Origin of the sequence: Microbacterium sp. H83, from assembly GCF_001650405.1 — a bacterium.
Taxonomy (GTDB): Bacteria; Actinomycetota; Actinomycetes; order Actinomycetales; family Microbacteriaceae; genus Microbacterium.
The window spans coordinates 1-53927 of the sequence record NZ_LWCU01000015.1; the positions used below are offsets into that span (position 1 = coordinate 1).

Below are 53927 nucleotides of genomic sequence, written 5' to 3' on the forward strand. Positions count from 1 at the left end.
CCCCCACAGCCCCCACCTCCCCCGCGTTCGGAGACTTCACCGGCGAGCAGCTCGCTCAGATCTGCATCGACGACACCCGGTCGACCTTCAACCCGGATGTGACCTTCGACATCGAGGACACGCGCATCGAGCGGCGCACCGTGACTCCCGAGTGGCTCGTGATCGTTCCCGCGAGGACCGGCGGTCTGGACGCGCGATCGCTCTGCACGATCGGAGGCACGCCTGCGTCCCCCGTGGTCGAGATGGCATCGGGATCCATCGAGGACCTCCCGGAGGAGCAGATCCAGAGGCTGATCCGGGGCGAGAACGAAGGGACCAATCCCTGATGTGCGGCACGGATGGGGATTCCTCTCCGCCGGGCCGAGAACCGCACGGCGGGATTTCCCGCCGTGGGGTGCTCCTCGCGACGGGCCTCGCGCTCGGAGCGACCGCTTTCAGCGTGGACCTGTTCTCTCCGCAGCTGAGCGCGAACGCAGCGGGGACCTACCTCCGTCCCTGCGGCGACGTCCCCATCTCGAGCACGTGGCAGGGGCATCGGAATCGGAAGCCCCCGTCCGGAGAGCCCGGCACCGATTACGCGGTCGCCATGCGCTCACCGATCAGAGCCGCGACCGGCGGCGTCATCGTCGACCGGAAGGACACGACCGATTCGGCGACCGGACGGTACATCGCCCTGCGCGCCGACGACGGCAACTACATCCGCTACCTGCACCTCGCCTCGAGCGCCGTCGCGATCGGGACCAGAGTGAGCAGGGGCCAGGTGATCGCCTACTCCGGCGCTTCAGGATTCGGCAGCGAGACCGGCTACGGCTCCCATGTCCACGTGTCCCTCTGGCTCGGCGGCACGCCGAGCCAGCTGGGCTTCCCCAACACCGTCAACTTCGAGAATCTCGTCGACGGCGGCCCTGTACCCATCTACCCGGAGGACGACCCCGTGCCCACCCATCAGTCGACCGACTTCGCCACCTCTGTCGCACTTCCCGCGAACACGTGGACCACCGTCGCCGTCGCCGCAGGACAGCTCTACCTCGCGATCGTCGGCAACGGGATCGTGGAGACCGGTGACGTGTCTCTCAACCTCAAGGCGAACGGACTCACGACCGGTCTCCAGGTGCGGCTCGTGGCCGAGAAGCTCGCGTCGAACTCGGGCCCCGTGGTCACGACCCTCGTCCAGCCCGTGACGGAGATCCGTGCCACCGCCGCAGCCGGCAGCCCCACCCAGGGACAGCATGCGCAGTCCTACCAGCTGGTCGGCCCGATGCGGCTCTTCGTGCAGCTGATGGCCCTCAACAGCGGGGTGACCCTCACCGGGATCTCGGTCAGGAAGAACTACTGGACCTCCTGAGCACGAAGTGGAAGCACCGTCGTCTCCGAGATCTGCGCTCCGCTCGGACTGCGTCGACGCTCTCCCCGGCGGATGCCGCGCTGACGACGCACAGCATCGACCACCGGCGCCGGTCGATGCACGGATCCGTCGTGGGAGCAAGGGGCATGAGGATATTCACCGCGCGGCATACACTCGCGGAGTGGTAGATGCAGAAGAACGTACCTCCGCCGTCCTGTGGGCGTGCGTCGAGGAGGGATTCCACGTCGGAAGTCGCGGGGGCGACTTCCTCGGTTACGTCGATCGACAGCCGGACGGCGCCCATCGGGCCTTCGACGCCCACTCCGCTCTCGTGGGCGACTACTCCACCCTCCATGAGGCGACCGCGGCGGTCGTCGCTGCGGCCGACGGACGCACCGGCCGCCCCGACTCGCGGACCGACGACCTGCAGGGGAAGGCGCAGTGACCGCGACCACGACCGCGCAGCTCATCTCGCTCGTCTACACGAGCACCGCCTCGCAGCCCTTCCGTGAGACCGCGCTGGAGGAGCTCCTCTCGGTCTGCCGCACCCGCAACGCCTCGCGGCACGTGACGGGCATGCTGCTGTATCGCGAGGGACGGTTCATCCAGGTCCTGGAGGGCGACCCCGAGACGGTCGAGCGGCTCGTCGAGACGATCGGCCGCGATCCCCGGCACCGGGACATGAGGATCCTGCTGACCGAGCAGATCGAGGAGCGTCGGTTCGGGGACTGGACCATGGGCTACCGGGCGTTCCGTTCGGGACCGGACACCGCCCCTGCGGGATATCGGGACTCCTTCGGAGATCTGGATGCAGGCTCGGACACGGCGATGAGCAGGCGCGCGCTCGCCGAGCTCACGCTGTGGTTCCGGGTGCGCTCCGCATCCGTCGGGTCTCCGTCACCTGCGTGAGCCGACCGAGGAGCCGCGCTCACGACGACGGCGACGGCGTGGCTTCCTGCCGGCGCGGGGACGCGGTGGTCAACTGAATGGTCGGAATCAGAGAGTGAGGGGCGCCATGCGTCGGAACAGCGCGAAGTCGCAGGCCAAGCGGATGGATGCGGTGGAGACCCTCCCGGCGCAGCCGAAGACGGCGGCGGCCGCTCTCGCCCGCATGAACCCCTTCACGTACGGCCTGCTCGGCGCGCTCGGGGTCCTCGTCGCGCTCATGATCGGCGGCATCGTCGATCAGCTCGCGACCGTGCTCGTCTACATCGGCGTCGCGGTCTTCCTCGCGCTGGGCCTGGATCCGATCGTCACCTTCATCGAACGGAAGCTCCCTCGCCCGGCGGCGGTCGCGATCGTCGTCTCCGCGGTCATCCTCGCCTTCGCGGGCATCATCCTCGCCATCGTCCCCATCCTCGTCGAGCAGATCTCGAATCTGATCGAGGATGGCCCGAAGATGATCGAGGACTTCATGTCCAGCGCCTGGTTCACGGACATCAGCGAGCAGTTCGGCTCCACCTTCGACGACGCCGCCCAGGGCGTGCTGAGCTTCGTGCAGGACCCCGGGAACATCCTCAACATCAGCGGCGGCGTCTTCGCCGTGGGCGCCGGGATCGCCGGGGGCTTCACGGGCGTGACGATCGTCCTTATCCTCACCCTCTACTTCATGGCCTCGCTGCGGAGCATGAAGGCCGTCGCCGCCCGCTTCGTCCCCGCCTACCAGCGGGACACGTTCCGAGGGCTTCTGGAAGACGTCTCCGGCGCCGTCGGCCGCTACGTCATGGGGCAGGCGAGCCTCGCCCTGATCAACGGCATCCTGAGTCTCATCGTCCTGAGCATCATCGGCGCGCCGGTCCCTGCCCTGCTCGCGCTGATCGCGTTCATCGGCTCGATGATCCCGCTCGTCGGCACCCTGAGCGCATCGATCATCAACGCGCTCATCTGCCTGATCGTGAGCCCCGTCACCGCCCTGATCGCCTTCGGGTACTACCTCGTCTACATGCAGGTGGAGGCATACATCCTCTCGCCACGGATCATGAACAAGGCTGTCGCCGTGCCGGGAGCCCTCGTCGTGATCGCAGCCGTGGCCGGCGGCGCACTCGGCGGCATCCTCGGGGCGCTGGTCGCCATCCCCGTCGCCGCCAGCGCCATCATCATCGTGCAGAAGGTCGTCTTCCCGGCGCAGGATCGCAAGATCGTGCCTCCCGGGACCCTCAGCGAGAGCTGACCGCGCTCGGCGACGGGTCAGCCCTCAGCGCACCGTGAGCGCGCCCGGCTGGACCCGCACAGAGAACTCCGAGACCTGACCGACCTCCTCGCCGTCGATCTCGAAGGTCTGCGGGGAGGCGAGCCTGACGCTGATGCGCTCGGCGGCGACGTGCGTGGTGGACTCCGTGCTCACGGCCTGATCGACGGCGCCGAAGGCCCGCCTGATCCCGTTCTCCCAGATGAAGGAGCGGACGGTGTCGAGCCACTGCAGGGGTCCGTCGGCGCTCACGAGGAGCATGTCGAGCTGGCCGTCGTCGATCAGGGCGTCCGGCAGCAGCCGGATGCCGCCCTGCAGCATGCCGCAGTTGCCGATGAGCATCGTGTGCCCGCGGAAACCCTGCGGTTCGCCGTCGTCGAGGGTGAGGGTGATGTCGGTCATCTCGGTGCCCGCGAGCGCCCGCCCCATGGCCTCGACGTACGCGATCCATCCGGCCCGGTTCTTCAGATCCTCGTCGGTCTCGACCAGCATCTGCGCGTCGATGCCGAAGCCGACCATCACGACGAAGGCGTGCTCCTCGCCGTCGCGCTCCACCCAGCCCATGTCGATCGCGCGCGGCTCGCCGTCACGCACCCGACGGAGCGCCGCCGGGATGTCCCCCAGCGGCACGTCGAGGTTGCGGGCCAGCAGATTGCCCGTCCCCTGGGGGACGATGCCGAGGGCGACTCCGCTGCCGGCCAGCCCCTCCGCGACGGCGCGGACGGTGCCGTCGCCACCCGCGGCGATCACGATCTCGCAGCCCGCCTCGATGGCGTCCGCCGCCATCCCGCGACCGGGATCCTCGATCGTCGTCTCCCACCACCGCACGGGCGAGTCGTCGCCCCCGCCGAAGACCTCCTCCACCGCCGCCTTCAGCTTGTCGCCGCCGGGCTTCGACGGGTTCCAGATCACACCGATGGTCGTGTCGGTCATTGGTCAGCTTCTTCCTGTTGCATCCGGTCGGCGATCTCGATGGCGATCAGCCGTAGAAGAGGTCCTCGAAGGCCCTGCGCGCGCGTCGCGTGACTCCGAGATAGTCGTCCTCGAGCTCGCTCGCCGAGCGGTCGGGGTACCCGAGCAGTCGGCCGATGGCGTCGAGATCACGGGGGTCGGTGGGGAGCACGTCGCTCGTCCGCCCCGTGTACAGGGTGATCGCTGATCGCAGCCGGCTCGAGAGCCGCCACGCGTCGCGGAGCAGATCAGCGGATGCCGGCGGGACGAGCGCCGCCGCGACGGCGGCGTCGAGGGCCGCGATGGTCGACGTCGTCCGCAGCTCGGGAATCTCGTGCGCGTGCTGGAGCTGCAGCAGCTGCACGAGCCACTCGACGTCGCTGAGGGTGCCCGGGCCGAGCTTCAGATGCCGTCGCGGATCGACACCCTGCGGCAGACGCTCCCCCTCGACGCGCGCCTTGATGCGCTTGATCTCACGCGTGCCCTGGAGATCGACCGCGGAGGGATACCGGATGCTGTCGGCGAGCTCGGTGAATCTCGCGATCAGCGTCGCGCTGCCGGCCACGCCGCGGGCCCGGAGCAGCGCCTGCGCCTCCCATGACAGCGACCAGCGCCGGTAGTACTCGGCGTACGCGTCGATCGTCCGCACCACCGGGCCGTTCCGTCCCTCCGGGCGGAGGTCGGCGTCGAGGTCGAGCGGCACCCGGTGGTCGGTGAGGTTCTCCCGCAACCCCGCGACGATGCGCTTCGCGAGGGTCTCGGCGCGCTGCGGCTCGACGCCGTTCGCGTCGTAGACATAGAGGATGTCCGCGTCCGAACCGAAGCCGAGCTCCGCTCCTCCGAACCGCCCCATGCCGATGACGGCGAAGTCCAGGGCGTCGTCCTCCGCCGGCACGATCTCCCGACGCACGGCGCGCAGGCCGGCCTGGATGGTCGCGTCGGTGATCTCGGTCAGCGAGCGCGCGATCTCCTCGATCGTCAGGACGTCGAGCACCCCGCCCATGGCCGTGCGGAGGAGCTCACGTCGCCGCAGAGCGCGCACCGCCTGCATCGCATCGCCGACGCCGCGCTGTCGCGTCTGGATCGCGCGGGCCTCCTCGTCGAGGGCGGCGCCGCTGCGGGGGCGCAGCAGATCGCTGCTGTCGAGCCACGCCACCGACTCCGGTATCCACTCCATCAGCTCGCCCACGTAGCGCGAGGACGACAGCAGCCGGGTGAGGCTCTCTGCGGCGCCGGACGAGTCGCGGAGCATCCGCAGGAACCACGGGGTGTCGCCGAGCCGCTCGCTGATCCGGCGGAACGCCAGCAGCGCGTAGTCCGGGTCGCTGCCGTCCGCGAACCAGCGCACCATCACCGGCATGAGATGGCGCTGGATCGTGGCCTTGCGGCTGAGCCCGGTGGTCAGGGCCCCGATGTGACGGAGCGCGCCGGCGGGATCGCGAAATCCGATGGCCATCAGGCGGTCGTGCGCCTGCGCGGTCGACAGGGATCGCTCGCCCTCGGGCAGCGACGCCACCGCGCTGAGGAGCGGCCGGTAGAACAGCCGCGTGTGGATGTCGCGGACCTCTCGCCGCACACCCTCCCACCGCGCCCACATCGCCTCGCCCGAGTCGGCGAGGCCGCTGCTGCGCGCCAGCACACGCAGCCCTGATGGTGTCCGGGGCACGAGATGGGTCCTGCTGAGCTCCCGCAGCTGCAGGCGGTGCTCCATGAGTCGGAGGAGGCGATAGTCGTCGCTGAAGCTCGCCGCGTCGGCGCGGCCGATGTAGCCGCCCTCGACCAGGGCGTCGAGAGTCTCGATCGTCCCGCGCGTGCGCAGCCGGGGATCGGTGAGGCCGTGCACGAGCTGCAGGAGCTGGACGGTGAACTCGATGTCGCGCAGGCCGCCCGCTCCGAGCTTGAGCTGATACGGAGCGTCCTCGGGATCGATGTGCTCCATCACGCGCTCGCGCATCCGCTGCACGCTGTCGACGAAGTCCTCCCTGGCCGCGCTGGAGAACACCTTCGGCTGCAGCGCGGCGATGTAGTCGTCTCCGAGCTCCGGGTCGCCCGCCAGCGGACGCGCCTTGAGCAGCGCCTGGAACTCCCAGCTCTTCGCCCACCGGTCGTAGTAGGCCACGTGCGAGGCGAGGGAGCGGACGAGCGCTCCCTGCTTGCCCTCGGGCCGCAGCGCGGCGTCGACCTCCCAGAGCGGGGGCTCGACCTCGATGCCGCTGAGTCCGCGCATCGTCTCGCGCGCCAGCCTGGTGGCGATGTCGATCGCGCGCGACTCCTCGACGATCTCCTCGTCGCGGGTGCCGCCGACGAAGATCACGTCGACATCGCTGACGTAGTTGAGCTCCCGCGCTCCGGCCTTGCCCATGCCGATGATCGCGAGCCGCGTGGCGGCCACCCGGTCGCGGTCCACGGTCTCGGAGAGCCGCGTCCTGGCGACCGCGAGCGATGCCTCGAGCGCCGCACCCGCCAGGTCGGCGAGAGCGGCGGCCACGTCGCCGACGACCATGAGGGGATTGTGCGCGGTGAGATCGGCGGCGGCGATCGCGGCGACCGCACGTCGGTATGCCACGCGGAGCGCGACGACCGTGCCGTCGTCCCCCGCACGGGCGAACCCGTCGACGGCGCCGACGGCGCTGAGCATCCGATCCGTCAGCTCCTCCGCCCCGGGAAGCGCGGCGCCGGTCTCCGACAGCACCACGACCTCCGACGGATGCCGGGAGAAGAAGTCCGCGAGGCCCTGCGAGGCACCGAACACGCGCCAGGCCCGTGCACGCGTCGCGCGGTCGGCGACCAGCTCGGTCAGGGGCTGCGCGTCGCGACGAGCGACCCGCAGCAGGCCGTCGACGGCCGCATCCGGATCGGCCGCCACGGCCCCGTCGAGCAGGGTCGCCCTGTCGATGCGCAGCAGCGACTCGAGCTCGGCGAGCTTCGTCGAGGCCTCGCTGAGCTCGGCGAACCCGAGCCTGGCCAGTGCGGACAGGGAGACGGAGACGTCCGATCTGGCCATGCGCGAGGTCAGAGCAGCTCGAGGTTGTTCTTCAGCTCCAGAGGAGTGACCTGGCCGCGATAGGCCTCCCACTCCTTGCGCTTGTTGAGCAGCACGTAGTTGAACACCGACTCGCCGAGTGTCTCGGCCACGAGCTCGGACTTCTCCATGTACTCGAGCGCATGGTCGAGGCTGGCCGGCAGAGCCGAGTAGCCCAGGGCCCGGCGCTCGGCGTCGCTGAGAGACCAGACGTTGTCCTCGGCCTCCGGCGGGAGCTCGTACTCCTCCTCGATGCCCTTGAGTCCGGCGGCGAGCATGAGCGCGTACGCGAGGTACGGGTTCGCCGCCGAGTCCAGTGCGCGGTACTCCACGCGCGACGACCCGCCCTTGTTGGGCTTGTACATCGGGACGCGGACGAGAGCGGAGCGGTTGTTGTGCCCCCACGTGACGAAGCTCGGCGCCTCGTCGCCGCCCCAGAGTCGCTTGTAGGAGTTGACGAACTGGTTCGTGACAGCGGCCATCTCGTTCGCGTGACGCAGCAGGCCGGCGATGAAGTGCCGTCCCGTCTTCGACAGCTGGTACTTGGCGCCCTCCTCGTAGAACGCGTTGCGCTCCCCCTCGAAGAGGGACATGTGGGTGTGCATGCCGCTGCCGGGGTGCCCGCTTAGGGGCTTCGGCATGAAGGTCGCGTACACGCCCTGCTCGATGGCGACCTCCTTGATGACCGTGCGGAAGGTCATCACGTTGTCCGCCATCGTCAGCGCATCCGCGTACCGCAGGTCGATCTCGTTCTGGCCGGGGCCGCCCTCGTGGTGGCTGAACTCGACCGAGATGCCGAGGTCCTCCAGCATCCGCACCGAGCGTCGGCGGAAGTCGTGGGCCGTGCCGCCCGGCACGTTGTCGAAGTAGCCGGCGGAGTCGACGGGGACGGGCCCCTCCGGGCCGTAGGACGAGGACTTGAGGAGGTAGAACTCGATCTCGGGGTGCGTGTAGAACGTGAACCCCGCGTCGGCGGCCTTGGCCAGCGTGCGCTTGAGGACGTGACGGGGATCGGACACCGCAGGGCGACCGTCGGGCGTCGTGATGTCGCAGAACATGCGCGCCGTGGGGTCGATCTCGCCGCGCCACGGGAGGGTCTGGAAGGTCGTGGGATCGGGCTGCGCCAGCAGGTCGGACTCGTAGCTGCGGGTGAGTCCCTCGATCGCCGAGCCGTCGAAGCCGATGCCCTCGGCGAAGGCGCCCTCGACCTCGGCGGGCGCGATCGCCACGGACTTCAGCGTGCCGATGACGTCGGTGAACCACAGACGCACGAACTTGACGCCGCGCTCCTCGATCGTCCGGAGGACGAAGTCCCTCTGCTTGTCCATGCTCACTCTGCGGCCTTGCCGGAGCCGGCGTCCCAGCCGTTCTCGGCGGCTTCCTCCTCGGCCCAGGCGCGCGAGCGCTCCTGCAGCTTCTCGGGAGCGCGGGCGGCCTCGTGCTCGGTGTCGAAGGGACCGACGCGGTCCGCGGACGGCGAGATCATGCCGAACTCGACCTGGCCGGTGGACAGGTTGTACCAGTACTTCTCGTCGCCGTTCGACATGGTCGATCCCTTCATCACGTGGTGTCATCGATCCTATCGGCGCTGAGCGCGGTCGCTAAGCTATCGACCATGGCAAAAGCGATCGGCGTCGACATCGGCGGCACGGGTATCAAGGCGGGTCTCGTCGACCTCGAGCACGGCATCATGGCATCCGACCGGGTGCGGGTCCCCACCCCTGAGGGCGCATCGCCCCAGGACGTCCTGCAGGCGGTCCAGACCGTGCTGAAGACCCTCGACGTCCACGACTCCACGCTTCCCCTCGGTGTCGCCTTCCCGGCGATCGTCAAGCGCGGCAAGACGCTGTCGGCCGCCAACGTGTCGAAGGAGTGGATCGACTTCGACGCGGAGCGCTTCTTCCGCGACGGGCTCGGCCGCAACATCGTCTTCGTCAACGATGCGGATGCCGCGGGCGTCGCCGAGGCGCGTCACGGAGCGGCCCGTGACGTCCGCGGCTTCACGCTGCTCACGACGCTCGGAACGGGCATCGGCTCGGCCTTCCTCTACGACGGCGTGCTGCTGCCGAACACCGAGCTCGGCCACCTGAACTTCGGCGAGTACGAGTCGGTCGAGACCTTCGCCGCCACCTCCGCTCGCGAGCGCGAGGGCCTCTCCTGGGCCGAGTGGGCCGAGCGCCTGCAGAAGTTCTACTCGCACATCGAGTTCCTCTTCAGCCCCGACCTGTTCGTGGTCGGCGGCGGCGTGTCGAAGAACGCGGGCGACTTCCTGCCGCTCCTCGATCTGAAGACGCCGATCGTCCCGGCGATCCACCGCAACAACTCCGGCATCATCGGCGCCGCGTCGCTCGCCGGCGACTAGGCCCCGACACCGAAGGCCCCGCTGATCGGCGGGGCCTTCGTCATGTGCGAGGCGAATGGGCCGACCTGTACGCCGGGTTCTGTTCGGGGGTTCTTCGCCCCTTCGACGGCCATCTCTCTCGGCGACACGTTGCCGTGGCACTCTAGCGGTCTACCCGAGGACTCGGCGAGCCGCGTCAACATCCTCTGTCTGACCTTGCTCCGGACGAGGTTTACCTGGCGGGCCATGTCACCATGGCCCCCGGTGGTCTCTTACACCACCCTTTCACCCTTACCCCTTGCGGGGCGGTCTGCTCTCTGTGGCACTTTCTCGCGGATTGCTCCGGGTGGGCGTTACCCACCGTCCTGCCCTGAGGAGCCCGGACGTTCCTCGGTGCGGTTGCCCGCCACGCGACCGTCCAGTCGACCCATTCGCACGTCCAGTCTACGCGGGACGCCCCTCCTTCTCGGCGGACTCCGCGATGCGAAGATCGAGCGGCACGTCGATCGGGAAGTCGCCGAACATCCGCCGGGTGGCCACGGCCGCGGCCTCGCGGACGGCATCCGCCGCAGCGTCGGCCTGTTCGGCCGGAACGTGGAGGATCACCTCGTCGTGCAGGAAGAACGCCAGGTGGGCGCGCGTGCCGAAGGCTCCGGACGCCGCTGCCGGACGGTGCGCGTCGGGCAGCTGCTGCAGCCGGTGGCGGATCTCGGCGAGCCAGATGAGCGACCATTCCGCTGCCGTGCCCTGCACGACGAAGTTGCGGGTGAAGCGCCCCCAGTCCCGGGCGCGGCGACGAGCGACCGCCACATCGGCGGGGTCGGCGTCGGCGCCCGTGGCCTCGGACTGCAGCCGGGACCAGTCAGCGGAGGGGCGCGGCGAGGAGCGCCCGAGCCAGGTCGACACGACGCCGCCGTCCTCGCCGGTCCGCGCCGCCGCGTCGACCAGGGCCATCGCGCGCGGGTAGACCTTGCGGAGCCGCGGCACCAGGCGGCCGCTGTCTCCCGTCGTCGCGCCGTACATCGCGCCGAGGACGGCGTACTTGGCCTCCTCGCGCGTGCCCACCGCTCCGGAATCGACGACACCCGCGTAGAGATCGCGCCCCTGCGCCGCCCGCGCCATCGCCCGGTCGGACGCCATCGCCGCCAGCATCCGCGGCTCCAGCTGCGCGACGTCGGCGACGACGAGGGTCCATCCCTCGTCCGCGCGCACCGCCGCTCGGAGTGCGCGCGGGAGCTGCAGCGCTCCCCCGCCGGCCGAGGCCCACCGCCCGGTCACGACACCGCCCGGGATGTAGACCGGCCGGAAGCGGCCGTCGCGGACCCACTCGGCGAGCCATGCCCAGCCGTTGGCGCTGAGCATGCGCGAGAGCTTCTTGTACGCGAGGAGGGGTGCGACGACCGGATGCTCGTGCTGCGCCAGCTCCCAGCGGCTGGTGGAGTCGACCTGGACCCCGACGCGGTGCAGCGCCCGGAGCAGCTTGGGCTGGCTCTCCAGGTTCAGCGTCGCGTCGCCGAGCACGGCGCGGATGCGGTCGGCCGCCTCGGCCATCCGGCTCGGAGTCCCTCCGGCCACCGGGCGCGTGCCCAGGATCTCGGTGAGGATGCCGTCGTGCACCGACTCGTTCCACGGCAGCCCGGCCGCGCGCATCTCCTCGGCGATCAGTCCGCCGGCCGATTCCGCGGAGGTGAGCAGGACGAGTCGCCCGTCGACGTTCGCATCGATGACGCGTCGCTGCTCGCGATACTGGGCGAGCGCATCGTCGACCGGATCGTCGGGCGCGTGCTCGTCGAGGACGTCGAAGAGCGCGGGCGCCTGCTCGACGGGGTCCCGCCGCACCCACGAGGCGGAGGGCGCCAGAGGACGAGCGACGGCGTCGGTGTCGCGGAGGATCGCATGGCAGAGCACGAGGTCGTGCGTGCGGCCGAGGAGCACGCCGGCGTCCAGGAGCGCCGGATAGACGTCGCGTGCGCTGCGGATCACCCAGCGCGGCGCATCGCGGGCCTCCTGCTCGGACACCCACCCCGGCAGTTCGGAGGCCGACAGGGAGCGCCGCCCGGTCTCCATGCCGTGGGCGTCGAGATCGACGGCCGCGAACATGCCGGGACCCGACGCGAGCAGCGCGACCCGCCGCTCGATCCGGCGCCGCGAGCTCACCGCCTCCGCGCTCGCGGCGCGGCGCTCACAGTCCGGAATCCTCGGTGCGCACCAGGATGCATCCGCACTCGGGGCACGACACGACGGCGTCCACGGCCGCGCGGCGGATGTCGTTGAGATCGGTGCCCGGAAGCAGGATGCGGCATCCTTCGCAGGTGCCTCGGGTCAGCAGTGCGGCCCCCGCGCTGTTCGCGGCGCGGCGCGTGTACTCCGCGAGGAGCGGTGCGGGGAGCGATGCGGTGACCGCCTCCCGATCGCGCGCGAGCTGCGCTCCGAGCTCCGTCGCCGCCGCCACGTCCGCCTTGGCCTGCGCCGTGAGCGCGGATCCCTCGGCGGTCGTGGTGTCGAGCAGGGCCTGCTGCGCGGCGACGGCGGCGTCGGCGTCCTCGACGCGACCCATCACGTCGAGCTCGATGTCCTCGAGATCGCTCTGTCGCCGTGCCAGGCTGGCGAGCTCGTGCTCGAGCGCCTGCGCCTCCTTCGGATTCGTCGCGCTCGCGAGGCGCTCGGCATCGCGGGCTCGGCGCTTCTCGACGAGCGAGACGTCGGTCTCGAGGCGGGTGAGCTCGGTGCGGACGTCGTCGCGCGTGCCGGTGAGAGAGGTGAGCTCCCGCAGCTGCGCCTGGCGGATCGCGACGAGTTCGCTGATGCGAGCCGCCTGCGACGGGGAGGTGCGCGCCCGTTCCGCCTGCGCGATGCGGCGGTCCAGGTCGGCGACGTCGAGCAGGATGCGCTGATGTTCGGGGCTGGCGTTCACGCTTCCAAATCTACTCGGTGCGCGATCTGCGCGGTGCGCCCGCCCATCTGCATCACTCGATCCGGCCGTCGACGTACTGCCACCGCCGGTCGTCTCGCACGAAACGGCTGCGCTCGCGCAGCGACCCGCGCTCCCCGCCCTGACGCCAGAACGCCTCGAACTCGACGACGCCCTCGCGGTCGAACGGTCCGCCGGCCACGCGGTCGACGATCAGGAGTCGTCGCCACTCGAGGTCCCCGTCGAGCTCGAGGGAGGCGGGACGCGTGGACGGATGCCAGCTGTCGAGCAGATACGCCGCGTCGCGGAGTGCGAAGGCCGTGTAGCGCGAGCGCATCAGCCGCTCCGCGGACGGGGCGGGAGCGCCTGCGAGGAGCGGTGCGCAGCACGTGCCGAACGTGCCGCCGGAGCCGCAGGGACAGCGCGCGGACGCGGAGGCGAGCGTGTCATCCGGCGCCATGTTCCCTGCTTCCGACATGGCTCCAGCGTACGCTGGCGATATGACGGCTCTCCCCCGCTTCACCGCGCACAACGGCTTCGTCCTCCCTGTGATCGGCCTCGGCACGTACGCCCTGAACGGCGACGCCGGGGCGGACGCCGTGACGTCGGCCATCGACGCCGGATACCGCCTGATCGACTCGGCGTTCAACTACGAGAACGAGGGGTCGGTGGGCCGTGGGGTCCGTTCAGCCGACGTCGATCGCTCCGAGCTCATCGTCACCACCAAGCTCCCGGGACGGCACCACCCGTCGGCCGAGGCGCGGACGAGCATCGAGGAGAGCCGCTCGCGACTCGGGCTCGACGCGACGGACCTGCACCTCATCCACTGGCCGAACCCGAGTCAGGACGAGTACGTGCAGGCCTGGGCGGCCCTGGTCGAGGCGCAGGAGCGAGGTGTCGTGCGCCAGATCGGCGTGTCGAACTTCCTCCCCGAGCATCTCGAGCGGATCGAGCGCGAGACCGGCGTGCGGCCCGTCGTCAACCAGATCGAGGTGCACCCCTACTTCCCTCAGACGGACCAGCTCGCGTACCACCGCGAGCACGGCATCCTCACCGAGGCGTGGAGTCCGCTCGGACGCGCGAAGGAGCTCCTCGACGAGCCGGTCGTCCGGGAGGTCGCGGCGGCGCACGGCGTCACGCCGGCCCAGACCGTGCTGGCGTGGCACGTCGCTCGCGAGACCGTCGCCATCCCGAAGGCGTCGTCCCTCGAGCACCAGCGCGCGAACCTCGCAGCCGGAGAGATCCTCCTCGAGCGCGCGGAGGTCGAGGCGATCACCGCACTCGGACGCGCGGACGGGCGTCTCTTCGGCGCCGACCCCGCGACGCACGAGGAGTCGTGACGCCGCTCCTAGACTGACGGCATGCTCGTCATCGCCGGTGTCCGCGTCACTCCGACGACCGCTCGGGTGTACTTCGGGATCCAGGCCCTCGCGGGCGCCGCATGGTGGGCGGCGGTCTTCTCGTCGGATGCCGTGCGGCAGGCGACTCTCGGAGCACTCCCCGTTCCCCTCGTCGCGACCCTGGACATCCCGCTCTTCGTCGTGGCGTCGGTCGTCGCGGCGTGCGGCATCCGCGTGGCCCTCTGGGTCGTCGTCCCGTGGACCGCCGTCGTCGCCGTCGGCATGGCCGGGTATGCGACGATCACCGGGCTCGCGGGATGGGGTGCGCTGCTGATGGTGCTCGCCGCGGGCGCGAGTCTCGCCGCCGGCATCGTCATCCTCTGCGGCCGGGCGCCCGTCGAGTGGCTCGTGACCGGGCCGATGGCCTTCCGCACAGCCGCTCCGGTCGGGCGGGAGCGCCTCCTCGCCCGCACGGGACTGCAGACCCTGTTCTTCTGGGGGACGTTCCTCGTCGCGATCCCCCTCGTCGTGTCGTGGATCGAATCGCGGTGGGGGATCCGCCTCGACATGCCGTTCGCCGTCCGGATCGCGGGAGCGGTGGTCCTCGGCGCCGCGACGGTGCTGGGCGTCTGGTCCGGGATCTCGATGTCGACGAAGGGCGAGGGCACGCCGCTGCCGTCGCAGATGGCGCGTCGGCTCGTGGTGGTCGGCCCCTACCGCCTCGTCCGCAACCCGATGGCCGTCGCGGGAATCGCCCAGGGCGTGGCCGTCGGTCTGATCCTCGGATCATGGCTCGTCGTGGTGTACTCGCTGCTCGGCTCTGTGCTCTGGAACACGGTCGTGCGCCCGCTCGAGGAGGCCGATCTCGCCGCGCGCTTCGGAGCGGAGTTCGAGGAGTACCGCGCGCGGGTGTCGTGCTGGGTGCCGCTCAGACCCGCTGCGTCCCGAGCACTCTGAGGAGCTCCAGCTTTCCGGCGGCGTCGGTTCCGGGCGCCGCGGTGAGGACGACGAGCGCCTGGGACTCGTCCTCCGTGAAGAGCGCCTGACAGTCCACCTCGATCGGACCGATCTCCGGATGGATCAGCACCTTGCGGTCGTCGAAGCGCCGTCGCACCTCGTGCACCTCCCACAGAGTGCGGAACTCCTCGCTGCGGGCGGAGAGCTCCCGCACGATCTCGCCCGCCCGCGATCGCTCGCCGAGCACCCCGTAGGCCGCTCGGAGGGATGCGACCAGCACCCTGCTGCGGTGGGGATGATCCGGTCCCGGATAGAGGCGGCGTTCGTCCGCCGGGTGGGCGAACCAGCGGTAGATCCCGCTGCGCTCGATGCCCGTGAGGCCGCTCGCGTCACCGAGGAGGGCGCGTGCGGCGTCGTTCTGCACCAGGACCTCGTCGAGCACCGAGACGACGAACGCCGGGCTGTCGTCGAGCCGATCGAGCACGCGGAGCATCCCGGGATGGACGTAGTCGGTGAACGTCGTGCGGTCGGGCGCGCTGTGGCCGCAGACGCGGTGCAGATAGTCGCGCTCGTCCGGGGTGAGACGCAGGGCGCGCGAGAGCGAGGCGAGGATCTGGGCGCTCGGCTGCGGTCCGCGACGCTGCTCGAGGCGCGTGTAGTAGTCGGTGGACATCGCGGCCAGCTGGGCCACCTCCTCACGGCGGAGTCCCGGGGTACGCCGCCGCGGCCCGGCGCTGAGCCCGACGTCCGACGGGCGAAGCTGCTCGCGCCGGCGCACGAGGAACTCCGAAAGCGCGTCTCTGTCCATGCGAGAAGTATCCCCCGCCGCGCGCCACGCGATCCAGGGACCCCGGATCCCCGGATCACACCTCCCTGGAGCGCGCTCGCGGATGATCGGAGGGTGGAGGCATGGACATCAGCGGAAACACCATCTTCATCCCCGGCGCGACGAGCGGCATCGGACTCGAGCTGGCCCGGGCGTTCGCCGCCCGGGGCAACACCGTCATCGTCGGCGGCCGTCGCACGGAGCTGCTCGACCGGATCGCGGCGGAGAATCCCGGGATCCACACCGTGCGGATCGACACCGCCGATCCCGACAGCATCGCGGACGCCTCCCGTGCCGTGCTCGCCGACCACCCCGATCTCAACGTGCTGGTCACCATGGCGGGCATCATGCGGAGCGAGGACTGGACGGCGCCCTCCGGCTTCCTCGCGACGGCGGAGGCGACGGTGACGACGAACCTGCTCGGGCCGATCCGCCTCATCGCGGCCTTCATCGAGCACCTGCGGTCGCGGCCCGATGCGACCATCATGACGGTCTCCTCCGGCCTCGCCTTCGCCCCGCTCCGCGTCACCCCGACGTACAACGCGACGAAGGCCGCGATCCACATGCTCAGCGAATCGCTGCGACTGCAGCTGGTCGACTCGACCGTGAAGGTGCTGGAGCTCGAGCCCCCCGCGGTGCGCACGGCGCTGATGCCCGGGCAGGAGACAAGCGACTTCGCCATGCCGCTCGACGACTTCGTCTCCGAGGTGATCGGCCTCGTCGAGTCACAGTCCGAGGCGACGGAGATCCAGGTGGAGAACGTGAAGTTCCTGCGGTACGGCGAGGCCCGCGGAGACTACGCGCAGGTGGTGGCGACCCTCAACGGCCGCGACCCGCACGCGCGCTGAGGAGTCGATCGGCACGTCGCGGTCGGCGCGGGCGTCACAGCGCCGCGTCGACCGCCTCGGCCGCGGTCCGGTGGGTGAATGCGAACCCCGAGGCCTCGAGCACGGCCGGCTTCACATCGGCATCCGACAGCAGGAGCGAGTCCGCGGCGGCCCTGCTGAGCCCGACACGGAGCGCCCAGGCAGGAGCCGGCAGCCAGAAGGGCCGCCCCATGCGGCGGGCCAGCGCGCGCCCGACGTCGTTCGCGGATGCCGTCGTCGGTCCCGTGAGGTTCACCGGACCCTGCAGTCCGGCATCGAGCACGTGCCGGATGGCGCGCACCTCGTCGTCCAGGGAGATCCACGGCCAGATCTGCGCGCCTCCCCCGAGCGGACCCGCGAGACCGAAGCGGGTGAGCTGGATCATCGGCGCCAGCACGCCGCGTCGGTGGATGATCGGAGCGGTGCGAAGGAGCGCCACCCGTGCGTCGTCGCCGGCGCGCCTGGCCTCGTGCTCCCACCGGACGCAGAGCCTGGCGAGGAAGGTGTCGCCGGCGCGCTCGTCCTCCGTGAGGATCCGCCCCGGAGCGCTCCCGTAGAAGCCGACGGCGGATGCCGAGAGGAACGACGGCGCATCTCCGCCCAGTTCGCGCACCGCGGTCGCGAGCGTGCGTGTCGTCGTGATGCGGGAGTCGATCAGCTCGCGACGATAACGCGTCGTCCACGGCAGTCGTCCGACGCTCGCGCCGCCGAGTGCGATCACGGCGTCCGCGCCGGCCAGGACATCCGGTCGGAGCTCGTGCTCGCCGGGGAACCACTGGACCTCGTCCGGTCCGCTCGGCGTCCGGCGCACGAGGGTCGTGACCTCGGCCCCGTCGGCTCGCAGGGAGGCCGCGAGGGCCGTGCCGATGAGCCCTGATGCGCCGCTGATGACGACTCGCTGTGCCATGATCGCTCCCGTTCGCGTATCGGAATGCTGCTTCCGCCGAGTCTGGCACGCCGCACCGCCCGCCGGTGTCGGAGGCCCGCCGATGTCGGAAGGCCCGCCGGTGTCGGAGGCCGCCGGTACCGTGCCGGTCATGACCGAACCCGTGCAGGCGTGGTGGGCGCGACGACAGTTCTCCCGTGACCGCGAGGTGCCGTACGCCGTGGGCACGTACCGCGCCGCATGGGCCGCGTATCCAGAGCTGATCCGCCAGTACCATCCGGAGCTCAACCACGGCATCGCGCTCTCACAGGTGCCGCTCGGAGCCGACGTCCTGCTGTGCTGGGAGTGCCGGATCGGGCATCGGTTCGCTGCGACGCCCACCGAGCAGCGCGAGAGACCGGGGCGGGTGCGACGGCAGTCCGCCTGGTGTCCCGACTGCTCGGCGCTCGCGCGACCGCAGCCCGTCGTGCTCGGCGAGGCGAGGGCCATCCCCCGCCGTCCCCGGACGCCGGCCGCTCCGCTCTGCACGCGGACGCCGCAGCTCGCGACCGGCACGGCGTTCGCCAGCGAATGCGCCCCGGCGCCCGCATCCGCGGCAGAGGCCGCCCTGCGGGCATCCCTCGCCGCGCGGATCGCGTTCACCCCGGGTCTCACCGCGATCAAGGTCGCCAGGCCGTTCTTCCGGCACACCGAGGTCTGGCCGGACATCATCCTGCCGGAGCTGCGGATCGCCCTCGAGTACGACACCGTGGGGAGGCACGGCCTCGAGCATGTCGGCACGAGGGAGAAGACCGACCTGCGCAAGGACCGGGCGATCCGCGCCGCCGGGTGGGAGGTGGTCCGCATCCGGACCGGCCGCCTGCAGCCTCTCGGCCCGCACGATCTGCAGATGTCGTCGATCTCCGAGCGCGGCGTCGATCGCATCGTCGACGCGCTGCGGCGGATCCGCGGGCCGCTGCTCGTCGACGCCTATCTCACGGACCGGTGACGGCCCGCCACTCCGAGGTCAGGAATCGCGCGTCCCCGGCGGCGACGATCTGCGCGTTGTCGTTCGGCCCGATCTCGGGGCGCATGGTGAGGCCGCCGACCTCGAGGCTCGGGATGAGCCCGCGGATGCACTGGATGCCGCCGCGGACGAGCAGCTCGGCGGTCTGCTCCGGCGAGGAGGCGGTCGCGATCACCGCATCGTCGTGGGCGATCAGCATCGAGTGCCAGCGCCGTGCCGCGCCGTCGGCGTCGAGAGTGAAGCGCAGCAGTCCCTGCGGCGCGGCCTCGACCTCGATCTCGATCCGGCCGTCGACTGGCCGGTCCTCCCCCGTGGACTCGCTCATCCTGGTCCCCCGACCCCGGCGGTCCCACACCGCCGTCCGCTCAGGATACTGGTCGCGGGCCGTCCGCGGACTCCGATCCCTGAGCGCGACCGCGGCCAGGGGCGACGTCGCGACACGCCCGACGCACGCCTGTTTCCGGTTTCGTCTTACGGTTCTCCGATCCGAACCGATAGACAGTACGGGGAGCGAAGGCGGAGGACTGTGACAAGCACCTACATCGAGGCCGGCGGGCACGTCCGCGTCTACGACGACGCCGTGCGCACCCATCAGGTGTTCCCCCTCGGCACCTATCGCGTGCACTTCAGCTCCAAGGAGGGCTTCAGCCTCGTCAAGATCGACGACCTCACCGTGGGCACCGAGCGCATCTACGGCGGCCGCGATCGCAAGGTCGCGAAGATCTTCCGCTCCTACGCCCTCGCCGACCGCAGCCTCGGTGTGATGCTCTCGGGCGACAAGGGCATCGGCAAGTCGCTGTTCCTCCGCATGGTCGCCGCAGCCGCGCGCGAGCAGGGCCTTCCGGTCGTCATCGTCTCGGAGGACCACGACGGCATCGTCGAGTTCCTCGACAGCCTCGACGAGTGCCTGATCGTGCTCGACGAGTTCGAGAAGATCTTCCCCGCGGGCCGCCGAGGGCACGGCGACGGATCGAACCGCCAGAACCAGTTCCTCTCGCTGTTCGACGGCCTCTCGTCGGTGAAGCGCATCTACTGCCTCACGGTGAACGACGTCGCCGACGTCAGCACGTATCTCGTGAACCGGCCGGGGCGGTTCCACTACCACATGCGCTTCGAGTACCCCGGTCCCGAGGAGGTCAGGCAGTATCTGCTCGACCAGGCGCCGAACGCGGCGCCCGAAGAGATCGAGAACGTCGCGCTGTTCTCGCGACGGGCTCGACTGAACTACGACCATCTCCGCGCGATCGCCTTCGAGCTGGAGCAGCCGGAAACACTGTTCTCGGAGGTGGTCGAGGATCTCAACATCAAGTCGATCGAGCCGAGCACGTACCGCATCGAGGCGCGCTTCCCCGACGGCAAGGTGTGGTCGGAGGAGGTCGAGATGAATCTCTTCGAACGCGGCGACGTCGGCCGCACTTTCGAACTGCGCAACGGGACGCGGTCGATCTTCGCGTCGTTCGTCCCGAAGGACCTCATCTTCGAGCCCGACGGCGGCATCTTCGTGCCGATCACGCGGCTGGAGCTGCTCGACGATGAAGACGAGGAGCCGGAGATCTACCCCACGTCGGTCGGGCTCACGCTCATCGGACAGGCGGCCTACGGGTTCGGTCTCTGAGCCACGGGGTCAGGCGCCGACGCTGCGCGGCATCAGCGCCCTGGTGAGACGCTGGCCGCCGGCCGCGATGCGCTCGAGATACGAGTCGATGACCGGTGCCGACGATCGCGACGCGCGGTGGGCGGCCGCACGCGCGTCGTCCGCATAGTGGCGGTCGAGGGCGTCGCGCAGCATCCGCACCGCCTCGGCGCGGTGCTGCGAGACAGCGGCGTGCGAGACGCCGAGCTCGTCGGCGACTTCGGTGACGGTGCGGTCCTCGAAGTAGACCGCACGGATGATCGACCGCTTGCGATCGGGCAGGGCGTCGATGGCGCGATGGAGCAGGGCGGCGCGCTCGGTCGCGACCGCGAGGTCCTCCGGCAGCTGGTCGGTCCCGGCGACCTCGCGCTCATCGGCGGCGTCCAGGCTGAGGATCAGACGCTCGGCATCGGCGAGGCCTTCGCGCACCTCCGTGGCGTCGACCCCCATGGCGGCGGCGATCTCCGCCACGGTGGGCGTGCGTCCCAGGGTCGCCGCGAGCCTCTCGCGCGCCGTCGTGGTGCGCCTCGCCCGCACGCGGATGGCACGGGGCGCCCAGTCCATCGACCGCAGCTCGTCCTTGAGCGCCCAGTCGATCCGGCCTCGGGCGAAGGCGCCGAACGGGATGCCGAGGCTGGCGTCGAACGTCTCGGCGGCGCGCACGAGCGCGAAGGCGCCTGCGGAGGCGAGATCATCGCGCGAGACGTGCGTCGCCCGCGACGACAGCCGCGCCGTCGCGGCCCCCACGATGTGCAGGTGATCGACCACGAGCTGATTGCGCGCACGCTGGGGCATCGGATCCCGTCTCTTCCCTCTTCGTGCGAGTCTCCACCGGCGCCTCGCGAAACGATCACTCCCCAGCGACCGGTCTCCATTCAACTACACGCGGGACGATTCGGAGACATGGAAAATCCCCGACGGCCGAAACCGTCGGGGATTCCCGATCCCGTTCATGTGCGGTGCGCTAGTCGTTCACCTTCACGCGACGGTTCACCTCGCGGGTCGCGGAGAACTTCAGCACCGTGTAGTCGTTGACCTCCCCGGCGCCCTCGTCCTTCGAGAACTGCACGCGGTGCCCCTTGTGCGTCTGCGGGTAGAACTTCCCGAAGTTGGTGAGAGTCACCGTGTTCCCCTGGCCCACCAGATCGAGCAGCTCGTCGATCATGGCGTTGTAGGCCGTCTGTGCGGCGTGGACGGAGATCCCTCCCCGACGTGCGAAACGCTGCACGAATTCCCGCTTGCTCACCCTGTTCGCATCCAGCGACCGTGATGTGCTCATGTGTTTCACCATCCCAGTGGTATCGCTCGTCGCCGAGCGTCTCTGCGCTGTACCCCTACCAGCGGCGTCCGCGACGTGTGCAGGTCCCAATCTCCTGCGACGACGCCGGGATGTGCCAGTACCCCAGCCTGTGCTCTTCGAGAGTATTACCTCTTCCTTGGTTTATGCGGTGAATCCAGGATTCCGCTTGTCTCATCCGGGAGGAGCGACGCCCGGTTCCGATGCGCGGCGGCCGTCGACTCCTCGATCTGACGGCGGATGTCCCGTCCGCGGACGTCGGGCCCCACGGACAGGGGCGTCGGCCCGACGGTCCTGGTGTTGACGACGACGTGGCCGCCGTCGATGAGCAGGTCGGCTCTGACCCCGTAGCCGCGGCCGACGACGGCACCCGACGGGTCGGTGAGCTCGGTGACGTTGCCGCCCGCGGCCTCCTCGATCGATGCGAGCTGGCCCGCCGAGTAGCCCGCCGAGTTGTCGAACCCGGCGGTCGCGCGCTCGCCCGTCCGTCGGACGAGAGCAAGGTCGGTCTCACCCGGGGCACGGCGATCTCCCGGGTGCACCCTGGCATCGAGGTAGTGCGTGGTGCTCCCGCCGTCCTCGCTCGACGCGACCCGGTCGTCGTACGCCAGCACGACGAGATTCACCGACTTCGTGGCGCCGACGCCGTGCGTGCATGCCCGCAGATCGACCACGGGTTCCTCCTGTGCGGTCGGGGCGACGCGCGTCCGTGCGCGCCGCCGATGGGTCAGGCGTCCTGTCGGTCTCCGCCGCCGAGCAGAGCGCGGATCGGATAGGCCTGGTCCTCGAGGATCACCTGCACGGCGCGTCCCGTCTCCCGGTGCATGACGATCGGCGCCCGGAGGTTGATGTACACCCCGTCGTCCGCGGGATTCGCCACGACCAGGACCCTCGGCTCGTCCCCGTCGACGGCGCCGATCTCGACGCGGACGGCTGCGGGGATCTCGGGGGCGTATCCGAAGGCGCCGGAGCCCGCGTCGAGAAGGAACAGTCGGACGTCGGCGTCGAGGGCGCGCAGCGCGTACAGTCCCGCGGCCCCGTCGACGGGGTCGAGGCGGAAGGCCGTGTACGGGTTCAGTCCCGGCATCGGCGAGGCGAACTCGACGGAGACACCGGATTCGGCGGGGGCGGGGGCAGCGGGCGCGGTCATCGGAGGAACTCCAGGAGGTTGGTCTGCAGCGACGTGGCCGTCACCTTCAGTGCGGACTGGAAGACGAGCTCCGCGGATTGGAGACGCACGAGCACCTCGAGGCTGTCGACGTTCTCGACCTCCGTGCGGCGAGCCTCGAGGTCGACCGACACCGAGAGGTTCTGGGCGGACGCGCGCTCGATCTGGCTCTGTCGAGCGCCGGCCGCGCCCCGCGCGGCGACGACGTCGGTGAGGCGGGCATCGATGTCTCCGAGGCGCGCCCCGACGTTCGCTCCGCCGCGCAGCTCCGCCGCGATGTCGCGCAGGAGGGCGAACGCGCTGTCGGCTCCCGCACCGAACGCCTGCGCGCCGTCGTAGTCCACGCGGACCGTCTCGTTGTCGCTGATCCGCCGCGTCACGCCGTCTCCCGGGCTGCCGTTGAACGCGAAGGTGCCGGGTTCGAAGGCCGACGCCGCATCGCTGGTGCCGGCGAAGACGCTGCGCCCGAGCACCGTGGTGTTCGCCTGCGCGAGCAGCTCCGCGCTGATGGTCTCGAGCTCCTGGGCGATCGACTCGCGAGCAGTGGGGCTCAGTGCACCCGCGTTGGCGCCCTGGGACGTGAGGTCGCGCGCCCGGTTGAGCAGATCGGTGCTGGCGCCGAGGGCCGTGTCGATCGTCGTGACCCAGGCCAGGCCGTCGCTGAGGTTGCGGGCGTACTGCGCGACGCGCGACTGGTCGCCGTGCACCCCGAGCGTGGTCGCGGCCGCGGCGGGATCCTCGCTGGGCGAGCGGAACGCCCGCTGCGAGGCCGCCTGGTTCTGCAGGCGCTCGCGCTCGACGAGATTCGTCTGCAGCGTGCGCAGCGACTGCTGCGTCATCGTGCTGCTCGTGATGCGTCCGATCATGATGCTCCAGGGATCAGCGGCCGACGAGGCCGGTGCGGTTGATCAGCAGGTCGAGCGCCTCGTCCATCGCGGTCAGCACGCGCGCCGCCGCCTGGTAGGCGGTCTGGTACGTCAGGAGATTGACCGTCTCCTCGTCGCCGTCGACGGAGGAGTTCGACTGCTGCGCTGTGACGGCGGCCACCGCTCCCATGTCGGCGATGTCGGCGCGCTGCAGGTCGCCGGCGACGGTCACGGCGAAGCCGGTGACGAAGCTCGACCAGGTCTTGCTCGGGCCGGTGGCCGACGTCCCGAGCACGCTGATGCGGTCGGCGATCGTCGTGTCCTTCGCACCCGCGCCGACGGCGGCGAGGGCCAGGTCCTCAAGCGACGTCGGCACGACCGTCAGACCGAGCGCCGCCGGTCCCGTGGCCGAGAGCGCGAAGAAGTCCGCTCCCGGGGTGCCGGACGGCGTCACGCCCGTGCGGTGGATGTCGTTGACGGCGGTCGCGAGTGCGGTCGCCGTCTGGTTGTACGCGGCGGCGACGGCGGCCAGCGAGCCGCCCTCCGCGGCGGGGGCGAGCGCGCTGATCGTGCCGCCCACCACTCCCCCGACCACTCCGACGGTCACATCCGGTCGGTCGGCCCAGGCGACGCTGATGCGCCCCGCGTCCGAGAGGTCTCGCGGGCCGTCGACGACCAGTGCTCGGCTGGTGTCGCCGGAGACGAGCGCGTTGCCGTCGAGTCGGAGAGTGAGGGTGCCGTCCTCCTCGACCACGCCCTTCGCGCCGATCGCGGTCGACAGCTGCTGGGCGAGCACGTTGCGCTGATCGATGAGCTCGTTGGCCGTGCGACCGGACTGCAGCGCGTCACGGATCTGTCCGTTGAGGGCGGCGACCTGGCCGGACACGGCGTTCACATCCGCGATGTCCCGATCGATCTGCCCACGCAGATCCGTCCACTGGCCCGCGATCGTCTCGTAGCCGGCCGAGATCTGACCGGCCAGGACCTGGGCGTTCGTGAGCACGACCTGCGCCGCTGCCGCGTCCGGCATGTTGGCGAGGTCGGACCATCCCGACCAGAAGCGGTTGAGGTTGGCCGCCAGGCCGTCCTTCGTCGGCTCGGCCATCACGTTCTCCGCCTGGCTCGCCGCCGTCGCGCGGGCGGTCCAGAACCCCGAGGTCGCGAGCGCGTCACGCACCCTGGCGTCGAGCACGTTGTCACCGAGGCGGGCGACTGGCGTGACGCTGACTCCGGCGCCGACCGCGAAGCCGGTCTTCCACAGCCCCGTCTGCCCTGCCGCACCGACGGAGGTCTGGTCGACGCGCTGACGGGTGTACCCCGAGGTCGTCTGATTGGCGATGTTCTGCCCGGTGACGGTCATCCCCGCCCGTGCAGCGGACAGAGCGGACTCCGCGAGCCGGATCCCTGCGAACGAAGACATGGCCCCTCACATCCGAGTGTCGAGCAGGCGGGCGTCGACGTCACGAGCGACGTCTCCCGACGGGGTGTACTCCCCCGTCGGCACGCCGAGACCCGCGATGGTCTCCTGCGTGACGCGGATGGCCGTGCGGAGCCGCTGCTCGTTGACCTGCTTCATCTGGTCGATCTCCTCGGCGAGGGCGAGCATCGTCGTCAGGTGACCCGTGAGCACCTCGCGCCAGGCCTCCGTCGGCGCGGCGTCGATCAGCTCCCTGAGCGTGCGCGCGTCCGGGGCGCCCCACTCGTCCGCCACAGCGACGACGAGGGAGTCCCGCGAGAGGGCGGCCGTCGGCATGGCGGCCAGGACCCGCTCGATCTCGTTCACGGCGTGACGGATCCAGCGGTTGCGTCCCGTCGCCAGGAGCATCTGCTGCTCGTCGAGCTTGAACAGCAGCAGCTCGAGCAGTTCGCGCTCCCGCATCAGTTGCATGCTCAGGTCATGAGCGGCCACGGTACGTCACCTCGTCAAGTCGCAGTCGTCGTGGCGGGTTCGCCCGTCACGCAGACGACTATCGCGACACGATCGCGACGCAGTAACTCCCCGAGGTCCGTGCGACGGCGGGGAGCAGTCCGTGCGACGGCGGGGAGCAGTCCGTGCGACGGGCACCGAGCAGTCCGTCAGGACGTGCCGCCCAGCCGCCCGAGCGCGCCGAGGAGCGCCGTCTGTGCGGCTTCGTCGGACGAGGTCTGCACGGCCTCCTGGTTCGCGTCGCCCACCGCGATGACGATCTCGGCACGGTTGATGCGCTTGTCGCGGGGCGCGTCGATCCCCACTCGGACGCCGCCAGGGGTCACGGCGAGGATGGTGACGGTGATGTCGTCGCCGATGACGATGCTCTCGTTCGCGCGCCTCGTCAGTACCAGCATGCTCGTGTCCGCCTTCCATGGCTGCAGCGCTCGTCACGCCGTCCTGCTGCCAACATACTTCATTCCACTCGTAAATGAGCAGAAGAAGGAGGCTAGACGGCGGTGCTCGGCAGAGCGGCCTGCGTCGCACGGACGACGCCGACGACGTCCGTGGCCAGGCCCCCGGCCGCGGCCTCGTCATACGACAGCACGGGGAGTCCGCTGATCTGCGGGGCGACGAGGCGACGGACCGCCTGTCGCAGCGAGGGCGCGCACACCAGCACCGGCTCCGGCCCGTCCTGACCGAGCTCGCCGATCGTGCGCCGCACGTTCTCGAGCACCTGCATCGTCGCCTCGGGTGTCAGGACGATCTGCGGCTGCCCGTCGATCACCCGCATGCCCTCGAGCATCTGCTGTTCGAGCATGGGCTCGAACATCACCACGCGGATGCGCCCGTCCAGCGCGAATCGCGCGGCGATCGCCGGCCCCAGCGCCGCACGCGCCGCATCGATGAGGCCCGCCGTCTCGGTCGACGTGCGGCCGCGCAGCACGAGCGCCTCGTAGATGCGGGCGAGGTCGTTGATCGGCACGCGCTCGGCGAGGAGTCCGGCGAGCACGCGCTGGATGGCGGCGAGAGAGAGCACGGCCGGCGTCAGCTCCTCGACCGTCGCGGGGCTGGACTGCTTCAGGTGGTCGGTGAGCTGGCGCACGTCCTCGAGTGACAGCAGGCGGTCCGCCTGGCTCTGCACCAGATCGGAGAGATGCGTGATGATGACGCTGGCCCGGTCGATCACGGTCGCGCCGGCCATGTCGGCGGCGTGGGACATCTCGGCGGGGACCCACTTGCCCTCGAGACCGAAGACCGGGTCGACGACGGCGGTGCCGGGCAGCTGCTCGAGTCCCGTCCCGATCGCCAGCACGTGTCCGCGGGGCACCGCGCCGCGACCGACCTCGACGCCCGCGATGAGGATGGCGTAGGTCTCGGCGGGCAGGTCGATGTTGTCCCTCGTGCGCACCGGCGGCATCAGGATGCCGATGTCCATCGCCAGCTTGCGGCGCAGGGCCTTCACGCGGGTGAGCAGGTCGCCCGCGCCTCCGGCGGCGAGATCGACGATGTCCGGGGAGAGCGAGATCTCCAGGGCGTGCACGCGCATCCGCTCCATGAGCTCCTCCGGTCCCTCCGCTCCGGCATCCGCCGCCTCCTGCTGACGCGCATCCGCCTCGATCGCAGCGTCGCGGGCCTCGTTCGCCTTCACCCGGGAGGCGGCGAACAGCAGCACGGCGCCGATCGCGAGGAAGACGAGCAGGGGCATGCCGGGGATGAAGCCCATCGCGATCGCGGCGAGCCCGGTGATCACCAGCGCGTTGCGCGACTGCAGCAGCTGGCGCCCCGCGGCCTGGCCCATCTCGGCCTCGGCGTTCTCGCGGGTGACGATCATTCCGGTCGAGACGGCCATGAGGAGCGCCGGGATCTGCGTGACCAGTCCGTCGCCGATGGTGAGGATGCTGTAGGTCTCGAGCGCGTCGCCCATCTCCATGCCGTGCTGCACCATGCCGATGATGATGCCGCCGACGAAGTTGATGACCACGATCACGATGCCCGCGATGGCGTCGCCCTTGACGAACTTCGACGCGCCGTCCATGGCTCCGTAGAAGTCCGCCTCCGCAGCCACCTCGGCACGCCGCCGGCGCGCCTCGGCATCCGTGATGAGGCCGGCGTTGAGATCGGCGTCGATCGCCATCTGCTTGCCCGGCATGGCGTCGAGAGTGAACCGGGCGCCGACCTCGGCGACGCGCTCCGCGCCCTTCGTCACGACGACGAACTGGATGACGGTGAGGATCAGGAAGATCACGGCGCCGATGACGAGCGACCCGCTGATCGTGATCTGTCCGAACGCCTGGATCACCTGGCCTGCGTGCGCCTCGCTGAGCACGAGACGGGTCGAGGCGACGTTCAGGCCGAGGCGGAACAGCGTCGCGACGAGCAGCAGGCTCGGGAAGACGGAGAAGTCGAGGGGCTTCTTGACGAACATCGCGGTCAGCAGGATCAGCAGCGCGAACGAGATGTTCAGCACGATGAGCACGTCGAGCAGCGGCGTCGGGATGGGGACGATCAGCAGGAGGATGATCCCCACGACGCCGACCGGCACCGCGGCCTTGGACAGCAGCTGACCGATCATGCGCTCCACCTTCTCGTCGTTCCGTCGTGACGGCTCACAGGCCACGCTCCCTCGTGCTCGCGAACGGCATCGTGTGGACGCCCCGCGCGGATCCGCGTCGCTTCAGGTGCTCGATGAACGCCAGCACCTGGGCGACCGCGGTGAACAGCTCCTCCGGGATCTCCCGGCCGATCTCGACCGCCGAGTGCAGCGCTCTGGCGAGCGGGATGTCGCGGATCATCGGCACCCCCGCCTCCTCCGCCCGCTCGCGGATCTTCTGCGCCACGACGCCCGCGCCCTTCGCGACGACGCGCGGAGCCGACTTGCCCGGCTCGTACCGCAGCGCCACCGCCACATGGGTCGGATTGACGAGCACGACGTCGCTGTCGCCGACGGCGGCGATCATGCGATTGCGGCTCATGGCGATCTGCCGCGACCGTCGCTGCGAGCGGACGAGCGGGTCGCCCTCGCTCTTCTTGTGCTCGTCCTTGGCTTCCTGCTTGGTCATGTGGGTGTGCTTCCGGTTGCGGCGCATGACCACGGCCACATCGATCGCCGCGAGGAGGATGCCGACCACCACCGCCACCTGCAGCAGCGCGACGGTGCCGCCGGCCGCCTGCTCGAGCAGCCACGTGATGTTGTGACTGCCGCTGGACATGAGCACCGGCACGAGACCGGACACCACGATCCACAGCGCCACGCCGATCGCGACCGTCTTGAGCAGCGCCTTCGCTCCCTCCCACAGCGCGTGCTGTCCGAAGGTGCGCTTGATGCCCGCCACGAGGTCGAACTGCTCGGTGCGCATCGTCACGCCGCGGAGATGCACCCCGCCCTGAGCGACGGCCGTCGCGGTCGTCGCGAGCAGCACGACGAGCAGCATCGGCAGCAGGATGCCGCCCAGGGCGGTCATCGCCTCGGCGAGCACGTCCAGAGCCGCGCCGTCGGTGGGGTTCGCGGCGACGCGGGTGACGCCGAGGGACAGCTCGGTCACCACCTGCGTGCCCGAGGAGATCGTGGGCACCATCATGACCGCGGCCGCGGCGATGCAGACCCATGCGGTGAAGTCCTGGCTGCGGCCGATCTGCCCCTTGCGTCGCGCCTCCTTGAGGCGACGCTCGGTGGCCTTCTCGGTGCGCTCTCCGCTTCCGCCGTCGCTCATCGGATCACCCCCAGCAGCATCCGGACGGCATCGTCCGTGATCCCGGCCACGACGCCGGGAAGCGCCGCGTAGACGAAGCCGACCAGCAGCAGCGTGAGGCCGATCTTGATCGGGAAGCCCATCGCGAACGCGTTCAGCGCGGGCGCCACGCGCGAGACGAGTCCGAGACCCACGTCCGCGAGGAACAGCACGATGAGGAGCGGCCCGGCGATCTGCACCGCGCTGAGCATCATCTGCGATGCAGCCCCCACCAGCGCCTCGGCGGGCTCGGCGAGATCGATCACGCCCGTGACCGGTACCGCGTCGAACGACCGGAACAGTCCGCCGAGCACGAGCTGATACCCGTCGGACGCGAACAGGAGAACGATGGCGGTCATCTGGAAGAGCCGGGTGAACTGCGCGCCGTTGATCGCCATGGCGGGATCGAACGCCTGCGCCAGCTGGAATCCGCCGAACGTGTCGACGAGGTGCCCTGCGCCCTGGATGGCGCTGAACAGCACCATCACCAGGAAGCCGAGCAGGGCTCCGGTGAGCGCCTGCCCCGCGAGCGCGAGGAGGAAGCCGCCGGTGTCGAGCCGCTCGTATCCGCTCGTGACGACCGGCGAGACCGCGAGCGCGAGGCCGACCCCCAGCATCGCCCGGATCCGCATCGGGATCGTGCCGTGGCTGAACGGCGGGGCGATGACGAGGAAAGCCGTGATGCGCACGCACGCGAGCGCTGTCGCCTCGAGCCAGGTGAAGTCGATCGTGACGTCCATGACCCGCCTCAGCCGCCGTTCAGGAGCATCGGGATCCGCGCGAACATCTCGTTCGTGAACGCGATCATCTCGGCGATCATCCAGTGACCGCTCACGAGCAGGGCGATCCCGACGGCGATGAGCTTCGGGACGAAGGAGATCGTCATCTCCTGCACCTGCGTGATCGACTGCAGCAGCGAGATCGCGAAGCCGACGACGAGCGCGGTGATGAGCATGGGCGCGCACAGCTTCGCGCCGACGATGAGGGCGGCCTGCCCGATGTCGATGACCGCTTCGGGATTCATCCGCCGCCCCCGCTGTACGACTGCACGAGTGCCGTGATCACCATGCCCCAGCCGTCGATGAGGAGGAACAGGAGGATCTTGAACGGCAGCGAGATCATCACCGGCGGGAGCATCATCATGCCCATCGACATGAGCGCGCTCGCGACGACCAGGTCGATCACGAGGAAGGGGACGAAGATGATGAAGCCGATGAGGAAGGCCGCGCGCAGCTCGCTGATCATGAAGGCGGGCACCAGCGTCTGCAGCGGGATGCTCGCGGCATCCGTCGGGTTGTCCATCTGCGCCGCCCGGTGCATCAGCGCGATGTCCTCTTCGCGGGTGTAGGCCAGCATCCAGTCGCGGAGCGGCGCCTGCGCGAGCTCGAAGGCGCGTTCGAAGTCGATCTGACCGGCGGTGAACGGGCTGACCGCCACGGTGTTGATGTCCGTCAGCACCGGCCACATGATGAACAGCGTGAGGAAGAGGCTCAGACCCGCGAGCACCTGATTCGGCGGGATGGACGGGAGCGACAGCGCGTTGCGGGTGAGGGCGAGCACCACGAAGATCTTCGTGAAGCTGGACATCATCAGCAGAAGGGCCGGCGCCACGCTCAGGACGGTGATGCCGAGCAGCGTCATGATGCTGTCGGACGGCGTGCCGTTGATGCCGTTGATCGTCACGCCGCCGCCGTCGCCGTCGCCGACCTCCATCGGGACCGCGGCGTGCGCGCCCGCGGCGGAGAGCAGCACGATCGCTGCGGCTCCGCCGAGCGCAACGGCGAGGAGCACGGCGCTGCGGCGGGAGACGCGCCGTCCGCGCACGGGCGGCGCGGTGCGGGGCACGGATGCGGGCACGGAGGCACTCCGAAGATGGGAGATGTGGCCGATCCGTAGCCGGGGAGTCGAGCGATCCGTGCTCGACGTCGACTATCGCGACGGTGCCGGTCGGGCGTAACCGTCGCCCGCGGGTCTCAGGCGACCGAGCGCAGCGCGCGATCGACGATGTCGTCGGGCGGCTCCGGCGCCGCATCGACGGCCGGCGCGAGATCCTCCTCGACGACCGGCGCCTCCTGCGTGTCGACCACGTTGATGCCCTGCTCCGTCACTCCGAGCACATAGCGGATGCCGCCGAACTCGGCGACGACGAGCTGCGCCTTCCCGCCGAGCCCGGACCGGGCGACGACGGTGATCTTCTCGGGCCGCGGTCGCGGCGCCGCCGACGGACGGGACGGCCTCCGCGTCGCGAGGGAGCGCAGCGTCTTCGGCAGCAGTTCGGCGACGGGACTCGTGCCCTTCGCCTGGCTCTTCTGGACGCGGCGGCTCAGGAAGAGCAGCAGACCGAGCACCGCTCCCGAAGCGACGATCGCACGCAGCGCGACGAGCAGGTCGTCCATGGGTCAGACCGCCTCGGCGCCGTCGAGGATGCGCTCGACCCGGATGGCGAAGTCGCCTTCGGCGACGACGACTGTGCCGTGGCCGATGAGTCGTCCGTTCAGCTTGATGTCGGCCGGCGACCCCGCCGCGCGGTCCAGCTCGACGACGCGGCCGGGCTCGAGCGACAGGACGTCGCGCACCGGCATGCGCGTGCGACCGATCTCGACCACGAGCTCCATCTCGACGCCCGCGATGCGGCTGAGACGCTGCGGCCCGGCGGACGCCGGGGCCCGGTCGCCGTCGATGCGCACCGAGGTGCGCCCCACCACGGCGCCCGAGGCGTCTACGAGGTCGAAGACCTGCGTTCCCGCGTCGGTGAACACCTCGGCGGCCGCGACCACGTGGCCGTTCCCGAGAGAGCCGGCCCCGAGCACGGCCACCGCCGCCTCGAAGATCGGATGCAGGCGGTCGGCGAGATCCGCGGTGGGCGATCCGTCCTCGAGGTGGGAGGGGTCGGCGATCTGGATCGCGATGCGGGCTCCGGGGCTGCCTGCGAAGGTGACGACCACGGCGTCGCCCGAGGCGCCCGGGTCGGTGGAGGGAGCCGGGATGACCGGGTAGGCGAACGGCAGCTTGCCGGCAATCGCCGCGGCGACGGCGGTCTCGTGGAAGGTGCTCATCAGATGGTCTCCTCGTGGGTGGTCGTGATCCTGAAGGTGAGCCGCGATCCGCGGCTGCCCGGTGTCGCGCGGGCGAGGTGGGTGCCGCCCGCGACGAGCTCGTACGGGGTGGTCTCGGGATGAGGCAGCCGGAGCAGGTCGCCCGGCGCGAGGTCGAGCACCTGGCCCGCGCCGATCGTGAGCGGCGCCAGACGCAGCGTGACCTCGAGCGGAGTGCTGCGCACCTGGTCCAGGGTGTGCTGCGCGGAGTGGACGGCGGATGCGTCCGAGCCGGTCGCCGCCAGCCGGTCGACGACGGCCGACGCCGGGAGCATGACCGTCGCGGTGGTCTCGGTCTCGCCGAGGCGCATCGTGTACCGCGCCACGATCACCGCGGCGGCGGCGGAGATCACCTGCATGTACTGCGGGTTGTAGTGCACGGCCGCGAAGCGGGGCTCCCCGGGCAGGAGGCCGCCGAGGCTGGCATGCAGGTGCTCGAACGTGCCGTCCATGAGATTGCGGACGAGGGCGAGCTCGATCGGCGTGAACGTGCGCGCCTCGGGGAGCGAGGTGCTGCGCCCGCCCATCATCTGCACGACCCACAGCAGCGCGCTGTCGAGACCGAACTGCACGACGCAGGGCTCATCCCGGTCGGCGAAGGAGCCGGTGACCATCGCTGTCGTGCCGGGCAGGGTGGCCGCGTACTCCTCGTACGACACGAGCTCCACGCCTTCCAGCGACAGGTGCGCCCGCACCCGCACCTTGGCCGTCAGCTGCGACGACCACAGCCGGGCGAACGACTCGAACGCCGCCTCCAGGTGCCGTGTGCTCTCGCGGCCCAGCTGCGCGGGGCGGCTGAAGTCGTAGGCGGGGTACCGACCGGCGGGGTCGTGCAGCGCGGCGGCTGCGGTCATGGGGTTCTCCTCGACGCTGATGCTCATGTCTTCTCAGTTCGTGTCGGCGGCAGCGAGCGCGGGGACCAGCGCCCGCACCTGCTCCTCCTCGTTCGACTCGACGACGATGTCGACCCTGCGGTTGCTCGCCAGCGCCTCCACGCTGTCCCCCTGCGCGACGGGGCGCGTGTCGGAGAAGGCCGTCGCCTTGACCCTCGGGCCTGCGACACCCTCGTGCTCGACCAGGAACCGCGCGACCTGCGTGGCGCGCCCTCCGGAGAGCTCCCAGTTCGTCGCGAAGGGATAGGCGGAGAGGCGATGGTCCGCATGCCCCTCGACGCTGACCTGGTTGTCGACGCCGACCAGGACGTCGCCGATCGTGTCGAGCACCGCGACGGCCTTGCCCGAGAGATCGGAGCTGTTGTCGGCGAAGAAGGTCTCGGCGCCGATGAGCCCGACCTTCAGGCCCCGATCGTCGATGGCGAAGTCGACGGTGTCCTGCAGCCCCTGCACGGCCAGCGCCGCGCTCATCCTGTCCCGCAGCTGCTCGAGCGTCTCGTACTCCGCGGCGGCGCGGGCGGCGAGGTCCACCACGCCGTCGTCGTCCTGCAGCTCCGGCGGGATCACCATGCCCTCCGCCGTGTCGGCGCCGCCCTCGGTGGCCTCCTGGCCGAAACCGGTGGCGAGGCTGTTCGCGAGCAGCTCGAACTTCGTCTTGTCGACGTTCGACACGGCGAAGAGCACGATGAACAGGCACATGAGCACCGTCACCATGTCGGCGTACGACACGGCCCAGCGCTCGTCGGGCTCGTCGTGGGAGTCGTCGTCGTGGCCGCGACGCCCCGGGCGGCGGGCTGCGCTCACGGCGCCTCCTCCGCGGACCGCTGCTCCCGCTTCTGCTTCCGGGCCTTCGGCTTCACGGTCGAGAGCGCTTCGAGGCGCTCCTGGAGCAGGTGCGGCGCGCTGCCGGCCTGGATCGCGAGGATCCCCTCGGAGACGAGCGTCATGCGCTCGAGCTCCACGGCCCCGATGCGGTTCAGCCGACCCGCGATCGGGTTCCAGATGAAGTTCGCCGAGAGCAGACCCCACAGCGTCGCCACGAAGGCGGCGGCGATCATCGGACCGAGACTGTCGGGCTCGTCGAGCTTCTCGAGCACGTGCGTCAGGGAGACGACCGTCCCGACGATGCCGATCGTGGGCGCGTACCCGCCGAGGGAGGCGAAGAACTTGGCCGCGACGCGCGTGCGCGCGGTGGCGGCGGTGATCTCGTCGTCCATCGTCATGCGCAGGTCCTCGGCGTCGGTGCCGTCCGCGAGCGCCTGCAGCGCCTGGCGCGTGAACAGGTCGGGGGCGCCGTCGAGCTCCTGCTCGAGCGAGAGGAGTCCCTCGCCGCGGGCCTTCTCGGCGTACCCGACCAGGTACGGGATCACGGCCTCCGGCGTCGCCTTCGGGCCGCGCACCATGCGACCGAGGCTCTTCACGGCGAGGATCGTGTCGCGGAGGGTGTGGCTGGCGATGCCGACGCCGATCGTCGATCCGAGCACCAGGATCATCGGCGCCGGGATCAGGAGGGCCTGGAAGCTGGCGCCCTCCATCGTGATCATCGCGACGAGCGCGCCGAACGCGAGGATCACGCCGATGATGAATGCGGGATCCACCGTCACTCCCCCGCGTTCCGGCCGAGCGTCCGCGCGGCGTCGAGCACCCGTGCTCGGTAGGCGACGACGAGCTCGATGACGGCGTCGAGGCTCTCCGCGACGACGTAGACATGACCGTCGATCATGTGGAGGGTCGTGTCGGGGGACGCCTGGACGCGCTCGATCAGGTCGGGGTTGACCGCGAACCTGGTCTGGTCGAGTCGGGTGACGGTGATCATCGAGCTGTCTCCGGGCGTCGGATGCGAGAGGGAGGTCTGGCCCGACTATCGCGACGCGATCGGGCGACCGTAACCCGCGCCGGATGCGCATCGGCGAGAGGAGCACGCGCAGAGAACCGGAACAGCACACGCGTTAGTAGCGTTTAGCATGGATAAACCTTACTAAGGCGTGAGACAATAAGCTTTGTGATGAGCGAGCTCAAGGCAGCCTGGCCGCCGCACCAGTCCGAGGTACTCCCCTGGCGCCAGCAGATGCGCGGCGGGACGAGGGCCGACCGGACGCTGAGCTCGGTGGAGGCGAGCATCCCGCCGTTCATCGCCGAACTCGAGTTCGTGCCTCCTATCGGCAGCCTCCTGCTGTCAGAGTCGGCACTCCTCGCGATCGCACACGCGGACACGGACGCCGAAGGTCATTCCGCGGCGTTGAGCCGATTCATGATGCGCACCGAATCCGTCGCCTCATCGAAGATCGAGCGGATATCTGCAAGCGCGGCCGACTATGCCAGGGCCCTCGCCGGCAATCGCTCGAACAGCTCCGCCACCAGCATGGTCGCGGCGAGCACCGCGCTGCACCGGCTGGTGAGCGACGTCGGCGAACGTGCGGCGTTCACGCTCGACGATCTGCTCGCGGCGCATCGAGCACTCATGCAGGACGATCCTGTGGAAGCGGACTACGCGGGACGGCTGCGCGACATGCAGAACTGGATCGGTGGCAGCGATCATTCACCGCGGGACGCGTTTTACGTTCCCCCCGCACCCGAGCGGGTTGCCGGACTCATGGACGATCTTCTCGACTTCCTCAACAGGGACGACGTGCCGGTGCTCGTTCAGGCTGCGATCGGTCATGCGCAATTCGAGTCGATCCACGCCTTCACCGACGGCAACGGTCGCATCGGGCGCGCTCTCGTCTCAGCGGTGCTGCGGAGACGTGGAGTGGCCCGGAATGCCGTCATCCCCCTCGCCAGCGGCCTGCTCGCCAAGCGCGACGACTATTTCAGCGCGCTGACCATCTATCGGACGGGAGACCCCTCGCCGCTCCTCGACCTGTTCGCCCGTTCAGCGCGTGCTGCCGCGGAGTGCTCGCGCGTGACGATCGAGCGCATCACGGCCATTCCCGGGGAATGGACGCGCGAGCTGCATCCGCGAGCAGGATCGGCCGTGGAAGCTCTCATCCCGGCTTTCTACGACCACCCGGTGATGGCGGCGACCGAGATCGAGCAGCGCTCAGGCGCCTCGGCGCAGCAGACCTACCGAGCGATCACGCAGCTCGAGCAGGCCGGCTTCATTCAGGAGATCACCCGGCGAAGACGAGACCGCGTATGGGTGGTCTCCGACTTGCTGGCGGAGCTGGACGACCTCGACCGTCGTATTCGTCGGGCGATGTCCTGAGCGACCTCCCGCGTCAGCGCAGGAGATCTGTCACAAGGCGCTCGAAGTCAGGATGATCCTGTGGGCGATGTCCGTATCCGGGAAGTCGTGCGCGCGACGCGCCGCGTTGCGCCAGCGCATCGGCGATCACCTCGTACTCGTCGTTCCACGCCCCTGTCACGACCACGGTCCGGACGCCGTCGAGCGCGGCGGCGTCGAGACCGAATCCCCAGGGCGGGCGCTTCGCTGCGAAGGATTCCGCGCTTCGGCGCTCATCGGCCCAGTGCGACTCCACGGCAGGCCCACCGAACATCAGCGGTCGGATGATCGACCAGTAGCCGAACAGGTCACCCGCGGTCGCCAGCGACCGGGCGCGCGTCACCGCCTCGATGTGGTGCTCGATCGATGGCACGCCGCGAACGGCGTCGTACAGAGCGGGCTCGACCAGCACCACGGCTTGCGGGACGACCCGCATCGAGCGGACAGCGAGGGCGAGGGGCACCGCTGCAGCAGAGTGCGCGAACAGAACCGCCTGCGGGGGCACCTTCCGCTCCAGCACGTCGACGTTCCGCTCCGGCGATGCCGCGAGATCGAGCGCGACGTACGACGGGTCACCCGTCGCGGACGGCCACGCGGCTGCGCCGCGGCGGCGGCTGCTGTGGAGGAGGACGCGCACCCGCACATGCTATCCGCGTCCGAGCACGGCACCGCGGATGCCGTGAGTCAGCGCTTGAGCTGCGTCAGCTCCTGCAGCACCTCGTCGCTGGTGGTGATGATGCGCGCGTTGGCCTGGAAGCCGCGCTGCGCGACGATGAGGTTGGTGAACTCCTGCGACAGGTCGACGTTGCTCATCTCGAGTGCGCCGGAGACGAGGTTGCCGAACCCGGCGTCGCCCGGCTCGCCCATCCGTGCAGCGCCGGAGTTGACCGAGACGCGGTAGGACGTGCCTCCGGCCTTCTCCAGGCCCTCCGGGTTCGCGAACGTCGCCATCGCGATGCGGCCCAGGGTCTGGGTCGCTCCGTTGCTGAACGTGCCCACGATCGAGCCGTCGCCCGTGATGCTGTACGACTTCAGGGTTCCCGCGGCCGCGCCGTCCTGCTTCGTCACCGCGACGGTCGACAGCTCGGCGTAGCCGGTGACGGCGCCGAGGTCGACGCTCACCGATCCGGCGGTGAGGGTCAGCCCCGCACCGGTCTGCGTGCCGTTGGTGAAGGCCAGGGCGCCGGTGGCGCCGCTCGTCGGCTCCGTGACGTTCCATCCGGTCGCGGTGCGGGTGAACGTCAGGCTCAGCGTCGACGGGGTGCCCTGCGCGTCGTACACGGTCACGTCGCGCACGAGCTGGTCGCCGGCCGCGGCGGTCGAGGGCAGGTTGCCCGAGACGGTCGCCGACGTGGTCGCCCGAGCGGGCGCGACGGCGTCGAGCGGCAGCACGATGTTGCCGACGGCCTGACCGCTGTTGACGACGCCGTTCTGCGCCGCCCAGCCCTGCACGACCGAGCCGTCGGCGGTGACCATCTTGCCCGTGGGATCGAACGAGAATCCGCCCGCGCGGGTGTAGAGGGTCTCGCCGCCCGAGCGCACCGCGAAGAACCCGTCGCCGGAGATCATGAGGTCGCCCCCGCGGCCGGTCGCCTGGGCCGAGCCCTGCGCGAAGTTGGTGCGCACGCCGGCGACCTGCACGCCGAGGCCGACCTGCGCGGGGTTCCGCCCGCCGACCTCGTCGTCGGGGATTCCGGGGTTGCCGATGAGCTGCGACAGGGAGTCCTGGAACAGCACGGAGGATCCCTTGAATCCGGCGGTGTTCACGTTGGCGATGTTGTTGCCGGTCACATCGAGCATGGTCTGGTGCGAGCGGAGACCGGAGATGCCGGAGTAGAGCGAGCGAAGCATGTGTTTCTCTCTTCCTGTGTCGGTGGGAGGTCAGGCAGCGGCGGCGGATGCCGGTGCGGGCGATGTCGTGGAGGTGATGCCGGTGATGAGGTCGAGCGCGACGCTCTTCCCGCCGATGGTCACCTGCGGGATGGGACCGTCGAAGGAGACCTTCGTGACGATGCCCGTGATGCTGGCGCCGTCGGCGTCCTTGTAGCTCGCCTCCCGGCCGATCAGGGCCGTGGCCGCCTGACGCATGCTGAGCGCGAAGGCCTCGGTGCCGTTGTCGGCGAGCGTGGTGAGCTGCTCCATCATGGCGAGCTGCGTCGTCTGCGAGATCATCTCGTTGGTGTCCATCGGGCTCGAGGGGTCCTGATGGGTCAGCTGCGTGACCAGGAGCTTGAGGAAGACCTCGCTGTCCATGGTCTGCTTCCGGGTCGCGGGGTCGGTCGTGCTTCCCGTGTAGATCGAGCTCGGCGGGCTCACCGCGTCGACGGTCATGGTGATCGGGTCCTCTCAGGCGAAGATGTCGAGGCCCGCGCCGATCGCGGCGGGGGCGGTGGTCTGTGGGCGGGGCGCGGCGCCGGATGCATGCTCGCCGGGGCGGCGCTCGCCGCGGGCGTCGGGGCGCGGTTCGCGACCGGCGCCCTGGTCGGCGGACGCGCCGCCGTCGCCGGTGGAGCTGCGTCCGGCGCCTCCGTCGTCGAGCGCACCCTGGGCCACGCTCAGGGTGGCCGTCGGGATGACGGAGGCGAGGTCGCGGCGCAGATCGGTGGCGATCATCCGCAGCGCGTCGCGCCCGGCATCCGTCCCTCCGAACAGCTCGACCTGCACCTCCCCTCCCGCGCCGATGTGCGCGCGGAGGGTGACCGGTCCGAGGCTGTCGGGATTCACGGTCATCGTGAGCTGGTGCGTGCCGGCGGGACGCTGCGCGATGCTCACGATCACCGGGGACACCTGTGCGGCCACGGCCCGCGTCGTCGCGGACGAGGCCTCCGGCGCGTCGGTGGGCGCGATCGGCAGGGCTCCGGCTGTCGGCATGGCCGCCGCGGCCGTGCCCATGCCGACCGACGGAGCGGCCGGCGAGGTGCTCGACGTCGGGGGCGCCGAGCTCGAGGCCGAAGACGCGCTGGACGCCGAGCCGGTCGGGGGCGCCGGGTCCGCGGCATCCGTCTCGTCCGCGGCCTGGGGAGACGTCTCCCCCGAGGTCACGACGCGCACCTCGGGCTGAGAGTCGTCCCTCGCGGGAGCGGCCGGCGCGCCTCCCGACGACACGGTGGGCGCGGGAGACGTCGTGGAGGGAACGGCGGCCGCCTGTGGGGCGACGGCACGTGCCGCGCCGGTCGCCGACGCGGGTCCTGCGTCCGGCGCGATGGATGCTGCCGTGGCCGCCGGCGATACCGAGGCGGCCGGCGAGGCCGGGGCGGCCGGAGCGGAGTCCGCCGGCGCGGAGCCGGAGTCACCTGCGGGGCCGGGGTCCGAGACGACGGATGCCGGAGCCGGTGTGCCGCCCGTCCCCGCGAGAGCCGAGGTGGCCGAGCTGCCGGGGGGGCTCGAGGCGGTGATCGATGCCGGGGTCGCGGGTCCGGGCCCCTCGGCCGACGGGGTCTCCACCTCGTCCGCGAGGAGCAGCGCGCCCGCCACCGCGGAGGCGAGGTCACCGGTCACCGGCGATGCGTCCGCCGCCGTCGCCGCCTCGTCCTGCGGGGAATCCGCCGCCGTCGTCGTCGGCGCGCTCGGATCGCCGACGAACGCCTGCTCGGCCGAGCCGCGCGCCGCACCGAGGGCTTCGCCGAACGCCGATCCCGAGGACCCGGCGGAGGTCGCGCGACCGTCGCCGTGCGCGGCAGGCGCCGAGACGCTCATCATCACCGCGGTCATCCGAGCAGCCCGGTCAGCTTCTGCAGGGTGGTCCCGAGGTCCGTCGAATCCGTCGACCCGGCACTGCCGGCGCCGCCGGTGCTCGCCGAGAAGAGCGTCTGCAGAGCCGCGACCAGCTCCGCGCCCGTCGCCTCGCTCGTCGCGCCGACGACCGTCGCCGGGGATCCGCTCGCCGGGTCGGATGCCGCTCCCGAGCCCGCCGTCGCCTGCACGGCGTCCAGCACTCCGGCGAACGTCGAGGCCGCCGACGCGCCGGTGGCCTCGGCTCCGGAGGGGGCGGCCGCCTCCGCGACCCTCGCGGCCCGCGAGGTCGTGTCCAGGGAGACGATGCGGCTCTCGATGTCGCCGACCCGTGCGATCACGGCGTCCAGTCCGCTCATGCCGCGCTCCCCTCTCCCCGAGCGCTGCGCGCGACGGCGATCTCGTCGAGCGCGACCTGCTCGGCGGCGAGCTCGGCGTTCACCGCCTCGACACGATGGGTGCTCTCGAGGCGCTCGAGCCCCTTGAGCTCGCGGCGTGCCTCGACGTGGGCGGACTTCGCCTCCGACTCGGTGTCCCGGCTGAGCTCCGCGAGCGCCTGCAGGTCGCCGAGAGCGCTGCGGCCCGCCGCACGAGCCGCCGCCATCGCCATGAGCGTCTGGGCGTCGCCGACGAGGGGGCGGAGGTCGGTCAGGCTCGCGATCGCGTCCTGCGTCGCCGCCTCGGCCCGCGCCCGTTCCGCGCTCGCTCGAGCGAGCTGCTCCGCCGCCACCCGTTCTTGGGCGCCGCGCACGCGCAGCAGGCCTGCCAGGGGAAAGGTCATGAGGTCAGTCCTCCGAAGTCGCGGGAGAGTGCAGCGAGCCGCTGCCAGGAGTCGGTCGGCGATACGAGCTCGTCCATCGGCTGGGTGAGGAAGCCCGTGATCGCGGAGTCGTGGGTGACGGCCGCGTCGACGAGCGGATTCGCGCCCGGCCGATATGCGCCGATGTCGATGAGGTCGTTCGCGCTGCGGCGCGCGGCCAGCACACTCCGCAGCGTCACGGCATCGCGGCGCTGATCGGCGGTGGTCACCTTCGACACCACGCGCGAGACCGAGCCGAGGACGTCGATCGCCGGGAAGTGGCCGCGCACCGCGAGGGCCCGGTCGAGCACGACATGGCCGTCGAGGATCCCGCGCGCCGCGTCGGCGATGGGCTCGTTGTGATCGTCGCCGTCCACGAGCACGGTGTAGAGACCGGTCACCGATCCGGCGACGCCCGTCCCCGCCCTCTCGAGCAGGCGCGCGAGCACCGAGAACGTGGACGGCGGGTACCCGCGGGTCGCCGGCGGCTCCCCCGCGCTCAGGCCGATCTCCCGCTGCGCCATCGCGACGCGCGTGAGCGAGTCCATCATGAGCATCACGTCGAGGCCGTCGTCGCGGAACTGCTCCGCGATGCGCGTCGCGACGAACGCCGAGCGGAGGCGTGCCATGGCCGGCTGGTCGGAGGTCGCGACCACCACCACCGAGCGGGCGAGACCCTCCGGCCCCAGGTCGTCCTCGAGGAACTCGCGCACCTCGCGACCGCGCTCGCCCACGAGGGCGATCACCGTGACGTCGGCGGTCGAGCCGCGCGCGATCATCGACATCAGCGACGACTTGCCCACGCCGGAGCCGGCGAACAGACCCAGCCTCTGCCCGACCCCCATCGGGGTCATCGTGTCGAGCGCGCGCACCCCGGAGCCGAGCTGGCGGTCTATGCGGCGCCGGTGCATGATGCTGGGCGCATCGTGGTCGAGCGGCACGTGCACCGCGGTCCTGTCGATGGGTCCTCGGCCGTCGATCGGGCGCCCGAGACCGTCGAGCACCCGCCCGAGGAGGGCCGCTCCCGTCGGCACCTGCAGCGGCGCGCCCGCGTGGCGCACGCGAGCCCGGGCATGGATGCCGTCGAGGGGCCCCAACGGCATGCAGCGCGCCGAAGAGCCGTCGACCGCGACGATCTCCGCGTCGACCGGGCGCCCCTCCACGGCGTCGATGCGCACCCGGTCGCCCACGGCGCCGTCGATGCCGCGGACCTCGACGCCGAGTCCGCGCACGGCGCGGACGGTGCCCGAGCGCTCCGGTCGGGCCGCCTGCAGCGCCCGCCGCCAGGCGGCCGTCGACGGAGGGGCGACCGTCGTCTGAGGCGTGATCGCGGTCCTCATGGCGCGGCCGTCATCGGATCGTCGGCGTCGTGCAGCGCCGCCGTGGCGCGAGCGATCGCCTGCGCGATGCGCGTGTCGACGGCGCCGTCCTCGATCTCCACGAGTGCTCCGCCGGCGTCGACGGTCGGCGACGAGCCCACCTCGACGCCTCGCAGCAGGGGCGCACCGTCCGGATCGGCGGCGAGCGTCGCGGCGTCGCGGTCGCTGAAGGTCACACGGGTCCAGCGGTCACGGGGCATCTCGGCGAGGGCGCGGCGCACCGCATGACCGGCAGACCGCGCCGGGTCCGACAGCTCGGCGCCGAGGATCTCGACCGCGAGCTCGAGGGCCAGGGCCTCGATCCGCTCGGCCGAGAGGGCCGCGAGCTCGGCCACCCGCGCCTCGAGCGCCTCGTGCGCGTCCCGCACCGCGCTCAGGATCGAGCCGCGCTCATGCAGATAGGCGTCGACGAGCTGCTGCATCCGCACCTGTTCCGCGGCCCGCTGCTCCTCGGCCTGAGCGAGCGCGATCCGCCGGCCCTCCGCGAAGCCCTCGGCATATCCGCGCGAGCGCGCACGATCCGTCTCGCCGCGCAGGTCGATCGGCGCGTCGCCCACGCGCGGGACGACGAGCGGCAGGAAGGCGGTCTCGGACACGGCGGGCACCCCGACGGTAGAAGGTGGTGTGGCCTGTCCGTGGCCCCAAGGGCGAGCGATCCGTGCTCCCTCTCGACTATCGCGACGCTCGATCGGGTGTGTAACCACCGCGCTTCCGGCATCGCCTGGCAGGGGGATCACTCGATGAGCTCGTCCTCGTCCTCGCGGGAGATCGTGATCTCCTCGGCGGCCTCGAGCTCGCGGATGATGCGCACGATCTCGGCGCGCGCCTCGTCGACCTGACGCATCCGGACGGGCCCGAGCACCTTGGTCTCCTCGGCGAGGTTCTCCTGGTTCCGCTCGGTCATGTTCGACCTCACCTTGTCGGTGATCTGCTCGTCCGCGCCCTTGAGGGCGAGCGCGAGCATCCGCAGGTCGATGCCGCGGAGCACCCGCTGCGCGTCCCGGTCCTCCAGCCGCGCGATGTCGGCGAAGGTCACCATGCGGCTGCGGATGTCCTCGGCGAGGGCCAGGTCCCGACCCTCCAGCGATGCCAGCAGCGACTTCTCGAGGGCGGTGTCGGAGCGGTTGATGATCTCGACGAGCGGCTGCACGCCCCCGATCGACTCGTGGTTGTCGCGCATCGCGAAGATGCCCGTCCGGGAGCGCAGCGACTCGGCGACGATGGAGATCGCCTCCTGCGTGGCGGTGCCCATCGTGGCGATCGCCTGTGCGACGTCCGTGCGCAGCGGGTCCTGTAGCGCCGCGAGCACCGCGGCGGCTCTGTCCGCGCGCAGGTTGGCGAGCACGACGGCGACCGTCGTGGGGAGCTCGCCCTCGAGGATGGTGGCGAGCTGGGCGGGATCCGCAGCACCCAGGAAGTCGAACGACACGGTGCCCTGGGACATCACGCGTCCGACGATGCCGACGGCCTTCTCGCGACCGAACGCCGTCTCCAGCAGCCCGGTGGCGAGCTCCTGCCCGCCGCGCGAGGGCACGGCGCCGCCGTTGGCGATACGGCGGAACTCGCCCAGCGCCAGGGCGGTGGAGGCGACGTCGACACCGCCGAGCTGCGTCAGCTCGGCGGCGAGCATCTCGGAGCGCTCCTCGCCGAGGTGACGCAGCACCTCGGCACCGGCGGCGCGGTCCATGTTCATCAGCACGATGGCCGCCTTGCGCAGACCGCTCATGCTCGGCGGCGGGACGCTCTGCTCCGTGGGCGCGGTCGAGACCTCGATCGTGTCGGCCTGCGCGTCGAGCATCTCGGTCAGCATGCTCATACTCTCGCCTCGTCCATCAGCTCGGCCAGTGCGGTCGCCGTGGCCTCGGGTTCGCGCCGTGCCAGGTCGTCGATCTCACGACGACGCCGCTCGACGAGGATCTTGTCGGGTTCCGGCTCGTCGTCGATGTCCACGGATGCCGAGGGCAGCAGCGCCGTCGGAGCGGGCAGCGGAATGGCATCGCCGTCCTTCAGCCCGCGCAGCGACTTCAGCTTCTGCTCCTCGTTCTCGGTCACCGTGGCGAAGTACTCGATCGGTCCGTCGTCCGTGTACAGCACCCGTCGCTTCATCTTCCGTCGCACCGCGAGGAACACGACGAGGATGATCACCGCGAGCAGGATGGATCCGCCGATGATCGCCGACCGCAGCAGCTCCTGCTGGAACTGCTGCTCGCGCTCGGCCTCGGCCGCCTGCAGGGCCGTCTGCGCCGCGGTGGCGCCGGTCTCGCTGAACTCCACGAACTCGACCGCGATCGCGTCGCCGCGCTCGACGTCGATCCCTGCGGCGGACGCCACGAGCGCTTCGATCTGCCCCGCGGTGACACCCGTGACGGCGCCGCGGTTCAGGGCGATGCTGACGGTCTGCCGCGTGACCTCGCCGGCCGGGGTGATGGTCTTCTCGGTGGACTTGTTCACCGCGTTGCTGCGCGACGTCTCCTCGAACTCGTACGAGCCGTCGCCGTCCCCGTTCGGCACCGCGATGTTGTCGGGACCGAGCACGCCGGTCCCGTTCGCCTGGCCGCCGGTGTAGGTCTCGGTCGTCGTCTGCTCCGAGGCACTGAGCTCTCCGTCCGGCGCCGAGTACGTCTCGTCCATGCGCTCCGACGTCGAGTTCGCGACGTCGGCGGAGACGGTCACGGTGGCGTTCCCCGGTCCGACGATGGTGTCCAGCATGGCGCTCACCGACGCCGCGACCTTCGCCTCGTGCTCGGTCGCCTGCTTCGAGGAGCTGCCCGTGAGTCCGGCCCCCACGGCCGACAGCACGGTGCCGTTCTGGTCCGTGACCGCGACGTCCTCCGGCGTCATGCCCGGCACTGCGGCGCTCGTGAGGTGCACGATGGCCTCGATCTTCTCGTCGCTCAGCGTCGACCCGTTGCGCGTCTTCACGAAGACGGATGCCGTCGGGCTCTGCTGCTCGGAGACGAAGACGCTCTCCTCCGGGATCGCGAGCTGCACGGATGCCGTCGAGATGCCGTCCATCGCGCCGATCGTGCTGGCGAGCTCGCCCTCGATCGCCCGCTTGTACGTCACCGACTGCTGGAACTCGCTCGCCGTCACCCCCATCTTGTCGAGCAGCGTGTACCCCTCGCTGGTGTCTCCGGGGAGTCCGGCGGATGCGGCGGCGAGACGCTGCGCGTAGACCTGGTCGTCCGGCACCAGGATCGTCGCTCCGCCCTCCGCGAGCTCGTACGAGACGCCGGAGGACTTGAGCTGCTCCACGACGGCGGACGCGTCGCCGGCGCTGAGGCCCGTGAACAGGGGGCTCATCTGCGGCCTCGTGAGCCAGGCGCCGAGGGCGATCGCGCCCATCACGAGCAGCGCGACTCCGATCACGGCGATCGTCCGCTGGGCGATCGAGAACTTCGAGACGACCGTCTTCGCGCGGTCGTAGTAGGTGGTGAGCACGGTGGGCATGGCTCAGGCCTGCATCCGCATGATCTCGTTGAATGCGGAGACGCTGCGGTCGCGCACGGCGACCACGAGGTCGAGCGTGACGGATGCGCGCGTCGACGCGATCATGGCCTGATGGATGTCCTGGAGGTCTCCGGTCACGGCCTGCACGGCGAGTTCGTTCGAGGTCGCCTGCAGCTGCTGCAGGCCCTCCATCGCTCCGGTCAGCGAGGTCGCGAATGCTCCTGCGGACGCCGGATCGCTCGGAGCCTCCGGTCCCGTCTCGAAGCTCAGGGCCGACAGCGGCGCGACGCCACCGACGGACACGGGGTCGATGGGGGTGCTCATCCGTTGCGTCCGATCTGCAGGGCGGCCTCGTAAGTGGTCTTGGCGCGGTCGACCACGGCCGCGTTCGCCTCGTACCCGCGCTGCGCGACGATGAGCATGCTCATCTGGTCACCGAGCTCGATGTTCGGGTACTGCACATAGCCGTCCTCGTCCGCGTACGGGTGCTCGGGGTCGTAGACGAGCTTCGCCGCCGCCTCGGACTCCACCACTCCCGCGACGTACACGCCGGGGCTGTCGGTGCCCGCCTGGACGGTGACGAGCTTCTCGCGGAAGGCGTCCTCGCCCGCGGGGGTCGCGGTGTTGACGTTGGCGATGTTGTCGCTGAGGGCGTCGAGCCACTTGCGGTGCGCGGTCAGGCCCGTGCCGGCGATGCCGATGGCGTCGAACGTCATGCGGAGGCCTGGCCGATCGCCTTGGTGATCGACGTCGCCTGGCCGCCGATGGCCTGGCTGGCGAACTGGAACCGCAGCACCGTGTCGATGTTCGACAGCGTCTCGGTGTCGAGATTGACGTTGTTGCCGTTCAGGCGGGTCGGCTCGAGCGACCGCTCGACGGTGGGCGAGACCGACCCCGAGCCCTTCGCGACAGCGGAGCGGAGCTCGTCCTCGAACTGCACGCGCTGGGCGTGGTAGTTCGGGGTGTTGACGTTCGCGATGTTCTCGGCGATCGAGCGCTGGCGCAGGGCCAGACCGTCGAGGGCGCTGATCAGCGCAGACGAGGTGACGGATTCGAGCACGGCGGCACTCCGGATGGTGGTGGCGAGGCCGATCCGTGGCCAGTCGTCGAGCGATCCGTGCTCGGAGGGGACTATCGCGACAGCGCGACGGCTTCGTAACCGCGCCGCGTCACCCTTCCACGTCGAGGTAGGCCGGGGCGTCCTGGCGGGGCGTCGGCACCCGGCGCAGCGCGGCGATCTCCCTGGCCACGCCGGCCCGCGATGCCGCGAGCCCGCTGATCATCATCTGCTGGCGCGCGAGCACCGACTCGGCGCGCGCACGGAGCTCGTCGGGGATCGGGCCGGTCGGCGGGTCGAACGTCTCCGGCTCGAGCTGCTCGTCGGCCGCCTCGAGGGCGCGCTCGAACCGGTCGAGCACGGCGAGCCAGGCGGCGAGGTCGTCGGGCACGGCGATCAGCCGACGGCCGAGGCCGGACGCGTCGCGTCGGCCAGCGTGACCTCCGCGGCGGCGTGCCAGGCGTCGCGCAGCGGTGCGACGAGGTCGCGGCATTCGGCGGTCGCCGCCCTGTCCCGCGAGACGTTCGCGGTGATCAGGCGTCCGGTGAGGTAGACGTAGACGCCTCGGAGCTCGTCGGCGCCGTCCCACGCGTCGGTCAGCGACGCGTTCAGCTCCGAGATGATCCACTGCGCGTGGGTCAGGTGCGTGCCCGCCGCGGGCCAGTCGCCGGCATCCTGCGCCGTCGCCGCGCGGTCGATGTCCACGAGCAGGCGGTCGTACAGGAGGGTGAGGAGGCGCTCAGGCGATGCGGAGGCCACCTGCTGCTCCAGGTACTGCTGCTTGGCCCGGTCGAGAGAGGTGAGTGCCATGGGTATGAGCTCCGATGCGATGCGATGTCATGGGGATGGTCAGGATTCCTTGGTCGACAGTCCGGCGAGCTGACTGGTGAGCCAGGAAGACTGCGACTCGAGCTTCGACAGCTGCACCTCGAGCTGCGCGTAGGTGCGCTCGAGGGTGGCCCGGCGCTGCTCGAGCCGGACGTCCCACCGCTCGACCTGGGTCTTGAGGGTCTTGACCTCCTCCTCCTGCCCGGTGATGCGCGCGGTGAGGAGACCCTCGTACTTGTCCGAGTACTGCGTCGTGACGTCCTGGAGACGTCCCGAGATCCCCGAGAACAGCTCCTGCGTGGCCTCGGGGTCGTCCGCGAGCGCCGTCGCGAACTTCTCGGCGTCGAAGCTGAGCACGCCCTTGTCGCTGATCGTGATGCCGATCGTCGACGGCGAGACGCCGTCGACGGGGTGTTGCACCGCGTTCGCGAGCGCTCCTCGGAGGCTGCGCACGGTGCTGTCGCCCGTGAAGACGCCGAGGGTGGTGTTCTCGCCGACCCCGCCCACGGTCGCCTTGGAGCCGTTGTCGATGCGGGTCAGCAGGGCGGCGATCTCCTTGACGAAGGCCTCGGCCGTCGCTGTCTGCTTCTTCGCGTCCCTGGCCACGGTCACGGTGACCGGGTCGCCGCCGGCCTTCGTGACCGTGACGTCGATGCCCTCGCCGACGCTGATCGTGTTGCTCGCGCTGGTCAGGCTCTGCTCGGCGGCGGTTCCGGCGAAGAGGCGGATGCGGGCGTCGGCCCCGTGCGTCACGGTCGCCGCGCCGGTCTGGGCGCCGAGATCGGTCGACGTGCCGGCGGCGACATCCGCGGCGGTGCCCCGGTGCAGCGCGAACTCCCCGTCGGCTCCGGTCTCGTTCGAGGTCAGCTGGATGCGCGTGAGCGGCTTGCCGTCGGCATCCGTGCCTGCGGGGACGACCGTCGCGGTCACTCCGGCCTTGGAGTTGTTGATCGCGGTGGCGAGATCCTGCGCCCCGGTGCCGGAGGGCGTGATCTCCACGGGGTCGCCGTCGGCGCCGGCGATCGTGAAGGTGCCGCCCCAGGTGGTGGAACCCGCCGCCGCGGTGACGACGGAGTGCGCCGTCGCGACGGCGTCGACGACGACGCTCGTCGAGAAGGCGGTGGCCTTCGCGCCGGCCGTCACGGTGACGGTCTCGGACGACGACGTCGCGGTGAACGCGGCGAGGGACGACGGGGAGGCCGCGGTCTTCGCCTTCGCGACGAGATCCTGCAGCGAGGTGTTGAGGGACTGCAGGTTGGTGATCACCGTGCTGCGGTCGGTGATCTTGTTCGTGATCAGCGTCTTCGGGATCGCCGAGACGTCCATGAGGGCCTTGATGAGCTCGTCCGTCTTGAGCCCTGATACGAGTCCGTCGAGTTTCATCCCGGTGTCTTCCGTGCCGTGCGGTCATGGGTTGCTACAGGAAGGCGCCCGAACGGAGGTGACTCCGCCCGGGCGCCCTGTGCGCCTCAGGCGCAGCGGCTCAACGGAGCAGCTGCAGGACGCCCTGGCCCGACTGGTTCGCCTGCGCGAGCATGGCGGTGCCGGCCTGCTGCAGGATGTTCGATGCGGTGTACTTGACCATCTCGGCGGCCATGTCGGTGTCCGCGATGCGGCTCTTCGCGGCGGCGAGGTTCTCGGCCGAGACCTGCAGCGAGTTGATCGTCGACTCGAAGCGGTTCTGCGCGGCACCGAGGCCGGCACGAGCCGTCGAGACGCCCTTGATCTCGGTGTCGATCGCCGCGATCGTGGTGAGCGAGGTCGCCGCGTCCGCGACACCCAGCGCCTTGATGCGTCCGCCGAGGCCCGAGAAGTCGGTCAGCGCGACCGAGATCTGGTCCTCCGTGCCCGTCGAACCTGCGCCGACCTGGAAGGTCAGGGAGGCCGGCGTGGCACCGAGCAGCTTGATCCCGTTGAAGTTCGTGCTGGCCGCGACGCGGGTGAGCTCGTCGCCGAGGGCGTCGATCTCGGTCTTGATGGCGGTGCGCGAGTCCGCGTTGTTCGAGTCGTTGCCCGCCTGGACGGCGAGGTCGCGGACACGCTGCAGGATCGAGTGCACCTCGGTGAGGGCGCCTTCCGCGGTCTGGATGACCGAGATGCCGTCCTGCGCGTTGCGGGCTGCGACGTTCAGGCCGTTGACCTGCGAGCGCAGGCCCTCGGAGATGGCGAGGCCCGCCGCGTCATCGGCAGCACGGTTGATGCGCAGACCGCTCGAGAGCTTCTCGAGGGACTTCGACACGTCGTTCTGGTTGACGGACAGGTTGCGGTACGCGTTCAGCGCGCCGACGTTGGTTGCGATCTGAAGACCCATGATGATTCCTCCGTGGTTATGGGACTGGATGCGGGTCCATCCGTGGACCCGCACATCCCACATTCGCGACGGCCGGGCCGACCGTAACCGGCATCCGGAGAATTTCCGCCGGGTCGATCAGAGAGCGACGAGCAGGCCCTCCGAGCGCGCCGGCGCAGACGACGGAACGGCGCCGAACAGGCTCTCGAAGAAGTCCGCGCGCGACTTGGTGGAGCGGTCGCCCGTCGTGCCGGCCTCCCAGGCCTCCATGGCCTCGCGCATGAGGCCGAGGCCGCGGGTGCGGAGCTTCGAGACGTACGCGTGGCTCACCGCGAGCTCTTCGGCGATGTCCTTGACCATGCGGTCCTCGAGGTAGATGCCCCGGATGACATGGCTCATGGCCTCGGGCAGCGCCCCGATCACGCGATTCAGCATCGTGCGGGTCTCGGACTGCAGCACGGCGTGCTCGGGCAGGATGACGCTGTCGGTGAGGTCGGCCGCCTGCCGCCCCGTCTCGGCGTCGAAGTGCTCCTCGAAGCTCGTCGCCGTGCGGACCATGTCGTCGAGCTGCATCATCTCGGTCACGGCGTCGGCGTCGAGCCCCGATTCTCGGGAGATCTCCGCCACGCTCGCCGTGCGCCCGGTGCGCGCGAAGACGGTCTCCGCGGCGAGGCGCACCCGTTCGATCTTGTCGCGGCCGCGCTCCCCCGCCGGATCCGCTCTGCGCATCTCCGACAGCATCGCCCAGTTGATCTGACTGCTCGCGAACGCCCCGAACGGGATGCCGCGCTCGGGCTCGTACGTCATCGCGGCCTTCGCGAGCCCGAGCCGCGCTGCGGACATCAGGTCGTCGAGATCGACGTGCTGGGCCGACCGCGCCTTCTCGATCGCGAGGAACGTGGCGAGGGGCATGTTGTCGCGCGCGAGCTGCTCCGGAGATGTCGCGGAGTGCGATGACGCGGGAGAATCAACAGAAAATCCTGTATTGCTCGGCAATGTGACTCCGGAGGATGAGCGACTTGTATACGAGTGAAAGTAGCACTATCTACGCATTTTCAAGCAAAAACGTGATGTACGCGAGATGAAGTCCGAATGCTCTCCTGCCGCAGCGGTCGGCGACCCTAGACTCGGTGCGAACGAAGGAAGGCGATCATGGCCGTCATCTCCCGCGGTTTCGGTGCACGCAGACGAGAGTCCGACGAGCGGCTGCCCCCTGGCCAGTACCTCACACAGGACTTCCCCGTGCTGTCGGCCGGACCGACCCCTCGGATCCCGACCGAGTCGTGGGAGTTCGTCGTGGCCGGTCTCGACGGCATCCGACGGACGTGGTCGTGGGACCAGCTTCATGCTCTCCCGATCGACGACATCACGACCGACATCCACTGCGTGACCCGCTGGTCGAAGCTCGGCACGAGCTGGCGCGGGGTGTCGCTCGACCACCTGCTGCAGGACGCCGGCGACGGCGCCTTCACCCGGGTCTTCTCCTACGGCGGCTACACGACGAACGTCCCCCGCGCCGATCTGACCGGTGGCAGGGCGTGGATCGCGCTCGAATTCGACGGCAAGCCGCTCGCCGCCGAGCACGGCGGTCCCGCACGCCTGCTCGTCCCTCACCTGTACTTCTGGAAATCGGCCAAGTGGGTGCACGGGCTCGATCTGCTCGAGCACGACGAGCCGGGGTTCTGGGAGCAGAACGGCTACCACATGTACGGCGATCCCTGGAAAGAGGAGCGCTACTGGTGACCGCTGCTCCGATCTGGCTCGTGAGCGAGGTCGTCTCCGTCCGCAGCGCCACCCCGCACGGCCGCGTGATCGAGCTGCGCGTCGACGGATGGCCGGGCAACCTCGCCGGTCAGCACGTCGACGTGCGTCTCACCGCGGAGGACGGATATCAGGCAGTGCGCTCGTACTCGCTCGCGTCGTCGGGCGACGGCGACGTCCTCGAGCTCGCCGTCGACGAGGTCCCCGACGGGGAGGTCTCGCCGTATCTCGTCGAGGACGTGCGTCCCGGCGACGAACTCGAGGTGCGCGGGCCGATCGGGGCGTACTTCGTCTGGACGCCGGATCGCACGGAGCCCGTGCAGCTCATCGCCGGAGGCTCCGGCATCGTGCCGCTGCTGGCGATGGCGAGGGTGCACGCGCGCGCGAGCAGCGCGGCGCCGATGCGGATGCTCTACTCCGTGAGATCGGCCGCCGACGCCTTCTACGCCGACGAGCTCGGGGCGCTCCCCGACGACGCGTTCACGGTCGACTGGGCATACACGAGATCCGCGCCCCCGGGGCACCCCCGGGCCGCCGGCAGGGTGGACGCCGCCACGCTCGCCGCATCCACGATCCCGGCGGCGGAGCAGCCGTCGGTGTACGTCTGCGGGCCGACGGGATTCGTCGAGGCGGTCGCCGATCTGCTCGTGTCCGCGGGACACGATCCCGACCGCATCCGTACCGAACGCTTCGGAGGTGCCTGATGGACGCAGCCCACCCCGGCCATCGCACGAGGGTCGACGGCAACGCCGCCGGCGGATTCCTGCTCGACCTCTTCGGGAGGGACATGACGGGTGCGCAGGCCGCCTGCGCGCACTGCGACCACGAGGCCGCCCTGGCGGATGCGGTCGCCGAGGTCGACGACGCGGGAGCGATCCTCCTCTGCCGCGGATGCGGTCACACGCTGCTGACCTACCTGCGGGTGGACGGACGCCGCACGCTGTCGATCGGCGGTCTCACCCGTCTGCGGTGGGCGGTCGAGGAGGCGCAGGCGCCGGAGGTGGGCCCTGCCGGGATCGAACCGACGACATCCACGGTGTAAACGTGGCGCTCTACCAGCTGAGCTAAAGGCCCTGGTGCCCCTCAGTCTACAGACGACCCGGTGCGCGCCGATGTCGTGGAAGAGGGCTAGGCTGAGGGCGGCACGCGTTGTGCACAGCCGACAAGGCTGCCCGCGTCGCTTCCCGTTTCATTGGCATGACCTGCCAGCTTGACGAAAGGCTCCCCCGTGACTGTGCACGACCAGGATCCGTACTCCCAGGGCCCCCTCGACAGCGATCCGGAAGAGACGGGCGAGTGGCAGCAGTCGCTCGACGAGCTCGTCGACGCGAAGGGGCACGGCCGTGGTCGCGAGATCATGCTCAGCCTGCTCAAGCGCTCCAAGGAGCTGCACCTGAACGTCCCGATGGTCCCGACCACGGACTACATCAACACCATCGCGCCCGAGAACGAGCCCGAGTTCCCCGGCGACGAGGAGGTCGAGCGCCGCTACCGCGCATGGATCCGGTGGAACGCCGCGATCACCGTGCATCGCGCGCAGCGCCCCGGCATCGGCGTCGGCGGCCACATCTCCACCTACGCGTCCTCCGCGGCGCTGTACGAGGTCGGTTTCAACCACTTCTTCAAGGGCGCCGACCACGCCGGCGGCGGCGACCAGATCTTCATCCAGGGCCACGCCTCCCCCGGAACCTACGCGCGCTCCTTCCTCGAGGGCCGCCTGAGCGAGGACCAGCTCGACGGCTTCCGCCAGGAGAAGTCGCACGCCCCCCACGGCATCCCGTCCTACCCGCACCCGCGCCTGATGCCGGAGTACTGGCAGTTCCCGACCGTGTCGATGGGCCTCGGCCCGATCAACGCGATCTACCAGGCGATGTCGAACAAGTACCTCGAGCACCGCGGCATCAAGGACACCTCGCAGTCCCACGTCTGGGCCTTCCTCGGCGACGGCGAGATGGACGAGGTCGAGAGCCGCGGCCAGCTCCAGGTCGCGGCCAACGAGGGCCTCGACAACCTGACCTTCGTCGTCAACTGCAACCTGCAGCGCCTCGACGGCCCGGTCCGCGGCAACGGGAAGATCGTGCAGGAGCTCGAATCCTTCTTCCGCGGCGCCGGCTGGAACGTCATCAAGGTCGTCTGGGGCCGCGAGTGGGACGACCTGCTCGCCCGCGACACCGAGG

Annotated in this window: 63 protein-coding genes, 1 tRNA gene and 1 other RNA gene (1 of these 65 running past the window's edge); 16 read left to right on the forward strand and 49 right to left on the reverse strand. The window is 70.5% G+C overall.

Going from position 1 to position 53927, the window contains the following annotated elements; all coding sequences use genetic code 11:
* The 5 genes from A4X16_RS18065 to A4X16_RS07875 form a co-directional block, all read left to right on the forward strand.
* Positions 1 to 326, forward strand: a 326-nt coding sequence (locus tag A4X16_RS18065) for a hypothetical protein (protein WP_067118955.1), incomplete at its 5' end; no start/stop codon positions are given.
* On the forward strand, positions 326 to 1345 hold the full coding sequence (locus A4X16_RS07860) for a M23 family metallopeptidase (RefSeq protein WP_082914357.1): 1020 nt from the start codon (positions 326 to 328) through the stop codon (positions 1343 to 1345). The genes A4X16_RS18065 and A4X16_RS07860, both read left to right, overlap by 1 nt.
* A gap of 181 nt (positions 1346 to 1526) precedes the next feature.
* Positions 1527 to 1790 (forward strand): hypothetical protein, encoded by a 264-nt coding sequence (locus A4X16_RS07865; protein ID WP_082914358.1) that lies wholly within the window; start codon positions 1527 to 1529, stop codon positions 1788 to 1790.
* On the forward strand, positions 1787 to 2254 hold the full coding sequence (locus A4X16_RS07870; protein WP_067118961.1) for a BLUF domain-containing protein: 468 nt from the start codon (positions 1787 to 1789) through the stop codon (positions 2252 to 2254). The genes A4X16_RS07865 and A4X16_RS07870 overlap by 4 nt, the downstream gene beginning before the upstream one ends.
* Positions 2255 to 2360: 106 nt before the next feature.
* Positions 2361 to 3515 carry an AI-2E family transporter gene (locus tag A4X16_RS07875; protein ID WP_082914359.1) on the forward strand — a complete coding sequence of 385 codons (1155 nt, stop codon included), beginning with the start codon at positions 2361 to 2363 and terminating at the stop codon, positions 3513 to 3515.
* Between the two features lie 24 nt (positions 3516 to 3539).
* On the opposite strand, the gene A4X16_RS07880 is transcribed toward A4X16_RS07875, so the two are convergent.
* Genes A4X16_RS07880 through A4X16_RS07895 form a run of 4 tightly spaced genes read right to left on the reverse strand, consistent with a single transcriptional unit; the run spans position 3540 to position 9052 of the window.
* On the reverse strand, positions 3540 to 4466 hold the full coding sequence (locus A4X16_RS07880; RefSeq protein ID WP_067118964.1) for a diacylglycerol/lipid kinase family protein: 927 nt from the start codon (positions 4464 to 4466) through the stop codon (positions 3540 to 3542).
* A 46-nt stretch (positions 4467 to 4512) separates the two neighbouring features.
* Positions 4513 to 7488, reverse strand: coding sequence for a bifunctional [glutamine synthetase] adenylyltransferase/[glutamine synthetase]-adenylyl-L-tyrosine phosphorylase (locus A4X16_RS07885; RefSeq protein WP_067118967.1), 2976 nt, complete (start codon positions 7486 to 7488; stop codon positions 4513 to 4515).
* An 8-nt stretch (positions 7489 to 7496) separates the two neighbouring features.
* Positions 7497 to 8834, reverse strand: a complete 1338-nt coding sequence (glnA, locus tag A4X16_RS07890; protein WP_067118971.1) for a type I glutamate--ammonia ligase — start codon at positions 8832 to 8834, stop codon at positions 7497 to 7499.
* Positions 8835 to 8836: 2 nt separating this feature from the next.
* Positions 8837 to 9052 (reverse strand): hypothetical protein, encoded by a 216-nt coding sequence (locus A4X16_RS07895; protein WP_067119165.1) that lies wholly within the window; start codon positions 9050 to 9052, stop codon positions 8837 to 8839.
* A 69-nt stretch (positions 9053 to 9121) separates the two neighbouring features.
* Between A4X16_RS07895 and ppgK the strand changes: the two genes are divergently transcribed.
* Positions 9122 to 9868, forward strand: coding sequence for a polyphosphate--glucose phosphotransferase (ppgK, locus tag A4X16_RS07900; RefSeq protein WP_067118974.1), 747 nt, complete (start codon positions 9122 to 9124; stop codon positions 9866 to 9868).
* A gap of 52 nt (positions 9869 to 9920) precedes the next feature.
* Here the strand turns inward: ppgK and rnpB are convergent.
* The 4 genes from rnpB to A4X16_RS07920 all read right to left on the reverse strand — a co-directional run bounded on the left by rnpB (position 9921) and on the right by A4X16_RS07920 (position 13236).
* Positions 9921 to 10277: RNase P RNA component class A (gene rnpB / locus A4X16_RS07905), an RNA gene on the reverse strand.
* A gap of 14 nt (positions 10278 to 10291) precedes the next feature.
* On the reverse strand, positions 10292 to 12004 hold the full coding sequence (locus A4X16_RS07910) for a bifunctional 3'-5' exonuclease/DNA polymerase (RefSeq protein ID WP_269454896.1): 1713 nt from the start codon (positions 12002 to 12004) through the stop codon (positions 10292 to 10294).
* Between the two features lie 25 nt (positions 12005 to 12029).
* The gene (locus A4X16_RS07915) at positions 12030 to 12761 is read right to left on the reverse strand and encodes a zinc ribbon domain-containing protein (protein ID WP_067118977.1); all 732 of its coding nucleotides are present in this window, start codon (positions 12759 to 12761) and stop codon (positions 12030 to 12032) included.
* Positions 12762 to 12813: 52 nt separating this feature from the next.
* A complete protein-coding gene (locus tag A4X16_RS07920; RefSeq protein ID WP_231880305.1) occupies positions 12814 to 13236 on the reverse strand; it encodes a YchJ family protein in 423 nt (140 codons plus the stop codon).
* Positions 13237 to 13258: 22 nt separating this feature from the next.
* On the opposite strand from A4X16_RS07920, the gene A4X16_RS07925 reads away from it, so the two are divergent.
* Both A4X16_RS07925 and A4X16_RS07930 read left to right on the forward strand, forming a co-directional pair.
* On the forward strand, positions 13259 to 14098 hold the full coding sequence (locus A4X16_RS07925; RefSeq protein WP_067118983.1) for an aldo/keto reductase: 840 nt from the start codon (positions 13259 to 13261) through the stop codon (positions 14096 to 14098).
* A 21-nt stretch (positions 14099 to 14119) separates the two neighbouring features.
* Positions 14120 to 15055, forward strand: coding sequence for a methyltransferase family protein (locus A4X16_RS07930; protein ID WP_067118986.1), 936 nt, complete (start codon positions 14120 to 14122; stop codon positions 15053 to 15055).
* Here A4X16_RS07930 and A4X16_RS07935 read toward each other — a convergent pair.
* Positions 15027 to 15863, reverse strand: a complete 837-nt coding sequence (locus A4X16_RS07935) for a helix-turn-helix transcriptional regulator (protein WP_067118989.1) — start codon at positions 15861 to 15863, stop codon at positions 15027 to 15029. The genes A4X16_RS07930 and A4X16_RS07935 overlap by 29 nt on opposite strands.
* A gap of 101 nt (positions 15864 to 15964) precedes the next feature.
* On the opposite strand from A4X16_RS07935, the gene A4X16_RS07940 reads away from it, so the two are divergent.
* Complete coding sequence (locus A4X16_RS07940; protein WP_067118992.1) at positions 15965 to 16729, forward strand: SDR family oxidoreductase; 765 nt, start codon at positions 15965 to 15967, stop codon at positions 16727 to 16729.
* 34 nt (positions 16730 to 16763) lie between these two features.
* On the opposite strand, the gene A4X16_RS07945 is transcribed toward A4X16_RS07940, so the two are convergent.
* Entirely contained in the window at positions 16764 to 17654 is an 891-nt protein-coding gene (locus A4X16_RS07945; RefSeq protein WP_067118995.1) for a TIGR01777 family oxidoreductase, read from the reverse strand.
* A gap of 130 nt (positions 17655 to 17784) precedes the next feature.
* Between A4X16_RS07945 and A4X16_RS07950 the strand changes: the two genes are divergently transcribed.
* Entirely contained in the window at positions 17785 to 18621 is an 837-nt protein-coding gene (locus A4X16_RS07950; RefSeq protein WP_067119170.1) for a zinc-ribbon domain-containing protein, read from the forward strand.
* Here A4X16_RS07950 and A4X16_RS07955 read toward each other — a convergent pair.
* Positions 18608 to 18964 (reverse strand): hypothetical protein, encoded by a 357-nt coding sequence (locus A4X16_RS07955; protein ID WP_067118998.1) that lies wholly within the window; start codon positions 18962 to 18964, stop codon positions 18608 to 18610. The two genes, A4X16_RS07950 and A4X16_RS07955, sit on opposite strands and share 14 nt — an antisense overlap.
* 201 nt (positions 18965 to 19165) lie before the next feature.
* On the opposite strand from A4X16_RS07955, the gene A4X16_RS07960 reads away from it, so the two are divergent.
* Positions 19166 to 20254, forward strand: coding sequence for an AAA family ATPase (locus A4X16_RS07960; protein ID WP_067119001.1), 1089 nt, complete (start codon positions 19166 to 19168; stop codon positions 20252 to 20254).
* Positions 20255 to 20263: 9 nt separating this feature from the next.
* Here the strand turns inward: A4X16_RS07960 and A4X16_RS07965 are convergent, their stop codons facing one another.
* The 19 genes from A4X16_RS07965 to A4X16_RS08055 form a co-directional block, all read right to left on the reverse strand.
* Entirely contained in the window at positions 20264 to 21067 is an 804-nt protein-coding gene (locus A4X16_RS07965; protein WP_067119004.1) for a sigma-70 family RNA polymerase sigma factor, read from the reverse strand.
* Positions 21068 to 21236: 169 nt separating this feature from the next.
* Positions 21237 to 21551: an HU family DNA-binding protein gene (locus A4X16_RS07970; protein WP_067119007.1), complete on the reverse strand. Its 315-nt coding sequence runs from the start codon at positions 21549 to 21551 to the stop codon at positions 21237 to 21239.
* Between the two features lie 146 nt (positions 21552 to 21697).
* On the reverse strand, positions 21698 to 22243 hold the full coding sequence (locus A4X16_RS07975) for a hypothetical protein (protein WP_067119010.1): 546 nt from the start codon (positions 22241 to 22243) through the stop codon (positions 21698 to 21700).
* Positions 22244 to 22296: 53 nt separating this feature from the next.
* Entirely contained in the window at positions 22297 to 22719 is a 423-nt protein-coding gene (gene fliW / locus A4X16_RS07980) for a flagellar assembly protein FliW (protein WP_067119013.1), read from the reverse strand.
* The gene (locus tag A4X16_RS07985) at positions 22716 to 23603 is read right to left on the reverse strand and encodes a flagellin N-terminal helical domain-containing protein (RefSeq protein WP_067119016.1); all 888 of its coding nucleotides are present in this window, start codon (positions 23601 to 23603) and stop codon (positions 22716 to 22718) included. The genes fliW and A4X16_RS07985 overlap by 4 nt, the downstream gene beginning before the upstream one ends.
* A gap of 13 nt (positions 23604 to 23616) precedes the next feature.
* Positions 23617 to 25023 (reverse strand): flagellar hook-associated protein FlgK, encoded by a 1407-nt coding sequence (flgK, locus tag A4X16_RS07990; protein WP_067119019.1) that lies wholly within the window; start codon positions 25021 to 25023, stop codon positions 23617 to 23619.
* A gap of 6 nt (positions 25024 to 25029) precedes the next feature.
* Positions 25030 to 25491, reverse strand: a complete 462-nt coding sequence (flgN, locus tag A4X16_RS07995) for a flagellar export chaperone FlgN (protein ID WP_269454898.1) — start codon at positions 25489 to 25491, stop codon at positions 25030 to 25032.
* A gap of 188 nt (positions 25492 to 25679) precedes the next feature.
* The gene (gene csrA / locus A4X16_RS08000) at positions 25680 to 25928 is read right to left on the reverse strand and encodes a carbon storage regulator CsrA (protein WP_067119025.1); all 249 of its coding nucleotides are present in this window, start codon (positions 25926 to 25928) and stop codon (positions 25680 to 25682) included.
* A gap of 92 nt (positions 25929 to 26020) precedes the next feature.
* A complete protein-coding gene (locus A4X16_RS08005) occupies positions 26021 to 28087 on the reverse strand; it encodes a flagellar biosynthesis protein FlhA (protein WP_067119172.1) in 2067 nt (688 codons plus the stop codon).
* 34 nt (positions 28088 to 28121) lie between these two features.
* Positions 28122 to 29225, reverse strand: coding sequence for an EscU/YscU/HrcU family type III secretion system export apparatus switch protein (locus tag A4X16_RS08010; protein ID WP_067119028.1), 1104 nt, complete (start codon positions 29223 to 29225; stop codon positions 28122 to 28124).
* Positions 29222 to 29983 carry a flagellar biosynthetic protein FliR gene (locus tag A4X16_RS08015; protein ID WP_067119031.1) on the reverse strand — a complete coding sequence of 254 codons (762 nt, stop codon included), beginning with the start codon at positions 29981 to 29983 and terminating at the stop codon, positions 29222 to 29224. The genes A4X16_RS08010 and A4X16_RS08015 overlap by 4 nt, the downstream gene beginning before the upstream one ends.
* Positions 29984 to 29991: 8 nt before the next feature.
* The gene (gene fliQ, locus A4X16_RS08020; protein WP_067119034.1) at positions 29992 to 30267 is read right to left on the reverse strand and encodes a flagellar biosynthesis protein FliQ; all 276 of its coding nucleotides are present in this window, start codon (positions 30265 to 30267) and stop codon (positions 29992 to 29994) included.
* Positions 30264 to 31100 (reverse strand): flagellar type III secretion system pore protein FliP, encoded by an 837-nt coding sequence (gene fliP, locus A4X16_RS08025; protein ID WP_442922906.1) that lies wholly within the window; start codon positions 31098 to 31100, stop codon positions 30264 to 30266. The genes fliQ and fliP overlap by 4 nt, the downstream gene beginning before the upstream one ends.
* Before the next feature lie 116 nt (positions 31101 to 31216).
* Complete coding sequence (locus tag A4X16_RS08030; protein WP_067119037.1) at positions 31217 to 31639, reverse strand: flagellar biosynthetic protein FliO; 423 nt, start codon at positions 31637 to 31639, stop codon at positions 31217 to 31219.
* A 3-nt stretch (positions 31640 to 31642) separates the two neighbouring features.
* Positions 31643 to 32299: a FliM/FliN family flagellar motor switch protein gene (locus A4X16_RS08035; protein WP_067119040.1), complete on the reverse strand. Its 657-nt coding sequence runs from the start codon at positions 32297 to 32299 to the stop codon at positions 31643 to 31645.
* Positions 32299 to 33219: a flagellar motor switch protein FliM gene (locus A4X16_RS08040; protein ID WP_082914361.1), complete on the reverse strand. Its 921-nt coding sequence runs from the start codon at positions 33217 to 33219 to the stop codon at positions 32299 to 32301. Before A4X16_RS08040 ends, A4X16_RS08035 begins: the two co-directional genes overlap by 1 nt.
* Positions 33220 to 33225: 6 nt before the next feature.
* The gene (locus A4X16_RS08045; protein ID WP_067119044.1) at positions 33226 to 34035 is read right to left on the reverse strand and encodes an OmpA/MotB family protein; all 810 of its coding nucleotides are present in this window, start codon (positions 34033 to 34035) and stop codon (positions 33226 to 33228) included.
* Positions 34032 to 34829, reverse strand: coding sequence for a motility protein A (locus A4X16_RS08050; protein WP_067119047.1), 798 nt, complete (start codon positions 34827 to 34829; stop codon positions 34032 to 34034). The genes A4X16_RS08045 and A4X16_RS08050 overlap by 4 nt, the downstream gene beginning before the upstream one ends.
* 2 nt (positions 34830 to 34831) lie before the next feature.
* Positions 34832 to 35047 carry a flagellar FlbD family protein gene (locus A4X16_RS08055; RefSeq protein ID WP_067119050.1) on the reverse strand — a complete coding sequence of 72 codons (216 nt, stop codon included), beginning with the start codon at positions 35045 to 35047 and terminating at the stop codon, positions 34832 to 34834.
* 189 nt (positions 35048 to 35236) lie between these two features.
* Between A4X16_RS08055 and A4X16_RS08060 the strand changes: the two genes are divergently transcribed.
* Positions 35237 to 36436, forward strand: a complete 1200-nt coding sequence (locus tag A4X16_RS08060) for a Fic family protein (RefSeq protein WP_067119178.1) — start codon at positions 35237 to 35239, stop codon at positions 36434 to 36436.
* A gap of 13 nt (positions 36437 to 36449) precedes the next feature.
* Here A4X16_RS08060 and A4X16_RS08065 read toward each other — a convergent pair whose 3' ends face one another.
* From A4X16_RS08065 to A4X16_RS08150, 18 genes are all read right to left on the reverse strand, one after another.
* Entirely contained in the window at positions 36450 to 37091 is a 642-nt protein-coding gene (locus A4X16_RS08065; protein WP_157560037.1) for an alpha/beta fold hydrolase, read from the reverse strand.
* Positions 37092 to 37138: 47 nt separating this feature from the next.
* Positions 37139 to 38305, reverse strand: coding sequence for a flagellar hook protein FlgE (locus A4X16_RS08070; RefSeq protein ID WP_067119056.1), 1167 nt, complete (start codon positions 38303 to 38305; stop codon positions 37139 to 37141).
* Positions 38306 to 38335: 30 nt separating this feature from the next.
* On the reverse strand, positions 38336 to 38785 hold the full coding sequence (locus tag A4X16_RS08075) for a flagellar hook assembly protein FlgD (RefSeq protein ID WP_067119060.1): 450 nt from the start codon (positions 38783 to 38785) through the stop codon (positions 38336 to 38338).
* 15 nt (positions 38786 to 38800) lie between these two features.
* On the reverse strand, positions 38801 to 40165 hold the full coding sequence (locus A4X16_RS08080) for a flagellar hook-length control protein FliK (RefSeq protein ID WP_067119063.1): 1365 nt from the start codon (positions 40163 to 40165) through the stop codon (positions 38801 to 38803).
* The gene (locus A4X16_RS08085) at positions 40162 to 40545 is read right to left on the reverse strand and encodes a hypothetical protein (protein ID WP_067119066.1); all 384 of its coding nucleotides are present in this window, start codon (positions 40543 to 40545) and stop codon (positions 40162 to 40164) included. The genes A4X16_RS08080 and A4X16_RS08085 overlap by 4 nt, the downstream gene beginning before the upstream one ends.
* On the reverse strand, positions 40542 to 40967 hold the full coding sequence (locus tag A4X16_RS08090) for a flagellar FliJ family protein (RefSeq protein WP_067119068.1): 426 nt from the start codon (positions 40965 to 40967) through the stop codon (positions 40542 to 40544). The genes A4X16_RS08085 and A4X16_RS08090 overlap by 4 nt, the downstream gene beginning before the upstream one ends.
* Entirely contained in the window at positions 40964 to 42325 is a 1362-nt protein-coding gene (locus A4X16_RS08095; protein WP_082914362.1) for a FliI/YscN family ATPase, read from the reverse strand. The genes A4X16_RS08090 and A4X16_RS08095 overlap by 4 nt, the downstream gene beginning before the upstream one ends.
* The gene (locus tag A4X16_RS08100; protein ID WP_157560039.1) at positions 42322 to 42960 is read right to left on the reverse strand and encodes a FliH/SctL family protein; all 639 of its coding nucleotides are present in this window, start codon (positions 42958 to 42960) and stop codon (positions 42322 to 42324) included. The genes A4X16_RS08095 and A4X16_RS08100 overlap by 4 nt, the downstream gene beginning before the upstream one ends.
* 137 nt (positions 42961 to 43097) lie before the next feature.
* Positions 43098 to 44180 carry a flagellar motor switch protein FliG gene (gene fliG, locus A4X16_RS08105; RefSeq protein ID WP_231880307.1) on the reverse strand — a complete coding sequence of 361 codons (1083 nt, stop codon included), beginning with the start codon at positions 44178 to 44180 and terminating at the stop codon, positions 43098 to 43100.
* Positions 44177 to 45814: a flagellar basal-body MS-ring/collar protein FliF gene (gene fliF, locus A4X16_RS08110; protein ID WP_067119074.1), complete on the reverse strand. Its 1638-nt coding sequence runs from the start codon at positions 45812 to 45814 to the stop codon at positions 44177 to 44179. The genes fliG and fliF overlap by 4 nt, the downstream gene beginning before the upstream one ends.
* Positions 45815 to 45817: 3 nt before the next feature.
* Positions 45818 to 46138 carry a flagellar hook-basal body complex protein FliE gene (gene fliE / locus A4X16_RS08115; protein ID WP_067119077.1) on the reverse strand — a complete coding sequence of 107 codons (321 nt, stop codon included), beginning with the start codon at positions 46136 to 46138 and terminating at the stop codon, positions 45818 to 45820.
* A complete protein-coding gene (gene flgC, locus A4X16_RS08120; protein WP_067119080.1) occupies positions 46135 to 46530 on the reverse strand; it encodes a flagellar basal body rod protein FlgC in 396 nt (131 codons plus the stop codon). Before flgC ends, fliE begins: the two co-directional genes overlap by 4 nt.
* Positions 46527 to 46874, reverse strand: a complete 348-nt coding sequence (locus A4X16_RS08125) for a flagellar basal body rod protein FlgB (RefSeq protein WP_067119083.1) — start codon at positions 46872 to 46874, stop codon at positions 46527 to 46529. The genes flgC and A4X16_RS08125 overlap by 4 nt, the downstream gene beginning before the upstream one ends.
* Before the next feature lie 109 nt (positions 46875 to 46983).
* Positions 46984 to 47262, reverse strand: a complete 279-nt coding sequence (locus tag A4X16_RS08130; protein WP_067119087.1) for a hypothetical protein — start codon at positions 47260 to 47262, stop codon at positions 46984 to 46986.
* A 5-nt stretch (positions 47263 to 47267) separates the two neighbouring features.
* Positions 47268 to 47681, reverse strand: a complete 414-nt coding sequence (fliS, locus tag A4X16_RS08135; RefSeq protein ID WP_067119090.1) for a flagellar export chaperone FliS — start codon at positions 47679 to 47681, stop codon at positions 47268 to 47270.
* Positions 47682 to 47720: 39 nt separating this feature from the next.
* Complete coding sequence (fliD, locus tag A4X16_RS08140) at positions 47721 to 49082, reverse strand: flagellar filament capping protein FliD (protein ID WP_067119093.1); 1362 nt, start codon at positions 49080 to 49082, stop codon at positions 47721 to 47723.
* 100 nt (positions 49083 to 49182) lie between these two features.
* The gene (locus A4X16_RS08145) at positions 49183 to 50010 is read right to left on the reverse strand and encodes a flagellin N-terminal helical domain-containing protein (RefSeq protein WP_067119096.1); all 828 of its coding nucleotides are present in this window, start codon (positions 50008 to 50010) and stop codon (positions 49183 to 49185) included.
* A gap of 117 nt (positions 50011 to 50127) precedes the next feature.
* Positions 50128 to 50985, reverse strand: coding sequence for a sigma-70 family RNA polymerase sigma factor (locus A4X16_RS08150; RefSeq protein WP_269454897.1), 858 nt, complete (start codon positions 50983 to 50985; stop codon positions 50128 to 50130).
* Between the two features lie 156 nt (positions 50986 to 51141).
* On the opposite strand from A4X16_RS08150, the gene A4X16_RS08155 reads away from it, so the two are divergent.
* From A4X16_RS08155 to A4X16_RS18260, 3 genes are read left to right on the forward strand one after another with little or no spacing between them, the layout of a single operon-like run.
* The gene (locus A4X16_RS08155; RefSeq protein ID WP_067119102.1) at positions 51142 to 51732 is read left to right on the forward strand and encodes a sulfite oxidase-like oxidoreductase; all 591 of its coding nucleotides are present in this window, start codon (positions 51142 to 51144) and stop codon (positions 51730 to 51732) included.
* The gene (locus A4X16_RS08160) at positions 51729 to 52454 is read left to right on the forward strand and encodes a ferredoxin reductase (protein ID WP_231880308.1); all 726 of its coding nucleotides are present in this window, start codon (positions 51729 to 51731) and stop codon (positions 52452 to 52454) included. Before A4X16_RS08155 ends, A4X16_RS08160 begins: the two co-directional genes overlap by 4 nt.
* Positions 52454 to 52792, forward strand: coding sequence for a DUF6510 family protein (locus tag A4X16_RS18260; RefSeq protein ID WP_269454899.1), 339 nt, complete (start codon positions 52454 to 52456; stop codon positions 52790 to 52792). Before A4X16_RS08160 ends, A4X16_RS18260 begins: the two co-directional genes overlap by 1 nt.
* Here the strand turns inward: A4X16_RS18260 and A4X16_RS08165 are convergent.
* A tRNA-Val gene (locus A4X16_RS08165) sits at positions 52752 to 52824 on the reverse strand. The two genes, A4X16_RS18260 and A4X16_RS08165, sit on opposite strands and share 41 nt — an antisense overlap.
* Before the next feature lie 154 nt (positions 52825 to 52978).
* Between A4X16_RS08165 and aceE the strand changes: the two genes are divergently transcribed.
* A protein-coding gene (gene aceE, locus A4X16_RS08170) for a pyruvate dehydrogenase (acetyl-transferring), homodimeric type (protein WP_067119105.1) crosses the window boundary here: on the forward strand, positions 52979 to 53927 show its beginning. Its footprint extends 1778 nt past the window's final position; 949 of the gene's 2727 nt are visible here — the first part of the coding sequence; the start codon lies at positions 52979 to 52981; its stop codon lies beyond the right edge, outside the window.

What these genes read in the sequence shown, in the direction of transcription:
- A4X16_RS07860 (WP_082914357.1), top strand. Translation starts at nt 326, where the DNA reads ATGTGCGGCACGGATGGGGATTCCTCTCCGCCGGGCCGAGAACCGCAC.
- A4X16_RS07875 (WP_082914359.1), top strand. Translation starts at nt 2,361, where the DNA reads ATGCGTCGGAACAGCGCGAAGTCGCAGGCCAAGCGGATGGATGCGGTG.
- A4X16_RS07880 (WP_067118964.1), bottom strand. Translation starts at nt 4,466, where the DNA reads ATGACCGACACGACCATCGGTGTGATCTGGAACCCGTCGAAGCCCGGC.
- A4X16_RS07885 (WP_067118967.1), bottom strand. Translation starts at nt 7,488, where the DNA reads ATGGCCAGATCGGACGTCTCCGTCTCCCTGTCCGCACTGGCCAGGCTC.
- glnA (WP_067118971.1), bottom strand. Translation starts at nt 8,834, where the DNA reads ATGGACAAGCAGAGGGACTTCGTCCTCCGGACGATCGAGGAGCGCGGC.
- A4X16_RS07895 (WP_067119165.1), bottom strand. Translation starts at nt 9,052, where the DNA reads ATGTCGAACGGCGACGAGAAGTACTGGTACAACCTGTCCACCGGCCAG.
- ppgK (WP_067118974.1), top strand. Translation starts at nt 9,122, where the DNA reads ATGGCAAAAGCGATCGGCGTCGACATCGGCGGCACGGGTATCAAGGCG.
- A4X16_RS07920 (WP_231880305.1), bottom strand. Translation starts at nt 13,236, where the DNA reads ATGTCGGAAGCAGGGAACATGGCGCCGGATGACACGCTCGCCTCCGCG.
- A4X16_RS07925 (WP_067118983.1), top strand. Translation starts at nt 13,259, where the DNA reads ATGACGGCTCTCCCCCGCTTCACCGCGCACAACGGCTTCGTCCTCCCT.
- A4X16_RS07930 (WP_067118986.1), top strand. Translation starts at nt 14,120, where the DNA reads ATGCTCGTCATCGCCGGTGTCCGCGTCACTCCGACGACCGCTCGGGTG.
- A4X16_RS07935 (WP_067118989.1), bottom strand. Translation starts at nt 15,863, where the DNA reads ATGGACAGAGACGCGCTTTCGGAGTTCCTCGTGCGCCGGCGCGAGCAG.
- A4X16_RS07940 (WP_067118992.1), top strand. Translation starts at nt 15,965, where the DNA reads ATGGACATCAGCGGAAACACCATCTTCATCCCCGGCGCGACGAGCGGC.
- A4X16_RS07945 (WP_067118995.1), bottom strand. Translation starts at nt 17,654, where the DNA reads ATGGCACAGCGAGTCGTCATCAGCGGCGCATCAGGGCTCATCGGCACG.
- A4X16_RS07950 (WP_067119170.1), top strand. Translation starts at nt 17,785, where the DNA reads ATGACCGAACCCGTGCAGGCGTGGTGGGCGCGACGACAGTTCTCCCGT.
- A4X16_RS07955 (WP_067118998.1), bottom strand. Translation starts at nt 18,964, where the DNA reads ATGAGCGAGTCCACGGGGGAGGACCGGCCAGTCGACGGCCGGATCGAG.
- A4X16_RS07965 (WP_067119004.1), bottom strand. Translation starts at nt 21,067, where the DNA reads ATGCCCCAGCGTGCGCGCAATCAGCTCGTGGTCGATCACCTGCACATC.
- A4X16_RS07970 (WP_067119007.1), bottom strand. Translation starts at nt 21,551, where the DNA reads ATGAGCACATCACGGTCGCTGGATGCGAACAGGGTGAGCAAGCGGGAA.
- fliW (WP_067119013.1), bottom strand. Translation starts at nt 22,719, where the DNA reads ATGACCGCGCCCGCTGCCCCCGCCCCCGCCGAATCCGGTGTCTCCGTC.
- A4X16_RS07985 (WP_067119016.1), bottom strand. Translation starts at nt 23,603, where the DNA reads ATGATCGGACGCATCACGAGCAGCACGATGACGCAGCAGTCGCTGCGC.
- flgK (WP_067119019.1), bottom strand. Translation starts at nt 25,023, where the DNA reads ATGTCTTCGTTCGCAGGGATCCGGCTCGCGGAGTCCGCTCTGTCCGCT.
- flgN (WP_269454898.1), bottom strand. Translation starts at nt 25,491, where the DNA reads ATGCAACTGATGCGGGAGCGCGAACTGCTCGAGCTGCTGCTGTTCAAG.
- csrA (WP_067119025.1), bottom strand. Translation starts at nt 25,928, where the DNA reads ATGCTGGTACTGACGAGGCGCGCGAACGAGAGCATCGTCATCGGCGAC.
- A4X16_RS08005 (WP_067119172.1), bottom strand. Translation starts at nt 28,087, where the DNA reads ATGATCGGTCAGCTGCTGTCCAAGGCCGCGGTGCCGGTCGGCGTCGTG.
- A4X16_RS08010 (WP_067119028.1), bottom strand. Translation starts at nt 29,225, where the DNA reads ATGAGCGACGGCGGAAGCGGAGAGCGCACCGAGAAGGCCACCGAGCGT.
- A4X16_RS08015 (WP_067119031.1), bottom strand. Translation starts at nt 29,983, where the DNA reads ATGGACGTCACGATCGACTTCACCTGGCTCGAGGCGACAGCGCTCGCG.
- fliQ (WP_067119034.1), bottom strand. Translation starts at nt 30,267, where the DNA reads ATGAATCCCGAAGCGGTCATCGACATCGGGCAGGCCGCCCTCATCGTC.
- A4X16_RS08030 (WP_067119037.1), bottom strand. Translation starts at nt 31,639, where the DNA reads ATGGACGACCTGCTCGTCGCGCTGCGTGCGATCGTCGCTTCGGGAGCG.
- A4X16_RS08035 (WP_067119040.1), bottom strand. Translation starts at nt 32,299, where the DNA reads ATGAGCACCTTCCACGAGACCGCCGTCGCCGCGGCGATTGCCGGCAAG.
- A4X16_RS08040 (WP_082914361.1), bottom strand. Translation starts at nt 33,219, where the DNA reads ATGAGCATCAGCGTCGAGGAGAACCCCATGACCGCAGCCGCCGCGCTG.
- A4X16_RS08055 (WP_067119050.1), bottom strand. Translation starts at nt 35,047, where the DNA reads ATGATCACCGTCACCCGACTCGACCAGACCAGGTTCGCGGTCAACCCC.
- A4X16_RS08060 (WP_067119178.1), top strand. Translation starts at nt 35,237, where the DNA reads ATGAGCGAGCTCAAGGCAGCCTGGCCGCCGCACCAGTCCGAGGTACTC.
- A4X16_RS08070 (WP_067119056.1), bottom strand. Translation starts at nt 38,305, where the DNA reads ATGCTTCGCTCGCTCTACTCCGGCATCTCCGGTCTCCGCTCGCACCAG.
- A4X16_RS08075 (WP_067119060.1), bottom strand. Translation starts at nt 38,785, where the DNA reads ATGACCGTCGACGCGGTGAGCCCGCCGAGCTCGATCTACACGGGAAGC.
- A4X16_RS08080 (WP_067119063.1), bottom strand. Translation starts at nt 40,165, where the DNA reads ATGACCGCGGTGATGATGAGCGTCTCGGCGCCTGCCGCGCACGGCGAC.
- A4X16_RS08085 (WP_067119066.1), bottom strand. Translation starts at nt 40,545, where the DNA reads ATGAGCGGACTGGACGCCGTGATCGCACGGGTCGGCGACATCGAGAGC.
- A4X16_RS08090 (WP_067119068.1), bottom strand. Translation starts at nt 40,967, where the DNA reads ATGACCTTTCCCCTGGCAGGCCTGCTGCGCGTGCGCGGCGCCCAAGAA.
- A4X16_RS08095 (WP_082914362.1), bottom strand. Translation starts at nt 42,325, where the DNA reads ATGAGGACCGCGATCACGCCTCAGACGACGGTCGCCCCTCCGTCGACG.
- fliG (WP_231880307.1), bottom strand. Translation starts at nt 44,180, where the DNA reads ATGAGCATGCTGACCGAGATGCTCGACGCGCAGGCCGACACGATCGAG.
- fliF (WP_067119074.1), bottom strand. Translation starts at nt 45,814, where the DNA reads ATGCCCACCGTGCTCACCACCTACTACGACCGCGCGAAGACGGTCGTC.
- fliE (WP_067119077.1), bottom strand. Translation starts at nt 46,138, where the DNA reads ATGAGCACCCCCATCGACCCCGTGTCCGTCGGTGGCGTCGCGCCGCTG.
- flgC (WP_067119080.1), bottom strand. Translation starts at nt 46,530, where the DNA reads ATGACGTTCGACGCCATCGGCATCGCCGGCACGGGCCTGACCGCGCAC.
- fliS (WP_067119090.1), bottom strand. Translation starts at nt 47,681, where the DNA reads ATGGCACTCACCTCTCTCGACCGGGCCAAGCAGCAGTACCTGGAGCAG.
- fliD (WP_067119093.1), bottom strand. Translation starts at nt 49,082, where the DNA reads ATGAAACTCGACGGACTCGTATCAGGGCTCAAGACGGACGAGCTCATC.
- A4X16_RS08145 (WP_067119096.1), bottom strand. Translation starts at nt 50,010, where the DNA reads ATGGGTCTTCAGATCGCAACCAACGTCGGCGCGCTGAACGCGTACCGC.
- A4X16_RS08155 (WP_067119102.1), top strand. Translation starts at nt 51,142, where the DNA reads ATGGCCGTCATCTCCCGCGGTTTCGGTGCACGCAGACGAGAGTCCGAC.
- A4X16_RS18260 (WP_269454899.1), top strand. Translation starts at nt 52,454, where the DNA reads ATGGACGCAGCCCACCCCGGCCATCGCACGAGGGTCGACGGCAACGCC.